54 protein-coding genes and 1 tRNA gene (1 of these 55 running past the window's edge) are annotated in these 54,788 nt (G+C 67.6%); 23 read left to right on the plus strand and 32 right to left on the minus strand.

Annotated features, from left to right (window positions below):
• The first annotated feature begins 249 nt into the window (after positions 1-249).
• The gene (locus tag C7389_RS05930; RefSeq protein WP_133589795.1) at positions 250-1,422 is read left to right on the plus strand and encodes a UbiH/UbiF family hydroxylase; all 1,173 of its coding nucleotides are present in this window, start codon (positions 250-252) and stop codon (positions 1,420-1,422) included.
• A gap of 53 nt (positions 1,423-1,475) precedes the next feature.
• Positions 1,476-2,165: a DsbC family protein gene (locus tag C7389_RS05935; protein ID WP_246034669.1), complete on the plus strand. Its 690-nt coding sequence runs from the start codon at positions 1,476-1,478 to the stop codon at positions 2,163-2,165.
• Between the two features lie 24 nt (positions 2,166-2,189).
• On the opposite strand, the gene mltA is transcribed toward C7389_RS05935, so the two are convergent.
• Positions 2,190-3,212: a murein transglycosylase A gene (gene mltA / locus C7389_RS05940; protein WP_133589353.1), complete on the minus strand. Its 1,023-nt coding sequence runs from the start codon at positions 3,210-3,212 to the stop codon at positions 2,190-2,192.
• Positions 3,213-3,736: 524 nt separating this feature from the next.
• Here mltA and C7389_RS05945 point away from each other — a divergent pair.
• Entirely contained in the window at positions 3,737-4,750 is a 1,014-nt protein-coding gene (locus C7389_RS05945; protein ID WP_133589355.1) for a Nudix family hydrolase, read from the plus strand.
• Here C7389_RS05945 and C7389_RS05950 read toward each other — a convergent pair.
• From C7389_RS05950 to C7389_RS06000, 11 genes are all read right to left on the minus strand, one after another.
• Positions 4,696-4,887 carry a DNA gyrase inhibitor YacG gene (locus C7389_RS05950; protein ID WP_133589357.1) on the minus strand — a complete coding sequence of 64 codons (192 nt, stop codon included), beginning with the start codon at positions 4,885-4,887 and terminating at the stop codon, positions 4,696-4,698. The genes C7389_RS05945 and C7389_RS05950 overlap by 55 nt on opposite strands.
• On the minus strand, positions 4,888-5,643 hold the full coding sequence (zapD, locus tag C7389_RS05955; RefSeq protein WP_133589359.1) for a cell division protein ZapD: 756 nt from the start codon (positions 5,641-5,643) through the stop codon (positions 4,888-4,890).
• 106 nt (positions 5,644-5,749) lie between these two features.
• On the minus strand, positions 5,750-6,364 hold the full coding sequence (gene coaE / locus C7389_RS05960) for a dephospho-CoA kinase (protein WP_133589361.1): 615 nt from the start codon (positions 6,362-6,364) through the stop codon (positions 5,750-5,752).
• Positions 6,352-7,065, minus strand: a complete 714-nt coding sequence (locus C7389_RS05965; RefSeq protein ID WP_133589363.1) for an SPOR domain-containing protein — start codon at positions 7,063-7,065, stop codon at positions 6,352-6,354. Before C7389_RS05965 ends, coaE begins: the two co-directional genes overlap by 13 nt.
• 58 nt (positions 7,066-7,123) lie before the next feature.
• Positions 7,124-7,891: a type III pantothenate kinase gene (locus C7389_RS05970; RefSeq protein ID WP_133589365.1), complete on the minus strand. Its 768-nt coding sequence runs from the start codon at positions 7,889-7,891 to the stop codon at positions 7,124-7,126.
• Positions 7,888-8,682: a biotin--[acetyl-CoA-carboxylase] ligase gene (locus C7389_RS05975; RefSeq protein WP_425455559.1), complete on the minus strand. Its 795-nt coding sequence runs from the start codon at positions 8,680-8,682 to the stop codon at positions 7,888-7,890. Before C7389_RS05975 ends, C7389_RS05970 begins: the two co-directional genes overlap by 4 nt.
• A gap of 82 nt (positions 8,683-8,764) precedes the next feature.
• Positions 8,765-10,198, minus strand: coding sequence for a nitrogen regulation protein NR(I) (ntrC, locus tag C7389_RS05980; RefSeq protein WP_133589369.1), 1,434 nt, complete (start codon positions 10,196-10,198; stop codon positions 8,765-8,767).
• A 38-nt stretch (positions 10,199-10,236) separates the two neighbouring features.
• On the minus strand, positions 10,237-11,301 hold the full coding sequence (gene glnL / locus C7389_RS05985) for a nitrogen regulation protein NR(II) (protein ID WP_133589371.1): 1,065 nt from the start codon (positions 11,299-11,301) through the stop codon (positions 10,237-10,239).
• A gap of 55 nt (positions 11,302-11,356) precedes the next feature.
• The gene (locus tag C7389_RS05990; protein WP_133589373.1) at positions 11,357-11,836 is read right to left on the minus strand and encodes a DUF4124 domain-containing protein; all 480 of its coding nucleotides are present in this window, start codon (positions 11,834-11,836) and stop codon (positions 11,357-11,359) included.
• A gap of 135 nt (positions 11,837-11,971) precedes the next feature.
• A complete protein-coding gene (gene glnA / locus C7389_RS05995; RefSeq protein ID WP_133589375.1) occupies positions 11,972-13,381 on the minus strand; it encodes a type I glutamate--ammonia ligase in 1,410 nt (469 codons plus the stop codon).
• Between the two features lie 184 nt (positions 13,382-13,565).
• The gene (locus C7389_RS06000) at positions 13,566-14,738 is read right to left on the minus strand and encodes a cation diffusion facilitator family transporter (protein WP_133589377.1); all 1,173 of its coding nucleotides are present in this window, start codon (positions 14,736-14,738) and stop codon (positions 13,566-13,568) included.
• 73 nt (positions 14,739-14,811) lie between these two features.
• On the opposite strand from C7389_RS06000, the gene C7389_RS06005 reads away from it, so the two are divergent.
• Both C7389_RS06005 and nadA read left to right on the plus strand, forming a co-directional pair.
• Complete coding sequence (locus C7389_RS06005; RefSeq protein ID WP_133589379.1) at positions 14,812-15,264, plus strand: rhodanese-like domain-containing protein; 453 nt, start codon at positions 14,812-14,814, stop codon at positions 15,262-15,264.
• A 66-nt stretch (positions 15,265-15,330) separates the two neighbouring features.
• Complete coding sequence (nadA, locus tag C7389_RS06010) at positions 15,331-16,431, plus strand: quinolinate synthase NadA (RefSeq protein ID WP_133589381.1); 1,101 nt, start codon at positions 15,331-15,333, stop codon at positions 16,429-16,431.
• A 65-nt stretch (positions 16,432-16,496) separates the two neighbouring features.
• On the opposite strand, the gene C7389_RS06015 is transcribed toward nadA, so the two are convergent.
• The 3 genes from C7389_RS06015 to C7389_RS06025 form a co-directional block, all read right to left on the minus strand.
• Positions 16,497-17,963, minus strand: a complete 1,467-nt coding sequence (locus C7389_RS06015; protein ID WP_133589383.1) for a class I SAM-dependent methyltransferase — start codon at positions 17,961-17,963, stop codon at positions 16,497-16,499.
• Positions 17,960-18,940 (minus strand): alpha/beta hydrolase, encoded by a 981-nt coding sequence (locus C7389_RS06020; protein ID WP_133589385.1) that lies wholly within the window; start codon positions 18,938-18,940, stop codon positions 17,960-17,962. Before C7389_RS06020 ends, C7389_RS06015 begins: the two co-directional genes overlap by 4 nt.
• 76 nt (positions 18,941-19,016) lie before the next feature.
• Positions 19,017-21,254 (minus strand): FepA family TonB-dependent siderophore receptor, encoded by a 2,238-nt coding sequence (locus tag C7389_RS06025; protein WP_246034652.1) that lies wholly within the window; start codon positions 21,252-21,254, stop codon positions 19,017-19,019.
• 13 nt (positions 21,255-21,267) lie between these two features.
• On the opposite strand from C7389_RS06025, the gene C7389_RS24825 reads away from it, so the two are divergent.
• From C7389_RS24825 to clsB, 5 genes are all read left to right on the plus strand, one after another.
• Positions 21,268-21,414, plus strand: a complete 147-nt coding sequence (locus tag C7389_RS24825) for a hypothetical protein (RefSeq protein WP_162851683.1) — start codon at positions 21,268-21,270, stop codon at positions 21,412-21,414.
• Positions 21,411-22,145 (plus strand): response regulator, encoded by a 735-nt coding sequence (locus C7389_RS06030; protein ID WP_133589387.1) that lies wholly within the window; start codon positions 21,411-21,413, stop codon positions 22,143-22,145. Before C7389_RS24825 ends, C7389_RS06030 begins: the two co-directional genes overlap by 4 nt.
• Positions 22,142-23,500, plus strand: coding sequence for an ATP-binding protein (locus C7389_RS06035; protein ID WP_211168191.1), 1,359 nt, complete (start codon positions 22,142-22,144; stop codon positions 23,498-23,500). Before C7389_RS06030 ends, C7389_RS06035 begins: the two co-directional genes overlap by 4 nt.
• 77 nt (positions 23,501-23,577) lie before the next feature.
• Positions 23,578-24,363 carry an endonuclease/exonuclease/phosphatase family protein gene (locus tag C7389_RS06040; protein WP_133589389.1) on the plus strand — a complete coding sequence of 262 codons (786 nt, stop codon included), beginning with the start codon at positions 23,578-23,580 and terminating at the stop codon, positions 24,361-24,363.
• Positions 24,360-25,517, plus strand: a complete 1,158-nt coding sequence (gene clsB, locus C7389_RS06045; protein ID WP_133589391.1) for a cardiolipin synthase ClsB — start codon at positions 24,360-24,362, stop codon at positions 25,515-25,517. The genes C7389_RS06040 and clsB overlap by 4 nt, the downstream gene beginning before the upstream one ends.
• A 30-nt stretch (positions 25,518-25,547) precedes the next feature.
• Here clsB and C7389_RS06050 read toward each other — a convergent pair whose 3' ends face one another.
• Positions 25,548-26,024, minus strand: coding sequence for a CoA-binding protein (locus C7389_RS06050; protein ID WP_211168190.1), 477 nt, complete (start codon positions 26,022-26,024; stop codon positions 25,548-25,550).
• A gap of 16 nt (positions 26,025-26,040) precedes the next feature.
• Positions 26,041-26,949, minus strand: a complete 909-nt coding sequence (gene gluQRS / locus C7389_RS06055; RefSeq protein WP_133589393.1) for a tRNA glutamyl-Q(34) synthetase GluQRS — start codon at positions 26,947-26,949, stop codon at positions 26,041-26,043.
• Between the two features lie 118 nt (positions 26,950-27,067).
• On the opposite strand from gluQRS, the gene C7389_RS06060 reads away from it, so the two are divergent.
• The 3 genes from C7389_RS06060 to C7389_RS06070 are packed head-to-tail and all read left to right on the plus strand — an operon-like array spanning position 27,068 to position 30,578.
• Positions 27,068-28,696, plus strand: a complete 1,629-nt coding sequence (locus C7389_RS06060) for an ArnT family glycosyltransferase (RefSeq protein WP_133589395.1) — start codon at positions 27,068-27,070, stop codon at positions 28,694-28,696.
• On the plus strand, positions 28,693-29,979 hold the full coding sequence (locus C7389_RS06065) for a sialidase family protein (RefSeq protein ID WP_133589397.1): 1,287 nt from the start codon (positions 28,693-28,695) through the stop codon (positions 29,977-29,979). Before C7389_RS06060 ends, C7389_RS06065 begins: the two co-directional genes overlap by 4 nt.
• Positions 29,976-30,578, plus strand: a complete 603-nt coding sequence (locus C7389_RS06070) for a hypothetical protein (protein ID WP_133589399.1) — start codon at positions 29,976-29,978, stop codon at positions 30,576-30,578. The genes C7389_RS06065 and C7389_RS06070 overlap by 4 nt, the downstream gene beginning before the upstream one ends.
• 184 nt (positions 30,579-30,762) lie before the next feature.
• Here C7389_RS06070 and C7389_RS06075 read toward each other — a convergent pair whose 3' ends face one another.
• A complete protein-coding gene (locus tag C7389_RS06075) occupies positions 30,763-31,641 on the minus strand; it encodes a ChbG/HpnK family deacetylase (RefSeq protein WP_133589401.1) in 879 nt (292 codons plus the stop codon).
• Between the two features lie 99 nt (positions 31,642-31,740).
• On the opposite strand from C7389_RS06075, the gene C7389_RS06080 reads away from it, so the two are divergent.
• Genes C7389_RS06080 through C7389_RS06090 form a run of 3 tightly spaced genes read left to right on the plus strand, consistent with a single transcriptional unit; the run spans position 31,741 to position 34,806 of the window.
• On the plus strand, positions 31,741-32,745 hold the full coding sequence (locus C7389_RS06080; RefSeq protein WP_246034653.1) for a glycosyltransferase family 2 protein: 1,005 nt from the start codon (positions 31,741-31,743) through the stop codon (positions 32,743-32,745).
• Positions 32,742-34,391, plus strand: a complete 1,650-nt coding sequence (locus C7389_RS06085; RefSeq protein WP_425455560.1) for a glycosyltransferase family 39 protein — start codon at positions 32,742-32,744, stop codon at positions 34,389-34,391. The genes C7389_RS06080 and C7389_RS06085 overlap by 4 nt, the downstream gene beginning before the upstream one ends.
• On the plus strand, positions 34,369-34,806 hold the full coding sequence (locus C7389_RS06090) for a GtrA family protein (protein WP_246034654.1): 438 nt from the start codon (positions 34,369-34,371) through the stop codon (positions 34,804-34,806). Before C7389_RS06085 ends, C7389_RS06090 begins: the two co-directional genes overlap by 23 nt.
• Positions 34,807-34,816: 10 nt before the next feature.
• On the opposite strand, the gene C7389_RS06095 is transcribed toward C7389_RS06090, so the two are convergent.
• On the minus strand, positions 34,817-36,709 hold the full coding sequence (locus C7389_RS06095) for a hybrid sensor histidine kinase/response regulator (protein WP_162851684.1): 1,893 nt from the start codon (positions 36,707-36,709) through the stop codon (positions 34,817-34,819).
• Between the two features lie 180 nt (positions 36,710-36,889).
• Between C7389_RS06095 and C7389_RS06100 the strand changes: the two genes are divergently transcribed.
• A complete protein-coding gene (locus C7389_RS06100; RefSeq protein WP_246034655.1) occupies positions 36,890-37,447 on the plus strand; it encodes a 3'-5' exonuclease in 558 nt (185 codons plus the stop codon).
• A 179-nt stretch (positions 37,448-37,626) separates the two neighbouring features.
• Here C7389_RS06100 and ychF read toward each other — a convergent pair whose 3' ends face one another.
• From ychF to C7389_RS06140, 8 genes are all read right to left on the minus strand, one after another.
• Positions 37,627-38,718: a redox-regulated ATPase YchF gene (gene ychF / locus C7389_RS06105; RefSeq protein WP_133589405.1), complete on the minus strand. Its 1,092-nt coding sequence runs from the start codon at positions 38,716-38,718 to the stop codon at positions 37,627-37,629.
• Complete coding sequence (pth, locus tag C7389_RS06110; RefSeq protein ID WP_133589407.1) at positions 38,715-39,377, minus strand: aminoacyl-tRNA hydrolase; 663 nt, start codon at positions 39,375-39,377, stop codon at positions 38,715-38,717. Before pth ends, ychF begins: the two co-directional genes overlap by 4 nt.
• 41 nt (positions 39,378-39,418) lie before the next feature.
• Positions 39,419-40,018: a 50S ribosomal protein L25/general stress protein Ctc gene (locus tag C7389_RS06115; RefSeq protein ID WP_133589409.1), complete on the minus strand. Its 600-nt coding sequence runs from the start codon at positions 40,016-40,018 to the stop codon at positions 39,419-39,421.
• Positions 40,019-40,096: 78 nt separating this feature from the next.
• Positions 40,097-41,047 (minus strand): ribose-phosphate pyrophosphokinase, encoded by a 951-nt coding sequence (locus C7389_RS06120; protein WP_133589411.1) that lies wholly within the window; start codon positions 41,045-41,047, stop codon positions 40,097-40,099.
• A gap of 76 nt (positions 41,048-41,123) precedes the next feature.
• Positions 41,124-41,200, minus strand: a tRNA-Gln gene (locus C7389_RS06125).
• Positions 41,201-41,234: 34 nt separating this feature from the next.
• Positions 41,235-42,107: a 4-(cytidine 5'-diphospho)-2-C-methyl-D-erythritol kinase gene (ispE, locus tag C7389_RS06130; RefSeq protein ID WP_133589413.1), complete on the minus strand. Its 873-nt coding sequence runs from the start codon at positions 42,105-42,107 to the stop codon at positions 41,235-41,237.
• Entirely contained in the window at positions 42,089-42,676 is a 588-nt protein-coding gene (gene lolB / locus C7389_RS06135; RefSeq protein WP_133589415.1) for a lipoprotein insertase outer membrane protein LolB, read from the minus strand. The genes ispE and lolB overlap by 19 nt, the downstream gene beginning before the upstream one ends.
• On the minus strand, positions 42,673-44,397 hold the full coding sequence (locus tag C7389_RS06140; RefSeq protein ID WP_133589417.1) for a tetratricopeptide repeat protein: 1,725 nt from the start codon (positions 44,395-44,397) through the stop codon (positions 42,673-42,675). The genes lolB and C7389_RS06140 overlap by 4 nt, the downstream gene beginning before the upstream one ends.
• A 211-nt stretch (positions 44,398-44,608) precedes the next feature.
• Here C7389_RS06140 and mutM point away from each other — a divergent pair, with 211 nt between their 5' ends.
• Together mutM and C7389_RS06150 are read left to right on the plus strand one after the other, a co-directional pair.
• Positions 44,609-45,424 carry a bifunctional DNA-formamidopyrimidine glycosylase/DNA-(apurinic or apyrimidinic site) lyase gene (mutM, locus tag C7389_RS06145; RefSeq protein WP_133589419.1) on the plus strand — a complete coding sequence of 272 codons (816 nt, stop codon included), beginning with the start codon at positions 44,609-44,611 and terminating at the stop codon, positions 45,422-45,424.
• A gap of 112 nt (positions 45,425-45,536) precedes the next feature.
• Positions 45,537-47,525, plus strand: coding sequence for a dynamin family protein (locus tag C7389_RS06150; protein WP_133589421.1), 1,989 nt, complete (start codon positions 45,537-45,539; stop codon positions 47,523-47,525).
• Between the two features lie 78 nt (positions 47,526-47,603).
• Here the strand turns inward: C7389_RS06150 and C7389_RS06155 are convergent, their stop codons facing one another.
• From C7389_RS06155 to C7389_RS06175, 5 genes are read right to left on the minus strand one after another with little or no spacing between them, the layout of a single operon-like run.
• Positions 47,604-47,858: a YfhL family 4Fe-4S dicluster ferredoxin gene (locus C7389_RS06155; RefSeq protein WP_133589423.1), complete on the minus strand. Its 255-nt coding sequence runs from the start codon at positions 47,856-47,858 to the stop codon at positions 47,604-47,606.
• Positions 47,859-47,874: 16 nt separating this feature from the next.
• On the minus strand, positions 47,875-48,366 hold the full coding sequence (coaD, locus tag C7389_RS06160; protein WP_133589425.1) for a pantetheine-phosphate adenylyltransferase: 492 nt from the start codon (positions 48,364-48,366) through the stop codon (positions 47,875-47,877).
• Positions 48,363-48,902: a 16S rRNA (guanine(966)-N(2))-methyltransferase RsmD gene (gene rsmD, locus C7389_RS06165; RefSeq protein ID WP_133589427.1), complete on the minus strand. Its 540-nt coding sequence runs from the start codon at positions 48,900-48,902 to the stop codon at positions 48,363-48,365. Before rsmD ends, coaD begins: the two co-directional genes overlap by 4 nt.
• Entirely contained in the window at positions 48,899-50,299 is a 1,401-nt protein-coding gene (locus tag C7389_RS06170) for a M16 family metallopeptidase (RefSeq protein ID WP_133589429.1), read from the minus strand. The genes rsmD and C7389_RS06170 overlap by 4 nt, the downstream gene beginning before the upstream one ends.
• Before the next feature lies 1 nt (position 50,300).
• The gene (locus C7389_RS06175; RefSeq protein ID WP_133589431.1) at positions 50,301-51,677 is read right to left on the minus strand and encodes a M16 family metallopeptidase; all 1,377 of its coding nucleotides are present in this window, start codon (positions 51,675-51,677) and stop codon (positions 50,301-50,303) included.
• Positions 51,678-51,841: 164 nt separating this feature from the next.
• Here C7389_RS06175 and ftsY point away from each other — a divergent pair, with 164 nt between their 5' ends.
• The 4 genes from ftsY to ahpC form a co-directional block, all read left to right on the plus strand.
• The gene (ftsY, locus tag C7389_RS06180; protein ID WP_133589433.1) at positions 51,842-52,945 is read left to right on the plus strand and encodes a signal recognition particle-docking protein FtsY; all 1,104 of its coding nucleotides are present in this window, start codon (positions 51,842-51,844) and stop codon (positions 52,943-52,945) included.
• A complete protein-coding gene (locus tag C7389_RS06185; protein ID WP_133589435.1) occupies positions 52,942-53,601 on the plus strand; it encodes a cell division ATP-binding protein FtsE in 660 nt (219 codons plus the stop codon). Before ftsY ends, C7389_RS06185 begins: the two co-directional genes overlap by 4 nt.
• A 58-nt stretch (positions 53,602-53,659) precedes the next feature.
• Positions 53,660-54,556, plus strand: coding sequence for a permease-like cell division protein FtsX (gene ftsX / locus C7389_RS06190; RefSeq protein WP_133589437.1), 897 nt, complete (start codon positions 53,660-53,662; stop codon positions 54,554-54,556).
• A 192-nt stretch (positions 54,557-54,748) separates the two neighbouring features.
• Positions 54,749-54,788, plus strand: the start of a protein-coding gene (gene ahpC, locus C7389_RS06195) for an alkyl hydroperoxide reductase subunit C (RefSeq protein ID WP_133589439.1). Its footprint extends 524 nt past the window's final position; only the first 40 of its 564 coding nucleotides appear in the window; its start codon is at positions 54,749-54,751; its stop codon lies off the right edge, out of view.

The following is a 54,788-nucleotide window of genomic DNA, read 5'->3' on the forward strand; positions in this document are numbered from 1 at the left end:
CCGTGAAACAAGACCGCGCCGATGATAGTGAGATGCGCTCTCGTGAAAGTAGGTCATCGTCAGACTAACTATTTGAAAAGCCCCTGCACATTAAAGTGCAGGGGCTTTTTGCGTTTGCGGATCGAAATGCCAACGCGGAGCGGTTGAATCTAAATCGAAATCTACCCCCAAGTTGTCCAGATGGAACTCAAGTGACGAGTGTTCATTCGCTAAGGCAAAATGTCCTCGTACCTATTCCGGCACATCAATATGAAATTTGATTTGATAATCGTTGGTGGGGGCCTCGCAGGGCTTGCTGCAGCAGTGGCACTTAGAAAATCGCGTTTGTCCATTGCGATAGTCGAGCCTCACTTGGCTGCGAAGCAGCCTTATTCGGAATGGGACGCACGGATCTATGCATACAGCCCTGCTAGTGCGAAGTTCTTGCAGGAGTTGGGAGTGTGGCAGCATCTGGATAGGGAAAGGCTTTGTGCTGTTGCCGAGATGAAAGTCTATGGCGATGAACAAGGCGCTTTACGGTTCTCCGCCTATGAGAGCGGTTTGCAAGAACTGGCCTGGATCGGGGAGTCTCGCCTGGTTCATGATGAACTCCGGGAGAGTGTGAAACGCCAACATAACGTGACCTTGTTTTGCCCGAGGATCCCCGTTTCTGCAAGGTTTGAGGACGCGTCCATATGCCTTGAGCTTGATGGGGGTGACATCTTAACGGGGCGTCTGCTAGTTGGGGCCGATGGCCGGGACTCCTGGGTTCGTGACCAAAGCGGGCTGGCAACACGTAGTGTTCCCTATGGCGAGATGGGTGTGGTTGCCAATTTCGAATGCGAGGGAGATCACCGCGGTATTGCCTACCAATGGTTCCGCGGCGACGGTGTCCTTGCCTGGTTGCCTTTGCCTGGACGTATGATGTCCATGGTCTGGTCGGTCAAGGATGACTTTGCCCAATCCCTGCTGCAAATGAATGAGCAGGAACTCTGCTCCCGGGTGGAGAGGGCAGGTGGCCGTCTATTGGGCAAGCTAAGTCTTAGGGGGAGGCCAGCGGCGTTTCCACTGCGGTTGATGAGGGTAGAAAGTGTTGTCAGGCAGCGGGTGGCGCTGATCGGGGACGCAGCGCATGCAATACACCCTCTCTCCGGGCATGGCATTAATTTGGGCTTTCAAGACGCAAAGGCGCTGGCAGAGTTGTTGGAGGCCGCGCCTGAGTGGCGGGACATCGGAGACTACTCGTTTCTCCGGCGATATGCGCGAAAGCGGGCGGAGGAGCCATTCATGCTCCAGTACGCCACGCATGGTTTGAATCGGCTGTTTGCCGCGCGTAATCCTGCTGCCGCTTTTTTCCGCAATGCGGGGCTGAACCTCACCGGAAGGCTGCCTGTCCTAACGAACTCGCTGGTGCGCTACGCGGTTAGCGGTAAGTTCTCATAACTCTGGAGAAGTGGATGTTTTCTTTCTGCAAGCGCCTTGGCCTCAAGGCGGCGATGCTTTCTTGTGCCCTTCTGATGGCCGGATTTGCCCACGCAAATGAAGATGCGGTGCGGAAGGCTGTAGAAACTTTCGTCGGAGCTCCCGCCGTCGAATCTGTAGCCCGTACACCTTATGGCGGTCTTTACGAGGTAGTGCTGAAGAGCGGGGAACTGGTTTATACCGATGAGAAGGCGGGTTTCATTATCGACGGCCGCTTGATCGACACCCAGACGAGGAAGGATGTGACGCAGACGCGTCTGAACCAGCTGTCTGCCATCGATTTCTCCAGCCTGCCTCTGAATCAGGCGATCAAGCAGGTGAAGGGTAACGGCAAGCGGGTGATTGCAACCTTCGAGGATCCGAACTGCGGTTACTGCAAGCGTCTGGCGAAAGAGCTGGCGCAGATGAATGATGTAACCCTGTACGTCTTCCTGTACCCCATCCTCAGCCCGGATTCCACCACCAAGTCCCAGAACATCTGGTGCGCCAAGGACAGGTCCAAAGCCTGGAATGACTGGATGAATGACGGCAAGGCTCCCGCCAGCAAGGAGTGCGATACCAGCGTGATCGACCGGAACCTGGCGCTCGGCCAGAAGCTGAAGATCCACGGTACGCCCACGCTCTTCCTTGCAGACGGCACGCGCATTGGCGGTTATGCGCCGATGGCCGAGATCGAGAAGGCGCTGGCGGCGGTCAGCAAGTGAGCTTTTCTTGTGGGCGGTGAGTGTTCAGCGCTCGCCAGCCTGCATCCCGTTCGGGAGTAGAGCCCACATCTTCCCTTGCTGACGCATCCGGCCAGCTTGCGCCCCGGCCTCCGGGCCAAAGCCCCAAAAGAAGTCAGCCCTGACGACACCCCTTATTGCGCCGCCGGTATCTTGGGCGACCATCAGGCGTTGCAACGGTTTTTCGCTCAGGGGATAGGTTGTCGCCAGGAAGACCGGGGCACCCAGTGGGACGTATCTTGGATCGACTGCGAGACTGCGGCCAGCGGTAATCGGGGTGCCTTGGGCGCCTATGGGGCCGCCTTCACGTTGAGGGAGCTCGCGGAAGAATACATAGCTCGGATTGGCATTGAGCAATTCTGCTAGACGGGTGGGATGCGTTGCGGCCCAGCGTTTGATGCCATCCATGGATGCCTTCTCCAAGGGCAGTTCTCCCTGGTCCACCAGCCAGCGGCCAATCGACTGATAAGGGTGCCCGTTCTGATCGGCGTAGCCTATCCTGGCGTAGCTTCCATCCGGCAACTGGATCCGGCCTGATCCCTGGACTTGCAGGAAGAAAAGGTCGATCGGATCCGCGGCCCAGAACAAGGTCTTAGCCTGAGGTTTCCGGCCGTTTTCCTCAAGTTCCCCCCGTGTCCAGTAAGGCACGACCTTGTTGCCGACCAGACGCCCTCGCAGGCGCATGTTCTTCAGTTCAGGGTAGACGTCTCCCAGCTCGATAGTGAGCATGTCGGATGGCACGCCATACACCGGCCATGAATATTGGGCTGAGCGTGTCCGGCTACCTTTGATCAGCGGCTCGTAATAGCCGGTGATCAAGCCCTCGGCGCTATGATCCGGGTTGGTCAGCTGCCACGGCGTGAAGTTGGTTTCGAAGAACTGGCGGATGGCGGATACTCCGGGGCGCTCCCCGAGAATGCGGGCTATCTCACAGACATAGCTCCACCCTTCCTGTTTCCCCAAGACGCTGCAGGACTCGCGCAGGGCTGGCCATGCGGCGGCCAGGTCGTCTTCGCGCCATCCAGGCATGGCGCTCCAGGATGAGGTCTGCAGTGGCGCAGCCGGGGCCGCTGGGGCGGGTGTCGTCACTGATGGAGGACAGCTTGGACAGACGGGGCAGGGTTGAGGCGCAGGACAGGCCTTGGCCTCATGGCCCGAGGACCTGATCTGCTGGGGAGGCGTTGCGGTGGTGCTGCAGCCGGCGAGCAAGGCAAAGGCGGCGGAAATACTTAGCAGGCGGAATTGCGCCGGAGCCAGGAACATGAGTACAGAGGATTTGAGCCAGAAAGGGGGGCAGTATACCGGTCGAGGCTCAAATTTCCCGGGAGGCAAGTGTGTGGGTGATCTTTCTGGAGGCCGGGCTGGCTTTGATGCTGCTGCTCGTCATCGTCTGGGCGACCTGGCCCAGGCAAGAGAAGGCGCGAGAGGATGAGGACGAGTGAGGCAGGAGCTCTCCACGGCGTTGTGGCTGGTTGCTTTCTGAGTAGTGAAGATGGGGCACGACGAGCGCCTTTTTTGCGCAGGGTCGTGGCAGTGAGGGAGTGTAGAGTGCAATGACGCCAGATAGGCGGGCTAAGGTGGTTGAGGTGGCGGCCGGCGTTATCACCCGGCAGGATGGTACATTCCTGCTGGGGCGCCGCGCGGGGAATGTGCCTTACGCCGGCTACTGGGAGTTTCCCGGTGGCAAGGTCGAACCGGGTGAGAGCGCGGCCCAGGCGTTGAGGCGCGAACTCGAGGAGGAGCTGGGAATTCGAGTGCGCCACCTCCGGCCGTGGCTTTGCAGAGAGCACGATTACGAGCACGCCTACGTCCGGCTGCGTTTCTTCGAGGTGACTGCCTGGGAAGGCGAGCCCTTTGGACAAGTGCACGATCGCCTGGCATGGATTACGCCGGGCGGCGAGATGCCGCTTCCGATGTTGCCTGCCAATGGGCCGGTGCTGAAAGCGTTGAGCTTGCCCAGGTGCATGGGAATTACCCAGGCCGGCAAGGTCGGTGTGATGCAGCAATTGAATGCGCTGGAGGTGTCGCTCTCCGCTGGATTACGCTTCGTGCAGGTGAGGGAGCCGGGGCTGGACGCTGTCGCCTATCGCGACTTTGCCCGGGAGGCCTTGCGCCTGGCGGCGCAGGCGGGAGCGGTCGCCGTTCTCAATACGGAACCGGAGTTTGCGCAAGCGTTGGGTGCCCCGGGCTTGCATCTCCCCGCCCGGCGGCTGCAGGCTTTGGGCGAGCGACCGCCATTTCGTTGGGTTGGGGCCTCCTGCCATACCCGGGCAGAGCTGGAAAAGGCCGCCGGGCTGGGGCTGGACTATGCCTTGCTGGGGGCAGTGATGGCGACTCCCACGCATCCCGGTGAGGTGTCCTTGGGGTGGGAGGCATTCGCCAGATTGAGCGCGGACTTGCCGCTACCAGTCCTAGCGCTGGGGGGACTGCGATTCTCGGACATGGAAACCGCCCGGAACGCGGGAGCGCACGGTGTCGCCGCCATCCGGGGGGCCTGGGAGTTCAGGCAGGATCAGGCGTTTTCACCGCCCTCGCTTGCGTCCGGCGGAGCAGCGGGAACGCGGTAATCCTCGGAAGCCCAGGCGCCGAGATCAATCTTCTTGCAACGCTCGGAGCAAAAGGGGCGATAGCGGTTTTCCGGAAGCCACTCCACCGGTTTGCCGCAGGTAGGGCACTTGACGACCCTAGGGGCTTGCTCGGCCATTTAAAGACTGCAGAAGGTAAGTTCGAATTGCACATCGCGTTCCGCCACCCGCGGGCGGGCGATGGTTTCCGGCAGCATGAAACGGATGTTCAGCGCGTACTTATTGGCGCTGATTTCGGGAACCACGGCTTCGCTGTGGGGAACGCTTACCCGGACCATCTGGGCGGCACGGCCTGCCATCGTCAGCTGGTAGGTGCCGCAGCGGGCGCGCTGGCCTTCCGGGCGGCCGCTGCCGCGGAGAAGGCGAAGCACGATTTCCAGCCCGTCGCGTATCGGCGTCATCGGGCGGACCCAGCCTTCCAGGTCCCGCCGGCGGGCATCCGCATCGCGATTAAGCCAGAAGTGATAGGAGGGGAGGTCGAACTGACAGGCTCCGCCCGGGATGGCAGCACGGCTCCGGATGCTCATCAGCCACTCGTTCTCGCGCAGGTACTGGCCGATCTTTCCCGCCATTGCCAGCAGGCCGGTGGAGGCCTGCTCGATCTCGTAGAGGGCGCCCGCCAAGGCCTCTTCGGAGATTGCCGGGTTGTTGCGATAGGACATCAGGGTCTGGCGCTGGCGCTCGAGCTCCTGTACCAGATCCACCTTGAGATCCGCTCTGCTGGCGACTTCCAGGATTTCGAACAGGGTGAGGAGCGAGACGTGGTGATCCTGAGGCGCTTCACTGCGGTTGAAATGACCCACCTTGCGGAACAGGTCTTCCAGGCGCAGGAGGGTGCGGATACGCTCGTTGAGGGGATATTCGTAGCTGATCACCGCGTAATGTCCGCCAGCGTCTCGGGTCTCAGGATATCGATCGATAATAGCACAGCGATGAGCGTGCGGCCCGCGCCATTGCTCGGTTTCTGCGCCGCCGCCGCTGCTATCGGGCTGCGGCTGCGAGGTATTGGAGGTGAAGACGCTGGACCTGGGGGGCGAGTTCCGCCAATGGGCCGCTGTTGTCGATCACATCGTCCGCGGCGGCGAGCCGCTGCGCCCGCGTGGCCTGGCTGGCCATGATCGCGCGGATCTGACTTTCGTCCAGTCCGCTGCGGCTGCGGACACGCTTGATTTGCAATGCTTCCGGGCAGTCGACCACGCATATCCGGCTGCAGCGGGAGCGGTAGCTGCCGGACTCGATCAACAGCGGCACGGCGAGTATCACGTAAGGGCCGGGCGCCGCCAGGCAAGCGCGGTCGCTGCTGGCGCGGATCAGGGGGTGGAGGATGGCCTCCAGTTCGCGTCTGGCTTCGGGGCGCTCGAAGACCAGCGCCCGCATCGCCGTCCTGTCCATGCTGCCATCGGCTGCGATCATGCCTGCGCCAAAGATGGAGCGGATGGCCGGGATGGCGGAGCCGCCGGGAGCGGTCAGCGCATGGGCGATGCGGTCGGTGTCTACCAGGCTGGCGCCCAGCGCGACGAAATGGTCGGCTGCCGCGCTCTTGCCGCTGCCGATGCCGCCGGTAAGCCCGACGACGTAGGGTTTCACGGCTTGCATTCGCCCTGATGTGCGGGATCTAGGCCGTCGTACGCAGTGAGTGCGCCCGCCGGTGCGCTCACCTCCACTCGATGATGTAGACCATTGCGAGTGGTGATGCCGGCAGAGCGGACGCCCCGGCTGCGCAACTGCGCCAGCTGCTGGTTGGCGGCGTTTTCCGTCTTGAACAGCCCCAGGGAAACGGCGTATTGGGTGGGGCCTGCATCCTGCACGATGAAGTAGTCGCTGACACCAAGCGCTTTCAACTCGCGCACCTTGCGTTCGGCGGCTTCCCGGCTGCCCTGCGGTGGTATGCGGACCCACCAGGCGGTGACGCTCTCGTAGCTGCTCTGACGTGGCTGCAGCCCGGCCGCTCGCAGTTTCTCGGCGAGCTGGCCTGCGTCCTCCGTGTTGAGGCCGGTCCAGGCCCGGCACTGCAAGGTCTCCGCCGTGGCGGGAAGCGGGACGGGCGTCTCCTGCGCTTGGGGTGTGCCGACGGGTTGCTGGGGGGCCAGTGGGGCCGGATCCGCCTGGGCGGGCTGAGAGGCGGCTGGCTCCTTGCCGTCCTTGCGGATGAACTGGATGCGCTCGGGAGCGAGCTGATTGTTCAGGCGCTCCGGTTCGCCGGTGGGAGCGTTGCCACCCAGCCAGCCCTTCAGGGTGGCGAAGGCGAGGACGTTGAGGAGCAGCAGCAGGATGAACAGGAAGCGCAGCGTAGACATGAGCTTGAGCTTAACCGATCCGCAGGCGCGGGATAAGCCGCAGGGGCGAGGGCGCCGTTCAGCTGCTGCGGCCGGAGTGGGGATTGGAGTGGGGGCCGGAGTGGGCGATTAGGCCAAGGCCATCCAGCACCAGGTTTTCGGCACGGCGCAGGGGTATCTGCAGCAGGCTGGAAAAGGCGTCCGCCGCACCGCCGCCGAGCAGACAGAGTGCGGCGGGCTGGTCGGCGATCTGGCGGAACATGCGTTCCACCGCTCCGGCTTGTGCATGCAGGATGCCGCTGTGTATCGCGTCCGCAGTGTTTCTCGGTGTCTCGCTGTAGCTGCCGTCCGCGAGGGGCAGCTGCGCGGTGTTGCCGGCCAGGGCCTGGCGCATGAGTTCGACTCCGGGGAGGATGGCGCCGCCGCGGAAGTTGCCGTCGCCATCCAGCAAGTCCAGGGTGGTCGCAGTGCCGGCGGTGACTACCAGGGCCGGGCCGGTATGCCGGGCGCGAGCGCCTATCAGCGCGGCCCAGCGGTCCGCTCCAAGCGTCTCCGGGCGGAGGTAGTGATTGCGGACGCCGCACTGGGCTGCGGACGGGCGCAGCCACTCGGCGGTGATCCGCTGCGCGCCCGCGAGCCGGGCGATTTCCGCCCCGACGGCCGGGCCGGCGACGTTGCTGCCGATTAGGCGCTGTATCTCGGGATGCGCTGCCAGCAGCTCGGTGAGTCGGCCCAGCTCGCCATGGCCCAGGTTACCTTCCTGAAAGGTGGTGCCACCGATCCCGGGTGCTTCCGCCTGCAGGCGCCATTTGAGGCGGGTGTTGCCGACGTCCAGCAGCAGGATCATGGCGCGGCCCGCAGCGACACTTCGCCGGAGAGGATGCGCCGCACGCCGTCTTCGCCCCGCAACAGCAGCGCGCCATCCTCCGCCACGCCGATACAGGTGCCCTGCAGGGCTTCCGCTTCGCCCAGAATGCTTACCGGCAGCCCGGCGAAGGCATTGCGCTGCTCCCAGGCCGCACGCAGTGCGGGAAAGCCGGCGGCGGCGTAGGTTGTCAGCAGGCCATGCAGTTCGCGCAGCAGGGCGGCGAGCAGGGTGTCGCGGTCGACATCGCGGCCGAGTTCGCGCTGGAGATCGGTCACCGCCTTCTGTCCTTCTATCGTGGCCGTTGGAGGGAGGCTGAGATTGACGCCGATGCCAATGATGGCGGCCGGGGTGCGGCCGCGGCCCGGGAGCAGCTCGACCAGGATGCCGGCCAGCTTGGCTCCGTGGATCAGCACATCGTTCGGCCATTTCAGTTGCACGCCGGCGACGCCCAGCTGTTCCAGGGTGCGGGCCAGTGCCAGGCCGGCGACCAGCGAGAGTCCGGCGGGTACCGGGGCGCCGGCGTCGAAGCGCCACAACGCGGAGAAGGTAAGGCTGCCGCCTTGCCAGGATTGCCATTGCCGACCGCGGCGGCCGCGGCCGGCGGTCTGGCGGTCGGTCAGCACGACATGTACGCGGCCGTCATCCGCGGGCGGCGCGTCCATCAGCACGCTGTTGGTGGACTCGCAGGCGGGAAGGTGGCGCACAGAGAACTGGGCGTCGAGATCGCCGAGGCCGGGGAGGGGATAGTCGGGTGCAGCAGGGGCGGACAAGTGCGGCTCGCGTAATACGGAAAGCGGCATTATCCGCCAACTCGACCGCCATGCACGGCCCTGGTGCATGGCGGCGGTACGGTCAGTCCTCGCTGTCGGCGTTGTGATCGACCGCGTGGTTACGGTCTTCGTCCATGCCGAGTTCCTGGATCTTGCGGGTGATGGTGTTACGGCCTATGCCGAGCAGCTGGGCCGCTTCGATGCGGCGGCCGCCAGTGGCGGTGAGCGCGCGCCGGATCAGGGTGCGTTCGAACTCGCGCGTGAGGCGGTCGAAGACTTCGCCCGGGGTGGCGGCGATCAGGCGGTCGGTCTCCAGGCCCAGTCCATCCACCCAGTTGACCGGGGTTTCGCGGGTCGGCTGGTCGCGCATCTCCGGTGGCAGGTCGGCGACTTCCACGATCTGGCCGGGGGCCATCACGGTGAGCCAATGGCACAGGTTTTCCAGCTGGCGGACGTTGCCGGGGAAGGGCAGGGCCTGCAGGTACTTGATTGCCCCTTCCGATACCCGCTTGCTCTCCACGCCCAGCTCCTGGGCACTGCGCTGCAGGAAGTGGCGGACCAGGATGGGCACGTCCTCCCGGCGCTCGCGCAACGGCGGCAGGCGCAGGCGGATGACATTGAGGCGGTGGAAGAGATCCTCGCGGAACAGGCCCAGTCGCACCCGTTCTTCGAGATCCTGGTGGGTGGCGGCGATGACGCGCACGTTGGCCTTGATCGGCTGATGGCCGCCGACGCGATAGAAGTTGCCGTCGGACAGCACCCGCAGCAGGCGGGTTTGCAGCTCGGACGGCATGTCGCCGATCTCGTCCAGGAACAGGGTGCCGTTCTCGGCCTGCTCGAAGCGGCCGCGGCGCTGGGCGGCGGCCCCGGTGAAGGCGCCGCGCTCATGGCCGAAGAGTTCCGATTCCAGCAGGTCGCGGGGGATCGCCGCGGTGTTGATAGCGATAAAGGGCGCGTCGCGGCGCGGGCTGTGGCGGTGCAGCGCACGGGCCACCAGCTCCTTGCCGGTGCCGGACTCGCCATTGATCAGCACGGTGGCGTGGGACTGGGAAAGCCGGCCGATGGCGCGGAAGACTTCCTGCATCGAGGGCGCCTGGCCGAGGATCTCCGGCGCCAGCGAGGTGTCTTCGCTTGCACCTTCCTGGTGCGTGCTCTGATCGATTGCGCGGCGAACCAGTGCAACCGCCTGGTCGACGTCGAAAGGCTTGGGCAGGTATTCGAAAGCGCCGCCCTGGAAGGCGGAAACCGCACTCTCCAGGTCGGAATAGGCGGTCATGATGATCACCGGCAACTGCGGGTGCATGGCCTTGACCCGCTGCAGCAGAGTCAGCCCGGTTTCGCCCGGCATGCGGATGTCCGACAGCAGCACCTTGGGCGGGTGGCTGGTGTTCTCCAGTTCCTGCAGCGCCTCATTGGCCGAGGTGAAGCTGCGGTGTGAAATCTCTTCGCGCCCCAGGGCTTTTTCCAGCACCCAGCGGATGGAGCGGTCGTCATCTACGATCCAGACGGTATTCATTATTGTGTATGCACTATTATGGTGCGTCCCGTACGTGCTTACGTCCGGTCCGTGATCGGCAGCAGAATCATGAAGCAGGTCCGGCCAGGGCGGCTTTCGACGTCGATCATGCCCTGGTGCTGCTCCACGAAGCTCTGGGCGAGAGACAGGCCCAGTCCGCTACCACCGTCCCGCCCCGAGACCAAGGGGTAGAAGATCTTGTCGCGGATCTCCTCCGGTATGCCGGGGCCGTTGTCGATTACTTGCAATTCCAATGCCAGTTTGAAACGGCGCTTGGCCAGCGTGACTTGGCGCGCGACCCGGGTGCGCAGCCGGATCTCGCCGCGGCCTTCAAGTGCCTGGGCTGCATTGCGGGTGATGTTGAGTATGGCCTGGATGAGTTGCTCGCGGTCGGCGGTGAGCTCGGGCAGGCTGGTGTCATAGTCGCGGCGGATCACCAGGTCGGGAAACTCGGCCAGGATGAGGCGCCGTACGCGCTCGAGCACGTCATGGATGTTGAGCTGGGCCGGCCGCATCATGCTGTGCGAGGTCAGCAGCCGGTTCATCAGGTCCTGCAGGCGATCCGCCTCGGCGATGATGACCTCGGTGTATTCGCGCAGCTGCGGATCGGCCAGTTCCCGCTCCAGCAGCTGGGCAGAGCCACGGATGCCGCCCAGCGGGTTCTTGATCTCGTGAGCAAGATTGCGGATCAGCTCGCGATTGGCCTGCTGCTGCTGCAGGAGCTGCTCCTCGCGGGCGACACGCAACTGGGCATCTATCGGCCGGAATTCCAGTAGCAGCCGCACGCCGTTGGCCTCCACCGGGCTGACGGTGCAGTCGAGGTTGATCGGCTCGGCGTTGTTACGCGGGATCTTCAGATCCTGCCCGGTGTAGCTCCAGTTGGTGCGCAGCGCATTCTCGAGCGCCGCACCCAGGCCGGGCGGCTCACCCAGCAGGCGGGACAGCTGGGTGCCGACCAGCTTGCGCTGGCTGATGGCGAAGAGGTTTTCGGCACCGGGATTGATGTAGCGGATGGTCAGGTGCTCGTCGACCAGCACCACGGCGGAGGAGAGCAGTTCAAGGCCGGCGAAGGGGCCGGAGGCGGGCGGGTGCGGATGGGTCATGGCGCGTTCTTGGAGTTTTGCGAGGCGGACGATGCAAAAAACGCGCCATGGAGGTTCAGCGCAGGTTGGCGATCTCCCGCCGCAGGGCTTCGATGTTGCGCTGGTGCAGGTCCACTCTGTCCTGGTAGGGCTTCAGGCGATCCAGGACTTTCTGGTAGTTGCGCTCATCCCCGGTGCGTATCGCCTCCTGTTCGCTCAACGCCTGGCGTGCCGCAGCGAGGGACTTCTCTTCGGCGGCGAGTTCGCCTTCGAGAACCTCGCGCCGGCTGTTGTCGCGGGCGCGCTGGGTATCGGCGCTTACGCGGGGGAAGCTGGAAGGCGAGGTGCTTTGCGCCGGCGCGGTCTGGCGTGGGGGCGGTGGGGGGACGGAGGAGACTGCCTGGCCCTGCTCCAGCAGTTTGCAGTTGCGTGCCAGGTTGCGGTCGTTGGTGTAGGTGGTGCGGCCTTCTGCATCTACACACTTATAGACGTCGGCGTGGGCAAACAGGGGGGCCAGGAGGGCGAGAGAAAGCGCCAGAGGGCGCAGCTGTCTCATGGGCGGTTCCGAAGGCGGCGATGGACTGAGGCAGGAAGGCCGGGCTGCGCCGGCCGCGCGGATGCGGGGGATTAGACCATAAAAAAAGGGGACGGGCATTGCCCGTCCCCCTCGCTGCGAGTAATCCCGTTGGGATTACAGGCTGTAGTACATGTCGAACTCGACCGGGTGGGTCGTCATGCGGAAGCGAGTGACTTCTTCCATCTTCAGTTCGATGTAGGCGTCGATGAAGTCATTGCTGAACACACCGCCGCGGGTCAGGAACTCGCGGTCCTTGTCCAGGTACTCCAGGGCCTGATCGAGGCTGGTGCAGACGGTCGGGATCTTCGCGTCTTCTTCCGGCGGCAGGTCGTACAGGTTCTTGTCGGCAGCGTCGCCCGGGTGGATCTTGTTCTGCACGCCGTCCAGGCCGGCCATCATCAGCGCGGAGAAGGCCAGGTACGGGTTCGCCAGAGGGTCCGGGAAGCGCGCTTCGATGCGGCGGCCCTTCGGGTTGGCGACGTACGGAATGCGGATGGAAGCCGAGCGGTTGCGGGCGGAGTAAGCCAGCTTGGTCGGGGCTTCGAAGTGCGGCACCAGACGCTTGTAGGAGTTGGTGCCCGGGTTGGTGATGGCGTTCAGCGCGCGGGCGTGCTTGATGATGCCGCCGATGTAGTACAGCGCGAACTCGGACAGGCCGGCGTAGCCGTTGCCGGCGAACAGGTTCTGGCCGTCCTTCCAGATGGACTGGTGCACGTGCATGCCGGAACCGTTGTCGCCAACGATGGGCTTGGGCATGAAGGTGGCGGTCTTGCCGTACTGGTGAGCGACGTTCTGCACCACGTACTTCAGAGCCTGGGTCCAGTCGGCGCGCTTGGTCAGGGTGTTGAACTTGGTGCCGATTTCGCACTGGCCGGCGGTGGCGACTTCGTGGTGATGCACTTCGACCGGGATGCCGATGCCTTCCAGCGCCAGGCACATGGCGGCGCGGATGTCATTCAGGCTGTCGACCGGGGGGACCGGGAAGTAGCCGCCCTTGACCTTGGGACGGTGGCCGGTGTTGCCGCCTTCGAACTTCTCGGCGGAGGACCACGCAGCTTCTTCGGAAGAGATCTTCACGAAGCAGCCGGACATGTCGGCAGCCCATTCGATGGAGTCGAAGATGAAGAATTCGGGTTCCGGGCCGAAGTAGGCGGTGTCGCCCAGGCCGGTGGACTTCAGATAGGCTTCGGCGCGCTTGGCGATGGAGCGCGGGTCGCGGTCGTAGCCCTTGCCATCGGAGGGCTCGATGACGTCACACGTCAGAACCAGGGTGGTTTCGTCGAAGAAGGGATCGATATAGGCGGAGCTGGCTTCCGGCATCAGGATCATGTCCGAAGCCTGGATGCCCTTCCAGCCGGAGATGGAGGAACCATCGAACGGGTGGCCGTGTTCAAAATGCTCTTCCTCGAACGCGGAGACCGGCAGCCCGACGTGCTGCTCCTTGCCCCGTGTATCGGTAAAGCGCAGGTCCACGAAGCGGACTTCGTTTTCCTGGATCAACTTCATGACTTCTTGAGCGTTCATATTCACTCCTGGTGAGCTGAGGCGTATTTCTTCGGGTAACGGTCATGCTTCCGTCGCGGCGGACATAAGCAGCATCTGTGCCATAGCGTTTGCGGCCGTCGGCGCATTGTGCCACAAGGGCATTTTTTCCGAGGGGCGGGGCTGGATGCACTTTTATGGTGCATTTGATTGGGTGGTCGCCCTTTTATGGGGCTATTCGTTGGAAGTAGGACACCTTGCGGATGGCGGGCTGGCGAGTCGTCCATGCTTCGGTGCGCTGTTTGAGTGCATGACCTTCCGCGCACGCCCCGCCCGGGGGCAGCAGGATTTCCACTTCCGCGCTGTCTCCGAGGTAATGGATCTGGACGCGCTCGGGTGGCGCATCGACTGTGCCGAGAAGAGCATGCACTTGAGCCAGGATTTCTGCCCTTTCGGGTAAGGCGGGGTGCGGGCGGTCGCGTTGGTCGTCCAGTTCGGCATCGATGTGCACCAGGGCGTCCTGGATCTCAGGGTGGGCGGCGCGGAGGCGGAAGTAGACCCTGTCCGAGATCCGGTGGCCTTCGGAGACGGTGAGGCGCGGATCGACCTGGACATGGGCGTCGCACAGGATGCGGTCGGCCATGCGCCGGGTGCGCAGCTCGTGCAGGCCGACCACGCCCGGTGTTTCCTGGATGGTGCGACGCAGGCGGGCCACTTCCTCTTCAGGCAGGCCGGTATCCACCAGTTCCCGCATGGCCTTCCATGCCAGGCGCAGCCCCATGCTGAGGATGAGGAAGCCGACCACTGCCGCGCCCAGCGGTTCGAGGAAGGGATAGCCCGCGAGGCTGCCGCCGATGCCGGCGGCCACGACCAGCGAAGAGGCTGCATCCGACCGTGCATGCCAGGCATTCGCCTCCAGCAGCGGCGCCTTGAGGCGGCGGCTGGCGGCCAAGGTGTAGCGGAACAGCGCTTCCTTGGCGAGCAGCGTCAGCAGCGCCATCGCCAGCGCGACGGGGTGAAGGTCGGGCTGGTCGTCCATGTGCTGCAGGCGCAGGCCGGAACTGAGGAGGAAGCCGATGCCCACGCCGGCGAGGGCGACGCCGAGCACCAGTGAGGTTGCGGTTTCGATGCGGCCGTGGCCATAGGGATGGTTCTTGTCCGCCGGGTCGGCGCCGCGCTTGCCGGCGACCAGCACCAGCAGGTCCGTCACCAGGTCGGAGAAGGTGTGGGCGGCGTCGGCAACCAGGCTGAAGGCATTGGCGAGAAGGCCGATGGCTACTTGGGCGACCGCCAGGAAGGCATTGGTGGCGACTGCGATGAGAGTGGTGCGGCGTATTCCACGGCTGCGCGCGTCGGCGGAATCGGGAATGGCGCCGGGGCTGCTCGGGGAAACGGGCATGGCGGGAGGGGCGCAGTGGGGGAGATGAGCGGATATACTTCGAGATTCACGTCATTCTAGCCGGATGCCGAACATGGGAACCCTTTCCGAACTGCTCGCGCTTGCCCGCCAGCGGGCCAGCGATCTGAACCTGCCCTACGAAGGCGCGCTGACGCCGGCCGAGGCCTACCAGGTCTGGCAGCTGGCGCCGGGTGCCAAGCTGGTGGATGTACGTACCCGGGCGGAGTGGGACTGGGTCGGACGCGTGCCCGGCGCGGTGGAAATCGAATGGCTGACCTGGCCGGGCAGCCAGCCGAATCCGGCTTTCCTCAACCAGTTGCGCCAGGCGGTGGATCCGGAGGCGCTGGTGATGTTCCTGTGCCGCTCCGGTGGCCGTTCGGATGCGGCCTCGAAGGCGGCGGTCGGCGCTGGTTACAGCAACTGCTACAACATCCTCGAAGGCTTCGAAGGCGACAAGGACGCCAAGGGCCAGCGCAACCACATCGGCGGCTGGCGCCATGCCGGCCTGCCCTGGCAGCAGGGCTGAGCGCGGCGCCGGGAACCCCCAGCCGTAGCAGCAGCCTGAATCACTCCTCTTCAGCGAGTCAGCATCATGCAAGTGGCCCCCATCAGTTTCGATCGATTCAACGTGCTTCAGGATCAGGAGGCGCAGGAGCGCATCCGCGCCGCCCGTGCCCGGCTGGGCGAGCGCGCGGTGCTGCTGTGCCACCACTACCAGCGCGCGGACGTTTATCAGCACGCCGACCTGACCGGTGACTCGCTCAAGCTGTCGCGACTGGCCTCGCAGACCGACGCCGAGTTCATCGTCTTCTGCGGCGTGCATTTCATGGCCGAGGTGGCGGACATCATGTCGCGGCCGACGCAGAAGGCCATCCTGCCCGATCTCGCCGCCGGCTGTTCGATGGCCGACATGGCTAACCTCGCCAAGGTGGAGCGCTGCTGGCGCGAGCTGGCGGAAGTGCTGGACACGCCTGACGCGCTGATCACGCCGGTGACCTACATCAACTCCGCCGCCGACCTGAAGGCCTTCTGTGGCGAGCACGGCGGCATCGTGTGCACTTCCACCAACGCTCCCACCATCCTCGACTGGGCCTTCGCCCAGCGCGAGAAGGTGCTGTTCTTCCCCGACCAGCACCTGGGCCGCTGGACGGGCTTCAAGAAGGGCATCCCGCTGGAGCAGATGGTGGTGTGGGACCCGGACCAGGAGTACGGCGGCCTGACGCCGGAGCAGATCCGCAATGCCAGGATCCTGCTGTGGAAGGGCCACTGCTCGGTGCACCAGATGTTCCAGGAGAGCCACATCCGCCGCTGGCGCATGCAATATCCGGACGGCATGGTGATCTCCCACCCGGAGAGCAGCCTGGACGTCTGCCGCAATTCGGACTTCGTCGGCTCCACCGAGTACATCATCCGGGTCATCTCCGATGCGCCGGCCAACACCCGCTGGCTGGTCGGCACCGAGCTGAACCTGGTGAACCGCCTGGCGGAGGAGATGAAGCCGCAGGGCAAGATCGTGCAGTTCATGGCGCCCACCGTCTGCATGTGTTCCACCATGCAGCGCATCGACCCGCAGCACCTGGCGTGGACGCTGGAAAATCTGGCCGACGGCAACGTGGTGAATCACATCGTGGTGCCGGAGCACGAGGCCGCGCTGGCCAAGATCGCGCTGGAGCGGATGCTGGCGGTGTCCTGAGTTTTTCCTGCACGCGGCGAAGTTCATGAAGAGCCCGGCAAATGCCGGGCTCTTTGCTTTTGGCTTCAGTTCGAGGGGGAGGCTGGCAGCGCGCCCAGGCGCTGCCAGGCCGGCAGGGTTTCGTGCCGGAAATGTGTGCGGACTGCTGCAGGGACTGCTGCCGCGGCGGGTAAGTCCGGCTTCAGCCAAGCCAGGGCGGCGAGCAGGGAGTCGCGCGGGGCGGGGATGCCGGCGCCGATGGCCGGGGCCGCCAGGCCAGGGTAGTCGCCGCCTGCGGCCACCGCACGCAGGATGGCGCGATTCAGCGCTTGGGCGGGCGCGGGATCGGGCGCCGTCGCCGGGCAGGGGTGCAGATGCCCCGCCCAGTACAGCATCTGGCTGGCTTGGTTGAGCAGGCCGCCGCGGCTGCCGGCATAAGCGGGCAGGCGCAGCAACTCGCCGAAGCGCTGCGCTTCGCCGTCGGCCAGGGCTTCCAGCAGCGGCGAGAACATCGCCGCCGGGCCGTTCACCGGGCCTATCCGGGTGTCGAAGCGTAGCGCGCCCTGGCGTGGGGCGCCGGGCAGGGCCCGCAGGCGCTGGGCCTCGAGGGCGGCGCGGTGTTCGGCCACGGTCAAGGGCTGCGGACCGCGCTGATAGAGGTCGCGGCGCAGGGTCTGGTTGCGGGCGATGTCCTTCGCTGTTTCGCGCAGCGCGGTATCGGCGATGGCGCCGATGGTGGCCTGGGTGCCGCCGGGCAGGGAAACCGCGTCGATGTTTTCCAGCGGCGTGGCGCTGCCGAGGAAGCCGCAGCCGGCGCTCTCCGCCGCCGCCATGACGTCGGCCACATGCAGCGGCTCCCAGTGCGCGCCGAGGAATTCATGCGCCAGATAGCCCTGCGGATGACGCATGACCTCGTCCAGCTGCCGGCTCAGCTCCGGCACCACCGCGAACTGGCCGGCGCCGCCGTCGCGCAGCCCGCGCAGCAGCGCCAGGCCCGACTCCAGGCCGGGCGCTGCACCGGCTAGCCGGGCACTGCGCTGCAGAACGCGCTGCATCGCCATCATCGGCGCGCTGCCCGGCTGGCTCATGTAGGCGAGGCAGGCGATGCCGCCGGGCTTGAGCCGGTTTTCGATGATGCGCATCACTGCCTGCCGGTTGGCGGGCGAGATCCAGGACAGCACCCCGTGCAGCACGACGAAGTCCAGCGGCGGCAGCGGGCTGCAGCCTGCGTCTACCAGTTCTGCGAAGCTCAGTTGCAGGAAGTGCGCATTGTCCAGGCCACTCTCGGCCGCCAGTGCGCGGGCGTGGGCGATGGCGGCGGCGTCGAAATCCACTCCGTAGAACGTGCCTGCCGGATTGCTGGCGGCGGCGATCAGCGTCGTCAGCCCGGGGCCGCAGCCCAGCTCGCACCAGGTGTAGGGGCCGGAGAGCGGAGGCGCGCGGTGGCCGAGGGCGGTAACGGTGGTTGCCAGCCAGCCGGGCGTCAGCTCGCGGTGGAAGTAGGCCGGGTAGGGCAGGCCGGTTTGGTAGCCGTCGCTGTGGGGGGTGTTCATGGGCGGGCCGGCATGCTCATCCAGCGCAGGCTGGGGCCGATGGAGGCGGGGAACATGGGGCCGTGGTCCAGGCCGGGGACTTCCTGGAAGGCCGTCTCAACGCCCGGCAGTTCGCCGAGGCGGGCGGTGAGGGCGGGCAGGGCATCCGGCGACAGTGCCCGGGTGGCACGGCTGCGTTGTGCGATGCGCTCGGGTGTCGCTCCCGGCGGGGCGTCCGGGCGAGCGCCCCGGCCTTCGTTGCCGCCGCGCATCACCAGCAGGCGGGCGTGCCGGCCGGCGAGGCTGCGGGCGTAATCCTGCCCGCGGTCGAGGATCAGATTGCCGTCGCGCCACCACAGCGCCGGGCTGGCGGCGGCGTAGGCGGTGAAGGCCTGCGGCCGCGTCAGCAAGGTGTAGAACACGAACAGGCCGCCGTAGGAGTGACCCCACAGCCCTTGGCGGGCGGCGTCCACCGGTACGCGCGCGGCGACTTCCGGTTTGATCCGTTGTTCGATGAAGTCGAGGAAATCGGCGGCGCCACCGTTCTTGCGTTTCGGGTCCAGCGGATCGGTCTGCGCCGTCTCGCCCGCCAGCGGTGGGGTGTAGTCGTAGGCGCGGGCGACGACGTCGAAGCGCTGCGGCGTGTCGTAGCCGATGGCGACGAGCACCGGCGGAGCAGCGGCGGCAAGCTCGCCGAGCAGGGCTTCGTTCAGCGCCTCGATGGCGGCGTTGCCGTCCAGCAGATAGACCACCGGGTAGCCCTGCGCCGGCGCTGCTGCGCGCGGGCGGGCGATCAACACCCGGTAGCGGCGCTCGCCGTCGGTGGAGCTCAGGTTCAGGGTGTCGAACAGGTAGTGCGCCGAGCCGGTGGCAACGATGCCGGGTTCGGCGGAGGCTTCGAGCCGCGGCTGGGCATGGGCGTTGCCGGGCGCCAGGCTGGCGAGGGCAAGTGCGGCCAGGGCGGCGAGGGGGCTCAGGGCGGAGAGTGTGCGTGGCATGGTCGGGGCAGGAAACGGAAAACCGTCCGGAGCGGACGGTTCGGGCGGCAGCCGGAGTGGATGCGCGGGGCGGTAATCAGAACGAGGCGGTCAGCGTCGCGTAGTAGGCGCGGCCCGGTTCATTGTAGGTGTTGGCGCCGGCGGAGCTGCCGTTGCCTTCACGATACAGGCGCTTGTCGAACAGATTGCTGACGCCGACGCGGCCCTTCCACATCTTGCTGAAGGTGTAGCCGGCGCTGACGCCCCACAGGTTGTAGGCCTCGCGGGTTTCCAGCGCTTCGGGGTCGGTGACCGCCGCGCCGGTGCTGGCTGCGCGGGTGCGTGGTTTCTGCTCGCCGTAGAAGGTGCCGGTAACGACGAAGGACAGCGCGTCGGTGGGCTGCCAGTCCAGCGTGGTGTTCACCGTGTACTTCGGGATGATGGACAGCGGCTGGCCGTCCTGATCCTTGTTGCGCTGCATGTAGGTGAAGTTGGTGCTCCAGTTGAGGGTGGGCGACAGCGGCACCAGCAGGTTGCCTTCGTAGCCGGCGATCACCGCGTTGGTGGCGTTCTCCCACTGCAGCACGCTGCCGGTGAGTGCGCCGGAGGTGTTCAGGTTGGTCATGCCGGAGGTGATCTTGTTGTCGTACTTGTTGTGGAAATAGGTCAGGCCCACGTTCCAGCCATTGTGGGTGTAGTTGATGCCGATTTCCTTGTTGACGCTGATTTCCGGATCCAGGTCCTCGTTGCCGAGCACGTAGCAGGGGTTGCTGAAGCCCACCGGGCAGCCGTTGCCCATGGTGCTGTACAGATAGTTGGGGTTCATCTGGTACAGGTTGGGCGCCTTGAAGGCGCGGGCGATGCCGCCCTTCAGGGTGACTTCCGGCGTGATCATGTAGGAGGCGTTCAGCGCCGGGCTCCAGTTGTTGCCGAACTCGCTGTGGTGGTCCAGGCGCACACCCGGCGTGATGATCAGGTCGGAGGTCAGCTCGATGTTGTCCTCGACGAAGAAGGAGGTGATGGTGGCGTCGATGTCGGTGGTGCGCTGGGCGGCGGGAACCACGCCCGGCCAGGTGATGCCGCCGGCAACGCCGTTCTGCACCGAGCGCGGATCGTCCAGCTCCTGGCGGTTCCATTCCACGCCGGCGGTCAGCACCTGATTCACGCCGAGCTTGAAGGGGATGTCCACCTGGCCGTTGAGGGTGTAGCCGTCCAGTTCGCTGGTGAACTGTTCGGCACTGTTGATGTTGCCTTCGCCACCACCGGCAGCGCCTTCGCCCAGGCGGCGGTTCTTGGTGTTCTCGTACTGGAAGTAGGCGCTGGACTTGCCGAAGGACCAATCCCCCTTGTGCGACACCGAGTAGGTGCGGCGGGTCATGGTGTTGGTCTCCTTGCCGAGGAAGGAGGCAGGGTTGGTGCCGGTGGCGGTGCCCTCGTCGGTGGCGCTGGAGCCGAGATTGGTGTCGCCGGCGTAGATGTTGCCCTGGCGGGAGTAGCCGTACTCGAAGTCCAGCGTCTGGCTCTCCACCGGCTTCCACCGCAGCATGGCCTTGATGTCCTTGTTGATCACGCCCTCGCGGCCGGCTGCGGTGCTGGCGCCGGCGGCGGTGTCGGCGACGTTGATGTCCGGCTCGTCGCTGTCGGTCTTGTTGTAGTTGCCATAGACGCGGAAGCCGAACTGCTCGTTGATGGGGCCGCTGGCGCTGAAGTTCACCCGCCTGGTGTCGCCCTCGTCCGAGTCTTCCGGCTGATTGGTGTACAGCGTCACCGAGCCGCGCAGTTCTTCCGGAATGCCTTTGGTGATGATGTTCACCACGCCGCCGGCGGCGCCGGAGCCGTAGCGCGCCGCCGCCGGGCCGCGGATGACCTCGATGCTGGCCACTTCTTCCGCCGGCACCCAGTTGGAGTCGCCGCGGGTGTCGCGCTCGCCGTTGCGGCTGTAGCGCACCGAGTTGCGCGAGGTCACGGGCTTGCCGTCAATCAGGATCAGCGTGTTCTCCGGTCCCATGCCGCGCAGGTCGATCTGGCGGTTGTTGCCGCGGGCACCGGTGGAGCTGTTGCCAGTGAGATTCACGCCCGGCATGCGGCGGATGATGTCGGAAAGGTCGTTGGCTGGCGGCCGCTTCTCGATGTCTTCGGCGGTGATGACGGAAACGCCGGGTGCCTGCTTCAGCGTTTCTTCCGCGGTGCCCAGCACCTGGACTTCGGCAAGCGTGGTGTCAGCGCCTTGCGCGGCGTCGCTCCCCTGCTGGGCGCGGGCGGGGGAGAGCGAGACAAAGGCGAGGCTGAGGGCGAGGGCGACCGGCGTCAGCCGGAACGGGGAGGCTACCGACATTGCAAACTTCTCCATGAGCATCGTGTTTGTGGCGGCGCCCGGGCATGAGCCCCCGGGCGGCGACTGGGATCCGCTTTCAATTGATAACAATACTCATTTAATATTGAGAAAATTTGCCGAGATGTGGCGCTTTGTGGCGCCGGTGCGAGGACTTCGATGAGTGATTCGGTACGCATCCTGGTGGTGGACGACCATGAGGACATCCGCGAGCCGCTGGCTTCCTACCTGGGCCGCTACAACCTGGATGTGACGGTTGCCGCCGATGGCATCGGCATGCGCAACGCGCTGGAGCGCAGCCGCTTCGATCTGATCGTGCTCGACGTGATGCTGCCGGGGGAGGACGGCCTGTCCCTGTGCCGCTGGGTGCATGAGCATCTGCGTACCCCGGTCATCTTGTTGACGGCGATGGCCGATACCGCCGACCGGGTGGCCGGCCTGGAAATGGGCGCCGACGACTACATGGTCAAGCCCTTCGAGCCGCGCGAGCTGGTGGCCCGCATCCGCGGTGTGCTGCGCCGCCTGCGCATGACTCAGCCGGAACCGGTGGCGCCGCCGCAGGATGGCGTGCGCCGCTATGGCTTCGGCCGCTGGGTGCTGGATGTGGGGCGGCGCGAGCTGTATGGCGAAGGCGGCCGCGCGGTGCAACTGGGCGCCGCCGAGTTCCGCCTGCTGCAGGCGCTGGTGGAGCACCCGAACATGGTGCTCAGCCGCGAGCGCCTGCTGGACCTCATCCGCGGCAGCGACGCGCCGGTGTTCGACCGCAGCATAGACAGCCAGGTGAGCCGCCTGCGCAAGAAACTGGAGGACGATTCCCGCCATCCGCAGCTGCTGCGCACCGCCTGGGGCGACGGCTACCTGCTGTCGGCCGACGTCAGGCTGCTGCAGGCATGAGGCTGCTGCCGCGGACGCTGGCGGGGCAGCTCATCGGCGTGCTGCTCACCGGCATCATCGCCGCCCACCTCATCGCGCTACCCTTCAGCGGCCTTGGCAGCGGGGTGGTGCATCCGCTCGCCCTGCGGCAGATCCTGGAGCGCTACGCCGCCGCCTACCGGGCGGTGCAATCCTGTAGCGGCTGTGACCAGGAAGCGCTGCTGGCCGCGCTGGGGGCCCACGATATCCACTTCCGCCTGGCTACCGTACCCACCCTGGCGGTGCCGGAGATGGACGAGGACGAGGCGGAGCTGGCGGACTCGCTGGCCCGCCTGCTCCGCGCTGGCGATGGGGTTCCGGTCGCGGTGCACATGCAGGAAGAATCGCCCGAGGATTCGCCGCTGACTCGCCGCACCGGCGCGGTGGCGCGCGCCACCAGCCTCACCGTCGAGGCGCCGCTGGCCGATGGCCGGGTGCTGGCGGCCAAGCTGTGGCCGGTGGTGCGCACCACCTGGTGGCGGCCGCTGCTGTTCTCGGTGCCGGTCAGCATCCTGCCGGTGCTGCTGGTGGTCTTCCTGTTCGCCCGCCGCATCCTGCGGCCGGTGCGGGCGCTGGAGCAGGCGGCGGAGCACATCAGCCGCGGCGAGCAGGTCGAGGCGCTGCCGGTGCGCGGCCCCAAGGAGCTGCGCGAAGTGACCTCCGCCTTCAACACCATGCAGGAGCGTTTGAGCCGCTTCGTCGCCGACCGCACCCGCATGATCGCCGCCATCAGCCACGATTTCCGCACTCCCATCACCTCGCTGCGCCTGCGCGTCGAGATGGTGGACGACCCCGGTCTGCGCGGGGCGATGACGCGCACCCTGGACGAGATGCGCGCCATGGTGGAGGAGACCCTGCACTTCGCCCGCGACGACAGCGTGCGCGAAACCACCGTCGAGGTGGACCTGTCCGAACTGGTGGCCCGCGCCGGCAGCGAGCGCGCGGCGTTGGGGCATGACGTTTGCTGGGAGGTTCCCGCCTCGCTGCCCTACCGCTGCAGGGCGGTGGCGCTGGCGCGGGCGGTGGGCAACCTGGCGGACAACGCGGTGCGCTACGGCAAGCGTGCCCGCCTGCGACTGGAGCCGCCGGCGTCGGGCGCGCTGCGCATCCTGGTGGACGACGACGGGCCCGGCATTCCGGACGAATGGCTGGACAAGGCGTTCGAGCCCTTCGCCCGGCCGGACCGCGGGCGCAACCGCGAAGCCGGCGGTGTCGGCCTTGGCCTGGCCATCGCCCGCTCCTGCATCGAGGCGCACGGCGGCAGGGTGTGGCTGGAGAACCGGCCGGAAGGCGGCGCGAGGGCGATCATCTTATTGCCCGCCTCCGCTGCCACCTGAGTTGCCCCGCTGGCGCCGGCCCGGACAAAATAGGCGTCAGGCACACGCTTGGGAGCAACGATGCAAGGGAGATGGTCATGAGCGCGACCGCCGCGGAGAAGAGCGCGGACAGGGATCCGGTACTTCGCATCTGCACCTACAACATCCACAAGGGGTTTTCCCAGTTCAACCGCCGCATGGTGGTGCACGACCTGCGCGAGCGCTTGCGCACGCTGGACGTGGATCTCGTCTTCCTGCAGGAAGTGCAGGGCCTGAACCTGCGGCACTCCCGCCGCCATGCCGACTGGCCTTCCGATCCGCAGCACGAGTTCCTCGCCGCCGACGTATGGACGCAGACCGCCTACGGCGGCAACGCGGTGTATGACCACGGCCACCACGGCAACGCCATCCTCAGCCGCCACCAGATCCTGTCCTCCGACAACCAGGACGTTTCCGATCACCGCTTCGAGCGCCGCGGCCTGCTGCACTGCGAGGTGAAGCTGCCGGGCATGGCGCAGACGCTGCACTGCGTCTGTGTGCACCTCGGGCTGATGGCCGGCAGCCGGCGGCGGCAGATGGAGGCGCTGGCGCTGCGCATGGAGCGGCTGGCGGCCGATGGCGCGCCGATGATCATCGCCGGCGACTTCAACGACTGGCGCAACCATGCGGACGATCTGCTGTGCCGCCGCCTCGGCGTGGTCGAAGCCTTCAGCGCCACCGGCGTGCCGGCGCGCAGCTTCCCCAGCGCGCTGCCGTTGTTCCGGCTGGACCGCATCTATGTGCGCGGCTTCGATGTGAAGCAGGCGAAGGTCCATTTCGGCCAGCCCTGGTCGCGCATCTCCGACCACGCGGCGCTGACGGCGGATCTGGAGCCGAGGTCTTGACCGGTTTCGTCGCGGGCAACGCCATCGCGCTGCTGGAGACCGGCCAGGCCTATTTCCCCGAACTGGAAGCCGCGCTGGATGCGGCGCAAACCGAGGTCTTCCTCGAAAGCTACATCTTCTGCCCGGATCTCACCGGCCGCCGCATCGCTGCCGCGTTGTCGCGGGCGGCCCGGCGTGGCGTGGCGGTGCACGTGGTGGTGGATGGCTTCGGCGGGCGGGACTTTGTCCGCGACCTGATGCCCGGGTTGGTGGCCGATGGCGTCAAGGTGCTGGTGTTCCGCCGCGAACTCAAGCTGCTCTCCCTCCGCCGCCACCGCCTGCGGCGCATGCACCGCAAGCTGGTGGTGGTGGATGGCCGGCTTGCCTTCGTCGGCGGCATCAACGTCATCGAGGATTTCGAGGTCGGCGGGCCGCCGCATCCGCGCTACGACTACACGGTGAAGGTGGAAGGGCCGCTGCTGGTGCCCATCTGCCAGGCGGCGCACGACCTGTGGCGGCTGGTGTCCTGGGCCAACTTCCGTCGCCGGCTGCTGGCACCGATGCGCGCGCTGCCGGACGGGCGGGCGGCCGGCGAACTGCGCGCGGCCTTCCTGATCCGGGACAACCTGCGCCACCGGCACGACATCGAGGAAGCCTATCTCTCCGCCATCGCGCTGGCCGGCGAGGAGGTCGTCATCGCCTGCGCCTACTTCCTGCCGGGCCGCCGCTTCCGCCAGGCGCTGGTGGAGGCCGCCGCCCGCGGCGTGCGCGTCACCCTGCTGCTGCAGGGGCTGTCGGACCACCCCTTCCAGGCTCACGCCACCCGGGCGCTGTACCCCTTCTTCCTGGATCGCGGCATCCGCCTGTTCGAGTATCACCGCAGCTACCTGCACGCCAAGGTGGCAGTGGTGGACGGCTACTGGGCGACGGTGGGTTCCAGCAATATCGACCCCTTCAGCCTGCTGCTGGCGCGCGAGGCCAACGTCGTCGTCGAGGATGGCGCGTTTTCCCGCCGGCTGCGCGACAGCATCTTCCGCGCGATCGACGAGGGCGCCCAGGAGCTGCGCACGGAAGACTGGCGCAAGCTGCCGCTGCTGCGGCGCATCGCCTGCTGGCTGGCCTACCAGGGGGCGCGGCTGGCGATAGGCGTGGCTGGATACGGGCGGCGCGGCTGAGGGGCCGGCGCTGCGCCCGCCGGAACGGGGTCAGCGCGCGGCGGGCGGTGCCGGGCGGCGGGCGGAGATCACGCCGGTATTCACGCCCACGAGGTTGAGGCCGCCGAACAGGCGGGCGTATTCGATCTTCACGCAGCGGTCCATGACCACCTCCAGGCCGGCGGCCTCCGCCCTGGCCGCCGCCTCGGGCGCGATCACGCCCAGCTGCAGCCACAGCGTGCGGGCGCCGATGGCGATGGCGTCGTCGGCGATGGCCGGAACCTCTTCCGGCTTGCGGAACACATCCACCATGTCCACCTTCATCGGCAGTTCGCGCAGGCTGGGGTAGCACTTCTGCCCCAGCACTTCGGTGTAGGCCGGATTCACCGGGATGATGGTGTAGCCGCGGTCCTGCATGTACTTGGCGGCGAAGAAGCTGGGACGGTGCCAGTTGGCGGACAGCCCGACCACCGCGATGCTGCGGGTCTGCTGCAGTACCCGGCGCAGGCCGGCGATGTCGTCGATCATGGGGAGGTGGTCCTTGTCAGGGTTGCGGCGCGGGGGCGTGCCGCGAGCGGGGTACGGCGGCCAGCCGCCAATTGGGCAGGGCCCATTGCCAGATTTCCCGCGTCGGCGCGCCGGCCAGCGCAGGGGGAGGATTCTGGCCGAGAAAGCGCAGGGCGGCCAGCAGCGCGGCGGCCGGCGGTTGTTCCGCCACCGCGCTGGCCAGGGTCTGCTTGGACAGTTTCTCGCCGGCGGCGTTGGTCGCCACCGGCAGGTGGGCGTAGGTCGGGGTGGGCATGCCCAAGGCCTGCTGCAGGTGGATCTGGCGGCCGGTGGAGTCCAGCAGGTCGGCGCCTCGCACCACGTCGGTGACGCCGGCCTCGGCGTCGTCCACCACCACCGCGAGCTGGTAGGCATGCAGCCCATCGGCGCGCAGCACCACGAAGTCGCCCACGTCCCGCGCCAGGTCTTCCCGCTGCGGGCCCTGGATGCGGTCGTCGAAGCTCACCACGCCTTCGGCGCGTACCCGCCAGGCCCGCGCTTGCCGCCCCGGCGGCAGGCCGTGGCGGCAAGTGCCGGGGTAGCGGTGGGAGCCGTCGCGGGCGATGGCGGAGTCCGCCAGTTCGCGGCGGGTGCAGGCGCAGGGGAAGGCGAGGCCGTCGGCCTGCAAGCGGGCGAGGGCGGCGGCGTAGGCGTCGCGGCGCTGGTCCTGGTGGACGATGCCGCCATCCCATTCAAAGCCGAAGCGTTCCAGCGTGGCGAGGATGCCGGCGGCGGCGCCGGGGATGATGCGCGGCGTGTCCAGGTCTTCCATCCGCAGCAGCCAGCGGCCGCCTCGGCTGCGCGCCTCCAGGTAGCTGCCCACCGCGGCGATCAGCGAACCGATGTGCAGCGGGCCGGTGGGCGAGGGGGCGAAGCGGCCGATGTAGGGCGGAGGCGCGGTGGTCATGGGGAGCAGGGCGGCGGCCCGCCGGGGCTAGAACGGCGCGGCGGCCGGCCATGATAGCATTCGCCGCTCACCCCGCCGGCCAGCGCCGGCGCCCGTCCTATCCAGCCCCCTCCCTGCCGTGCGGATCGACTCCCGGACCACCCTCGCCTGCTACCTGCTGCTTGCGCTCGCCTATGCCGGCGGCCTCGCGGTTCCATTGATGAACAACGACTCCGGCCATCACGCCGGCATCGCGCTGAACATCTACCTCAGCGGCGACTGGCTGAGCCTGGTGACCCAGGGGCGCGACTACCTGGACAAGCCGCATCTGCTGTTCTGGCTGGCGGCGCTGTCGTTCAAGCTGTTCGGCGTCACCACCTTCGCCTATAAGCTGCCCTCGCTGCTGTTCTCGCTGCTGGCCCTCCATTCCACCGTGCGCCTGGGGCGGCTGCTGTACTCGGCGGAGGCCGGGCGGCTGGCCGGGCTGGTGCTGGCGAGCGCGCTGGCCTTCATCCTCGCCAATAACGATGTGCGCATGGACGCCATCCTTACCGGCGCCATCATCTTCTCCATCTGGCAGCTGGCCGAATTCGCCGCCGCCGGGCGCTGGCGCAACCTGCTGCTGGGCGGCCTGGGGCTGGCGCTGGGCTTCTCCACCAAGGGCATGATAGGCGTGGCCATGCCCTGCATCGCGGTGTTCCTGCACCTCGTCTGGCGGCACGACTGGGCGCGCCTGTTCGACTGGCGCTGGCTGGCGCTGCTGCCTTGCTTCCTGTTGTTCGCCGCGCCGGTGCTGTACGCCTACTACCACCAGTTCGGCACCGGCGGGGTGAAGTTCATCCTGTGGTCGCAGAACTTCGAGCGCCTGGCCGGCGAGCGCTTCGGCAATGCCGGCGCGGACGACAAGCTGTTCTTCGTCCACACCTTCCTGTGGGCCTTCCTGCCGTGGTCGCTGCTGGCGCTGGCGGCGGTGTGGACCCACCTGCGCGCGGCTGCTGGCGCGCTGCGCCAGCCCAGGCCCGGCGTGGAGATGCTGACGCTGGGCACGCTGCTGGTGATCTTCACCATCATCTCCCTGTCGCGCTTCAAGCTGCCGCACTACCTCAACATCCTGCTGCCGCTGTTCTCGGTGATGCTGGGCGCCTGGCTGGCTGCGCGGCCGGCGGAGCGCGCCGGGCGGGCGGCCTGGGCGGCGCAGCTGGTGGTGGTGGTGGTGCTGGCGGTGCTGGCGTTGGCGCTGAACGGCTGGGCCTTCCCGGTGAGCGGGATGCTGGCGCCGGCGCTGGCGGCCTTCGCCGTGCTTGTCGGCGCGGTGCTGGTATTCCGCAGCCGGGGCTCGGTGCGGCTGCTGCTGTGCTCGCTGACCGCGGCGGTGGCCTTCAATGTGCTGCTCAACTTCAATTTCTATCCGCAGCTGCTGCGCTACCAGGCCGGCAACATGCTGGCGGCGCAGCTGGAGCGGCTGGGCGTGGCGGCGGACGAGGTGTTCTACCTGGAAGGCGAAGCCCGCGCCAACAGCTTCGATTTCTATACCGCCCGGCTGACGCCGGCACTGTCGGTGGATGAAGTGGCCGCCCGCCCCGGCGCCACCATCATCTATACCGGCGAGTCCGGCCTGGACGCGCTGGAGGCCGCCGGGTTGAAGACCGAGGCGCTGGCGGTGACCCCGGATTTCCGGGTGACGCGATTGAATTCCCGTTTCCTCAGCCCGCTGACGCGTGAGCAGGGGCTGCAATTCCATTACCTGCTTCGTGTGGAGGCCAGATGAGTCTTGCCCTGCGTGCCGGCGCCTGCGCGCTGATCGTCGGTGTTTCGCTGTGGACCGCCTGGCCCGGCCTGCATGCACCGGCGCCCGCCGGCCTGGTACCGCCGGGCAAGGCCGCTGCCGCCGATGGCGCGGGCGCGGCACAGCCGCTGTTCGCCAGCGCCATCGCCAGCGCGGTGTCACCGCCGCGGGTGCATGCCGCCTCGGTGACGGAACTTGCCGATGGCCGGCTCTACGCCACCTGGTTCGGCGGCGAGCGCGAAGGCGGCGAGGAGGTGAAGATCTACGGTGCCCACTTTGACCCCGCCACTGGCGCCTGGGGTGAGCAGCACATCGTCGCCTCGCCGGAGAGCACCGCGGCGGACCTCGGCTACTTCGTGCGCAAGGTCGGCAATCCGGTGACCTTCACCACGCCGGCTGGCGAGCTGTGGCTGGTGTACGTCAGCGTCAGCATGGGCGGCTGGGCCACCAGCCACCTCAACCTGATGCGCTCCACCGACAAGGGCGCCAACTGGCAGCCGGCGCAACGGCTGGTGACCTCGCCCTTCTTCAACCTCAGCACGCTGGTGAAGGCCTACCCGGTGTTCTACGCCAACGGCGACATCGGCCTGCCGGTCTATCACGAGATGGGCGGCAAGTTCGCCGAGTTGCTGCTGCTGTCGCCCACCGGCGAGGTGAAGCAGAAGGTGCGCATGGACCACGGCCGCCGCTCGCTGCAGCCGGTGATGCTGGTGCAGGACGAACAGCGCGCGGTGGCGCTGCTGCGCTACGGCGCCGAGGAGTCGCTGTACCGCGCCTGGCGCATCGAGACCAAGGACGCGGGCCGCAGCTGGTCCGGCGTGGAGGCGACCGACCTGCCCAACCCCAACTCGGCCCTGGCCGCGCTGCGGATGGAGGATGGCCGCATGCTGGCGGTGGCCAATGACACTGAGGATGAGCGCCTGCGCCTGTCCTTGCTCGTCAGCGAGGACGAGGGCCGCCACTGGCGCGCCATCCACCGCTTCGAAGACCGCAGCGACAGCGCAGGCAAGCCGCTGGACCTTGTTGCCTTCCGCAGCCGGCTGGCGGGCGACCTGCCGGCGCTGGGCCCCGGCCCCGCCGCGGAGGCGGTGGCCGAGGTCGCCGAGCGCAACCTCTGCCGCGACGGCGGCAACTGCAGTTGGCAGTACGACTACCCCTACCTGATCCAGGCCCGCAACGGCGACTACCACCTCGTCTACACCTGGAACCGCAGTTTCGTGCGCCATATCCGCTTCAACCGGGCCTGGCTGGAGGAAAGGCTGTGACCGCTATCCATGATGTGCTGGCCTGGGCGCTGGCCCTTTCCCTGTGCGTGCCCGGCCTGCGCGGCCGGCCGCTGCTGGCGCTGATCGCGCTGGCCGTGTGGGCGGCGCTGCTGAACGTGCCGCTGGTCGGGATCTCGCCGATCGCAGTGCTGCGCGGCCTGTTCGCCGAGCCGGCCCCGACCACCACGCTGGTGCTGGCCGGCCTGCTGCTGGCGCGCACCGGCTGCAGCTGCGTGTTCCGCGCCGGCGAGGCACGGGCCATTGCCGTGCTGGCGGCGGTCACCGGCCTGCTGTTCTACCCGCCGGCGCTGGGTGTGGGCGCGACCGACCCCTACGCCTGGGGCTACGGCGGCGCGGTGCTGCCGCTGGCCGCCGGCGGGCTGGCGCTGGTGGCGGCCTTGCTGGGCGCCCGTCTGCTGCCGCTGGCGCTGGGGGTGGCGCTGGTGAGCTGGCGCCTGGGCGTATTCGATTCGCCCAACCTGTGGGATTACCTGATCGACCCGCTGTTTTCCATCGGCTGCCTGATCGCGCTGGTGGTCGGGGTGTTCCGCCCGCGGCGGGCGCGGCGCGACCAGTCGGATCTGCGCTACGCGGCTTGAACAGGGGCGGTGGTATCGCCGGCCGGTGGCCGGGCAAGCGAGGCCACCGCTATCGCAAGGCGGCAATCGCATGGCTCGCCGTGGGTTCCACGGCTTGCCGCAACAGGTTTCGCGCAAGTCCCTTTACTCAGGGTGAAGGGCTTCCTCCGCTGGAGCGCCGCGCCAGCTCCGGCCCTGGGCAGCCTCAGGCCTCGCGGCCAAACGCGCTGAAACGCGCCGGATACAGGCCGGCCGCGGCCAGATCGGCGACGAATTCCCCGCTCGCCAGATAGGCCAGCTCCGCCTCCCGCGGCGTGGTCAGCGGATCGCAGGCAATCAGCGCCGCATCCACCCGGCCGGGGTGCACATGCACCAGCGGCCGCGGGCCGGTGTCGGCGAGGAAGCGGCGCATGCGCTCGCCGAAGGGCGGCGCGGCGCTGAAGTCGTGTAGGCCGGAGAAGCCCTCGTTCATCGGCAGGCCGGCAGTGCGCGCCTGCTGGCGCAGGCCGCGTCCCAGGGCGGAAATGAACAGCGCCTTGCCGGTGGCGATGCCGCGCCTCAGGCTGCGGTCCGGCGCCTCCACGCAGTTGCGCACCCACACCCGGCCGGCGGGGTAGCGCCGCCGCAGCTCCGCCACCACCGCGTCGCGCACGCCCGGCAGCAGGTGGACGTGCTGATGGCCGTCCACATAATCCGGCGGCGCGCCCCAGGCATCTTCGAAGGCGTCCAGCTGGGCGCGCACTTCCTCCGCCACCGCCGCGGCCGGCAGATGGCGGGCGAGGGTGCGGGCGAGCAGGCGCTTCAGCGGCGGCAGGCGGCCGCCCGCCGCCAGCCCATGCAGGTCGCCCGCGAGCGGGGCGTGATCGGTCAGGGTGAGGTGCAGGCCGACGTCGGCCGGGGTGGCCGCCACCACCGCGCGCAACTCGCCTGCGGCGCGTCGCCAGTCGGGCAGGCCGCTCATGCAGCTGGTGGCGGAAAGCCGCCCGGCGGCGATCAGTTCGGCGATGGCGGCGCTGACGCCGGGAGCGAGGCCGTAGTCGTCGGCGCAGACGATGATGGGGCGGGCAGGAAGTAATTCACGCATGGCAATAACTGGAAACTGGTCGGCAGTCAACGCGCCGCCAGTGTGCCTCGTTTACGCCTGCATGCCTCCCTCGTGGAGGAGTTTCGTGAGACCGCCACCGTGTCCCGTCCCGATCTCCATCAAACCCTGGCCGCAGCCGCCACACCCACCCAGCCCGCCGTGCCGGCGATGTCCGTGGTGGTGCCGCTTTACAACGAAAGCGGCTCGCTGAACCTGCTGCACGAGCGCCTGTGCGGGGTACTGGATGCGCTGCCGCTGGCGCGCCGGGAGATCGTGTTCGTGGACGACGGCAGCCGCGACACCACCTTTGCCGAGGTTGCCGCGCTGTGCCTGCGCGATCCGACCATCAAGGCCATCCGCTTCGCCCGCAACTTCGGCAAGGAGGCGGCCATGGCCGCCGGCCTGCGCGCGGCCACTGGCGACGTGATCGTGCTGATGGACGGCGACCTGCAGCATCCGCCGGAGCTGATCCCGGAGATGCTGGAGCGCTGGCACAAGGGCGCGCGCATGGTGACTGCGGTGCGGCGCTCGCGGGATACCGACCCCTGGCTGCGACGCAAGCTGTCGCAGGCCTTCTACGGCCTGTTCCGCCGCGTGTCCGAAGTGGCGCTGACCGAGGGCGGCGGCGACTACCGCCTGTTCGACCGGACGGTGGTGGACGCCATCAACAGCCTGCCGGAGCGCACCCGCTTCATGAAGGGCATCACCAGCTGGGTGGGCTTCCGCCACGAGCAGGTGGATTTCGAGCCGGCCGAGCGCGCCGCCGGCGCCTCGGCCTGGTCCATGTGGCGGCTGGGCCGCTACGCGCTCGACGGTCTTTCCGCCTTCAGCACGCTGCCGCTGCGGGTGTGGTCGCTGATCGGCCTGGGCATGGCGGCGCTGTCCGGCGCCTACGGCGGTTGGCTGGTGCTGCGCACGATGATCTGGGGCGTGGATGTGCCCGGCTACGCCTCCATCATGGTGGCGGTGCTGTTCATGTCCGGCATCCAGCTCATCAGCCTCGGGGTGCTGGGTGAGTACGTTGGCCGCATCTTCACCGAGGTGAAGGCGCGCCCGCTCTATCTGGTGGCCGAGCGCCTGGGCTTCGAGGAGCCGCGCCGGTGAGCCGCAGCGGGGAAGCGACCGCCGGCACGCTGGCGCCGGCGGCGCGCGCATTCGCGCTGTCGCCCGCCTGGGCATTGCGGCTGGCGATGGGCCTGCTGGCCGCCGCCGGCCTGTTCGCGCTGCTGGCCTTCCGCCACTACGGCATCAGCAACGATGAGGAGGTGCAGCATGTGTATGGCCGCCTGCTGCTGGATTTCTACACCTCCGGCTTCGCAGACCACAGCGCCTTCGCCTACAAGAACCTCTACCTCTACGGCGGCCTGTTCGACCTGATCGCCGCCGGCCTGGAACGCTTGTTCCCGGCGATGAACGTGTGGGATCTGCGCCACCTGCTGTCGGCCGGCTTCGGCCTCGGCGGTGCGCTGGGCACCTGGCTGCTGGCGCGGCGGCTGGCGGGCGAATGGGCCGGGCTGGGCGCGCTGGTGCTGCTGTTGGCCACTGGCGCCTGGACCGGCGCGATGTTCACCCATACCAAGGATGTGCCCTTCGCCGCCACCATGGTGTGGTCACTGTACTTCACGGTGCGGGTGCTGGAGAGCCTGCCGCGGCCGGCGCTGCGCGACGTGCTGGGCCTGGGTTTCGCCCTGGGCTGCGCCTTCGGCCTGCGGGTGGGCGCGGTGTTCGCGGTGTTCTACCTCGGCGTCGGCCTGATGGCCTGGGCCTGGATGGGCGCGGCCGACCTGCGCAGCCGCGGCGGCCTGCTGCTGCGCGCGGCGCAGGGGCTGTGGCCGGCGGTGCTGCTGGCCTTTGCGCTGATGGCGCTGTGCTGGCCGTGGTCGGTGATGGCGCCGGAGAACCTCTACACCGCGATGACCACTTTCTCCCACTTCTCCTTCCAGCTCACCACCATCCTGGACGGCGAGGTGATGAAGAACGGCGACGTGCCCGGCACTTATCTCGCCCACTACCTGCTGGTGCGCCTGCCGGAGCTGTTCCTGATCGGCATTTCCCTGGCGGCGCTGGCCGGCGTGCGCGCGTTGCCCGGCCTGCTGGTCTCCGCCCAGGCCCGCGGTGAGGCGCTGCGCTGGCTGCCGGTGGTGCTGGCCGCCGGCTTCCCGCTGGCCTACACCCTGCTGGCGGCGCCGCCGCTGTACAACGGCATCCGCCACTTCACCTTCCTGTTGCCGCCGCTGGCAGTGCTGGGTGGCGCCGGCCTGGCGGCCGCCTGGCGCTGGGCGCAGCCCTGGCCGCGCGGCCGGCTGCTGGCCCTGGGCGCCTGTGCGGTGCTGGCGCTGGGGCACGCCATCAACCTCGCCCGGCTGCATCCATACGAGTACGTGGCGTACAACAGCATCGCTGGTGGCCTGCATGGCACCCAGGACCGCTGGGAGCAGGATTACTGGGCGGCGACGGTGAAGGAACTGGTGGCCGATCTGCGCACCCGGGTGAGCCGCGAGGGCGGCCAGACCCGGCCCTACCTGGTGGCGGTCTGCGCCGAGCCGCTGCAGGCGGCGGCCTGGCTGGACGCGCGCTTCCAGGTGACCACCGACTGGCGCGCGGCGGACTTCTTCATCTCGCCCACCCACATGGATTGCCACACCGCGATGCAGGGCCGCATCGTCGGTGAAGTGGTGCGCGAGGGCGTGGAGCTGGGCGTGCTGCGCGACCGCCGCGGCCTGGCGGATGACGAGCGCATTCCGCGATGAGGCCGATGCCGGCATGACGGGCTCGCCGCTGCTGGGCCGGCTGATCCGCTTCGCCGCGGTGGGGGCGGTGGGCACCGCCGGACACTACCTGACGCTGATCGCCGTGGTGGAAGGCCTGGGCGGCGATCCGGTGGCGGGCTCGGTGGCCGGCTTCCTGGTTGGCGCCCTGATCAATTACAGCCTGAACCGCGCCATCGTATTCCGCTCTGGCCGTGCCCATCGCGAGGCGCTGCCGCGCTTCCTGGCGGTCGCCGGGCTGGGGCTGGTGTGGAACGGACTGCTGATGAGCCTGCTCACCCATGCGCTTGGCGTGCATTACCTGCTGGCACAGATCCTGGTGACGGCGCTGCTTCTGTTCTGGCACTACGCCGGCAATGCCTTGTGGACCTTCGCCGAGCGCCCCTCCGGGCGCTGAGCGCGGCAGCTTACGCCGCATCGGCCGGCGGCATCTCGGCGATGATCTTCTCCAGGTCGCTCATCGCCACCGGCTTCACCAAGTGGTGGTCGAAGCCGGCGGTGCGCGAGGCCAGCCTGTCCTGCTCCTGGCCCCAGCCGGTGGTGGCGATCAGTACCGCCGTCATCGCCCACGGGAACTCGCGGATGCGGCGGGCGGCCCCCAGGCCGTCCAGCCGCGGCATGCCCAGGTCCAGCAGCAGGACTTCCGGCTGCAGGCGTTCCGCCTCGGCTACCGCCTGTTCGCCGTCGTAGGCGATCGCCACCTGGTGGCCCAGCAGCTCGAACATGGTCGCCAGGCTCTCGGCGGCGTCGCGGTTGTCGTCCGCCACCAGCACCCGGCGGTGCCCGCGGGCACGGGGGGCCTGGTCCATCGTTCCTTCGCCCGGGGCGCGGCGCTCGGGTGACAGCGGCAGCGTGACGGTGAAGCGGCTGCCCTTGCCGACACCTTCGCTATGGGCTTGCACCGTGCCGCCGTGCATCTCCACCAGCTGCTTGACGATGGTGAGGCCGATGCCCAGGCCGCGCGAAGGCTGGTGGGGCGCCACTTCCACCTGGGCGAAAAGGTCGAAGATGCGGTTCAGCATGTGCGGCGGAATGCCGGCGCCGTTGTCGGTGATGGCGATGCTCACCGTGGCGTCGTCCCGCTTCACCGCCAGGGCGATGCGACCGCCCGGCTCGGTGTACTTGGCGGCGTTCACCAGCAGGTTGGTGAGGGCCTGGGTCAGGCGCACCGCGTCAGCGTCTACGTACACCTCGCGCGAGGGCAGCTGCACCGTCAACTCGTGTTCTTGCTGGCGGATGGCGTGCTCGGCGGACTCCACCGAGTGACGGACGATGTCCGCCAGATCCACCCGCTTGCGGCTGATGGTGATGAGGCCGCGGCTGATGCGGTTGGCGTCGAGCAGGTCATCCACCAGCGACACCATGTGGCTCACCTGGCGCTCCATCATCGTGCAGGCGCGGTTCAGCAGTTCGCCGTCGCCGGTGCTGCCGGCCAGCTTCAGGATCTCCAGGCCGTTGCGCAACGGTGCCAGCGGGTTGCGCAGCTCGTGCGCGAGGATGGCGAGGAACTCATCCTTGCGCTTGTCGGCCTCCTGGCGCTCCTCTTCCGCCGCCTTGCGCTGGCTGATGTCGTTGAACAGGATGGCGACATGCCTGTCCTCCGGCTTGCCGACGCGGAAGGCGTAGACGTCGTACCAGCGGTTCAGACCCTGGGCACGGTTTTCGAAGCGCGTCGATTCACCCGTGGCGGCGACATGCGCATAGATGGAGAACCAGTGTTCTTCATGGGTCGGCACCATCTCCCGCATGCATTTGCCTACCGCGTCGATCAGCCCGGTCTGGCGCTCGAAGCTGGGATTCACTTCGAGAAAGCGGTAGTCGATGCCCACCCCGTTCTCATCCACCAGCACTTCGATCACGCAGAAGCCTTCGTCGATGGCGTTGAAGAGGTCGCGGTACTTCTCTTCCGAGCGACTGAGCGCGTCCGCCATTCCCCGCGGCTCGGTGACGTCGCGGAACAACATCACCAGCCCGCCGTCCGAAGTGGGGTGCAGGCTGTGATGGAAGCTGCGGCCGCTGACGGCATCTTGTTGCTCCAGTTCCAGGGCCTGATCTCCCGGCTGCATGCCGGGCAGTGAGGCCAGGTGGGATTTGAGGCCGGGAAAGATCTCCAGCAGGGGCCGGTTCAGCAGCGCCTCGCGCGGACGCCCCAGCGCCCGTTCGGCGACCGGGTTGAGGTAGTGCACTCGCTGCGCCTTGTCGCATGCGATGACACCTTCACTACCATGGGCGAGGATCTCTGCCGCCTCGAAGGCGGCAAGGGCGGGCGCTGGATTCAAGGTCGTCGTCAGCCTATCCATAGGTGCGTCTGGAACATGGGGGTCGCTGCGTCTGTGCAATCCTCGTGCCTGGGAAACCGCGGCTCCCGGGGGCGAAATCCAGGTAAATCGTTCCGCCGGAGGCGGAGCGTGCATGCCGCAATTACAGGAGCGCAGGGGCGGCGGGCGTGGAGGTGGAAGTCCGTCGGAGCCCCCCTTTGCATGACGGAGAGCGTGATGATCCTGGTGATCGACCTTGAGGCCACCTGTGACGAAGGCGAGGCCATGCCGCCTGGCGACATGGAAATCATCGAGATCGGCGCGGTGTGGGCTTCACCCAATGGCAGCGTGCACGAGTGCTTCCAGACCTTTATGCAGCCGGTGCTGAACCCGCGGCTCACCGCCTTCTGCACCGGCCTCACCGGCATCCGCCAGGAGGATGTCGCTACCGCGCTCCGTTTCCCGGAAGCGGCGGCGGCCCTGGCGGAGTTCGCCGGCCTGCATCCCGGCGGCCAGCGCTGGTGGGGTAGTTGGGGGCGCTATGACTTCACCCAGTTCGGCCGGGACTGCGCGCGCCACGGTGTGGACGATCCCTTGGCCGGCCTCGAACACATCAACCTCAAGCGCAGTTTCGCCAATGCCCGCGGCATCAAGGAAGTGGGCCTGGCAAAGGCGTTGCAATTGGTGGACCTGGCGTTGGAAGGCCGGCATCACCGTGGGCTGGACGATGCCCGCAATATCGCCCGCCTGCTGCCCTGGTGCCTGCCGGCGGCGATCTAGGCAGGCCGCATTCGCTGGAAAGGCGGCCATGCCCGGGCCAGGGTCTGCCGGCCGGGGGCGGGAGCCCGGTTCTTCGGCATGGCTGCGCCGTAAACGAAGAAACCGCGCGCAGGCGCGGTTTCTTCGGATTCGCGAGGCTCCCCCGGCGCAGGTCGACGCGCGCGGGGGGCCTTGGGGGCTCAGACGTTGAACAGGAAGTTGAGGACGTCGCCGTCCTTCACCACGTATTCCTTGCCTTCCGCCCGCATCTTGCCTGCTTCCTTGGCGCCGGCCTCGCCCTTGTGGGCGATGAAGTCTTCGAAGGCGATGGTCTGGGCGCGGATGAAGCCGCGCTCGAAATCGGTGTGGATGACGCCGGCCGCCTGCGGCGCGGTGTCGCCGATGTGGATGGTCCAGGCGCGGACTTCCTTCACCCCGGCGGTGAAGTAGGTCTGCAGGCCAAGCAGCTTGTAGCCGGCGCGGATCAGGCGGTCCAGGCCAGGCTCTTCCAGACCCATAGACTCCAGGAAATCCTTCTTGTCCGCGTCGTCCAGGTCGGCGATCTCGGCCTCGATGGCGGCGCACAGCGCCACCACCTCGGCGCCCTCCTGGGCGGCGTGGGCGCGCACTGCGTCCAGGTGAGGGTTGTTGTCGAAACCGTCTTCGGCGACGTTGGCGGCGTACAGCACCGGTTTCTGGGTGATCAGGCAGAACTGCTTCAGCAGCGCGGTCTCTTCCTTCGCCAGGTCGAGGGCGCGCACCGGCTTGGCTTCGTTCAGCTGGGCGAGGCACTTCTCCAGCACCGCGACCATGGCCTTGGCTTCCTTGTCACCGGCGGCGGCGGGGCGCTTGTAACGGTTGAGGGCCTTGTCCACCGTGGCGAGGTCGGCCAGCGCGAGTTCGGTGTCAATGACTTCGATGTCGCGGAGGGGATCGACGCTGCCGGAAACGTGCACCACGTTGTCGTCGGCGAAGCAGCGCACGACGTGGACGATGGCATCGGTCTCGCGGATGTTGGCGAGGAACTGGTTGCCCAGGCCTTCGCCCTTGGAGGCGCCGGCGACCAGGCCGGCGATGTCCACGAACTCGACGATGGCCGGCTGGATCTTCTGCGGCTTGACGATCTCGGACAGCTGGGCGAGGCGCGCATCCGGCACCTCGACGATGCCAACGTTGGGCTCGATGGTGCAGAAGGGATAGTTGGCCGCTTCAATGCCCGCCTTGGTCAGCGCATTGAACAGGGTGGACTTGCCGACGTTGGGCAGGCCGACGATGCCGCATTTCAGACTCATGGCGTGGATTCGTCCTTGGTTTGGGTCGCGCCTTGCGGCGGCTCCTTCGGAGGTTTCGGAGCTTTGGGCGGCGCGGGCCGGGTGTTGAGACGGGTGGTGGCTGCGTTCCATTCGCCGCGGGCGATCTGCGCCCAGCCGAGCAGGGCGCGGTCTATCGCGCTGTCGATCTCGGCGCGCTCTTCGCGGCGCGGCGGCTTGAGCACGAAGTTCACCACTTCGTTGCGGTCGCCTGGGTGGCCGATGCCGATGCGCAGCCGCCAGTAGTCCGGCGTCGCGCAGTGGGCGGTGATGTCCTTGAGGCCGTTGTGGCCGCCGGCGCCGCCGCCGAACTTGAGGCGCAGCTGGCCGGGCGGGATGTCCAGCTCGTCATGCACGACGAGGATCTCCGCCGGCTCGATGCGGTAGAAGCGCGCCAGCGCGCCCACCGCCTGGCCCGAGCGGTTCATGTAGGTCTGCGGCATCAGCAGCCAGACGCCGGCGTCGCGGGCGTTGGCCACCAGGCCGTGGAAACGGGACTCGTGGCTGAAGCGCACGCCGAGCTCGTCGGCCAGGCGCTCACAAAGCCAAAACCCGGCGTTGTGCCGGGTTTCGGAATATTCGGCGCCCGGATTGCCGAGGCCGACCACGAGACGCGGGGGGCGCGCAGGCGCTGCGGTCATCGGATGTCGGCCTCCAGCATGGGTCCGGGCAGGCGGGGGCCTTAGGCCGCTTCGCCTTCTTCAGCCGCGGCAGCACCCTTGGCCTGCTGGGCGCTGGCCACCACCGGGTCGCCTTCGCCGTGGTGGGCGACTTCGACGCCGGCCGGCAGCTTCAACTGGGAAACGTGCACAGACTGGCCGACTTCCAGCGCAGCCAGGTCCACTTCGATGAATTCCGGCAGCTCGGACGGCAGGCACTTCACGTCCAGTTCGGTGATGACGTGGGCGATGATGGCGCTGCCCAGCTTTACGGCGGGGCTGACTTCGGCGTTCACGAAGTGCAGCGGCACCTTCAGGTGCAGCTTCTGGGAGGCGTCCACACGTTGGAAGTCCAGGTGCATGACTTGCTGCTTGTAGGCGTGCCACTGGGTGTCGCGCAGCACGACGGTTTCCTTGGCGCCTTCGACGTCCACGGTGAGGATGGAAGCGTGGAAGGCTTCCTTCTTCAGCAGGTGGTACAGGTCGTTGTGGTCGAGGTTGATCGCCAGGGCGTCCTTGCCGCCGCCGTAAATGATGCCCGGCAGCTGGCCGGCGCGACGCAGGCGGCGGCTCGCACTCGATCCCTGCGCTTCACGCTTGGTGGCCTTGAATTCGATAGTCATTTGAAACTCCTGGGTTGAAGATTCCCCGCCCGCGACCAGGCGGAGATGGAAAAACCGCGGCCAGGCCGCGGTTGGAACTTATTCGCTGAACAGCGAGGAAACCGATTCCTCGTTGCTGATCCGCAGCATGGTGTCGGCCAGCAGCGAGGCCACCGAAACCTGGCGGATGCGCGGCGAGGCCTTGGCGTCGTCGCGCAGCGGGATGGTGTCGGTCACCACCAGCTCGTCCAGCTCGGATTCGTTGATGCGGGCCACCGCGGCGCCGGACAGCACCGCGTGGGTGCAGTAGGACAGCACACGCTTGGCGCCATTGGCCTTCAGCGCGCTGGCGGCCTTGCACAGCGTGCCGGCGGTATCGACGATGTCGTCCATGATCACGCAGGTGCGGCCTTCGACCTCACCGATGATGTTCATGACTTCGGACACGTTGGCCTTGGGGCGGCGCTTGTCGATGATGGCGAGGTCGCATTCCAGGCGCTTGGCGAAGGCACGGGCACGCACCACGCCGCCGACGTCGGGCGAAACCACCATCAGGCCGTCGTACTTCTGCTTGTCCAGGTCGGCCAGCAGCACCGGGGCGGCATAGACGTTGTCGACCGGGATGTCGAAGAAGCCCTGGATCTGGTCGGCATGCAGGTCCATCGTCAGTACCCGCTGCACGCCCACGGCCTGCAGCATGTTGGCGACGACCTTGGCGGTGATGGGCACGCGGGCCGAACGCGGCCGGCGGTCCTGGCGGGCATAGCCGAAGTAGGGGATGGCGGCAGTAATGCGGCCGGCGGAAGCGCGCTTTAGCGCATCGACCAGAACCAGCAGTTCGACCAGGTTCTCGTTGGTCGGGGCGCAGGTGGGCTGCAGGATGAAGACGTCCTTGCCGCGGACGTTTTCCAGTAGTTCGATATTGACTTCGCCGTCGGAGAAACGGCCCACCGTAGCCGATCCGAGGGAAATGCCCAGTCTCCGCACAACATCCGCCGCAAGCTTGGGGTTGGCGTTGCCGGTGAAGACCATCAGGCTGCCGTAGGGCATGACCGAATCTCCGATGCCGATAGAATGAAACCGTCAAAAACGACTCGGGCAGGCTCGTGGCCTGCCCGTCGTATATTGGCTGGGGAGGAAGGATTCGAACCCTCGAATGCCGGAATCAAAATCCGGTGCCTTAACCGACTTGGCGACTCCCCAAGAAACTTTTTCGCTCGATCGACACGTTCGCGTTCTATGTCGCGCTTTCGTAGAGCGGATGCCTTTCCAGGCTGAGGGCCTGCCATGCCTTCCATGAAGCGGGGCACTCGGCGACGATCCGTCTTGCTTCGTCTTCCGAGGCCACTTCGGCAAAAACACAAGCGCCTGAGCCTGTCATCCGGGCCGGAGCAAATTGCGCCAGCCATTCGATCGCTCGCGCTACTTCCGGGTAACGATTGCAGGCCACTGGCTGCAAGTCATTTCGGGTAGAGCTCGCTGCGAAGTCCGCTATTTTGATGGGGTCGGTATTCCGTGTCAACTCTTTCGACGAGAAAATCTCTACGGTCGAAATATGTACTCCGGGGAGGATGACAACGTAGCGAGCCGGCGCCAGCTGGAGGGGTTGGAAATGTTCGCCTACACCTTCGGCAAAGGCGTCGCGACCATAGATGAAGAAGGGTACGTCCGCCCCCAGCGCGAGGCCGAGATCCTGCAGTGCCTGCCGGCTGAGCTTGGTGTTCCATAGCCGGTTGAGGGCGAGCAGGGTGGTGGCCGCGTCGGAACTGCCGCCGCCGAGGCCGCCGCCCATGGGCAGTACCTTGTGCACGGCAATGTCCGCGCCCAGCTTGCAGCCGGTGACGCCCTGCAGCAGGCGGGCGGCGCGGACCACCAGGTCCTGCTCCGGCGGTACGCCGTCCAGGTCGGTGCGGCGGCGGATGAGGCCGTCGGTCCGCAGTTCGAAGTCCAGTGTGTCGCCCCAGTCCAGCATGCGGAAGGCGGTCTGCAGCAGGTGGTAGCCATCGGCGCGGCGGCCGACGACGTGCAGGAAGAGGTTGAGCTTGGCGGGGGCGAGGCAGCCGGTGAGGCGCAGTGGGGGGCTGGCGGCGTTCAGGGCGTGGGCGTCCATCGGTCGATGAAGAGCCGCAGGCGGGTGTCGCCGCGGCTGATGTCCATGAGGCGGGGGGCAGCGTTGATACCGTTGTCGGCGTATTCGAGGTAGGCGATGCGCCAGCCGGCGTCGATGAGCAGGGTAGGGCGGCCGCTGCCGTCGGTTTCGCGGATCTCGGCTTCGCGCCGCGGCGCAGCTTGCACCCACTGGGCCAGGCGGGCTACCGGAACTTCCACGCCCAGCAGTTGCGGCAGCAGGCTGTCGGCGCTGCCCGCGCGGTAGCGGCGGCCGTCGGCGGTCACCAGTTCGGCTCCGCTGGCGTCCTGCTCCAGTTGCGCGGCGATCTGGCCCAGCGGGTTCAGCAGCGTCCAGCTGTCCCGCGTGGGGGAGTGCAGCCACTCCATGCGCCCGCTGGCGGCACGCTCGCCGTCGCTGGCGGACAGCCGTCCTTCCAGTTCGAAGGCCGCCGCCTGCTGGCGTTGCTGTGCTGCGCCGCTATGACGGATCTGGGGCGACAGCGGAGCGCAGGCGCCGAGCAGCAAGCTCGCCGCGGTGGCGGCGAGCAGGAGGCGATGCGGACGCCTCATGGCTTGCGCAGACGCTGTACGGTTTCGCGCAGCACGGTGTTGTCCGGGTGCGCGGCCAGGGCTTCGTCGAACACCCGGTTGGCATCGGCCTGGCGGTTCAGCGACCACAGCACTTCGCCGAGGTGGGCGGCGATCTCAGGGTCGGAGCGCAGGCCGTAGGCCTGTTCCAGCACGGCGATGGCGCCGCTGTTGTCGCCGCGGCGGAAGCGCACCCAGCCCAGGCTGTCGAGGATGAAGGGGTCTTGCGGCGCGAGCTCCACTGCGCGGGCGATCAGCTGTTCAGCCTCTTCCAGTCGCAGGCCGCGGTCGGCCAGCGAGTAGCCCAGCGCGTTGTAGGCGTGGGCGTGCTCCGGCTCCAGCGCGATCAGCTTGCGCAGGCGGGTCTCCATCGCGTCCACCCGGTCCAGGCGCTCGGCCAGCATGGCGGATTCATAGAGCAGGTCGGTGTCGTCCGGGGCCTTGAGCAGGGCGGCCTCCAGCAGGTCGAAAGCCTGCTGGGGTTGTCCGGCGTCACGCAGCAGCTGGGCCTCGGCCAACAGGTAGCGGCGCTTGACGTCGGCATCGCCCGGCTGGTTCTGCAGGTGGGCGCGGGCTTCGGCCAGCCGGCCGCCATTGGCGAGGGCGATGGCGATGCGGATCTGGGCGTCGCCGTATTGCCGGCTGGGTTCGGGGATGGCGCGGTACCACTTCAGCGCGCCCTCGGTGTCCTTGCGGCGCTCGGCGATCTGGCCGAGGTGCAGGCGGATGGCGTCCGGGTCCGGATGGTTAGCGGCCAGGGCGCGCTCGAACAGGGCGGCGGCGTTGTCGTTGTCTTCCAGCTGGAAGGACAGCAGGCCGACGGCGAACAGCAGTTCCGGGTCGTTCGGAGCGGCTTCCAGCAGCTTGTTGAATTCGGCGCGGGCGTTCTCGAAATCGCGCAGGGAGACCAGCAGGCGGGCGTGGGCCAGGCGCAGGTTGTTGCTTTCCGGGTGGCGGGCCAGCTGGCTGGCCAGCAGGGCGGAGGCGTCGCGCTCGGCGCCGGCCTGCTGCATCAGCTGGGCCTTGAAGATCACAGCCGGCTCCCAGTCGGGCCGCAGCTGCAGGGCGGTCTCGATGGCGCCCAGGGCGCTCATCGGGTCTTCGGCGACGATGTTGGCCTGGGCGCGGGCGAAATGGGCTTCCGGATGGTCGAGGTAGGGGGCGGTGAGGCGCAGGACCATGCTGCGCACGGTCTCCTTGTTCTCGATACGGGACAGCGCGCGGTTGAGGCCCATCAGATTCTGCGGCAGTGCGTCCGGCGACTGGGCGAGCACGCGGGCGAGCTGGATCTGGATATCCTCGACACGGCCTTCACTGCTGGACACGACGCCGGCGAGCACCCGGCGGGCTTCTTCGGAGCCGGGATCGGACTCCGCCCACAGCTTGGCGGCGCGGGAGGCGGCGGCGAGGTTGCGCGAGAACAATGCAATCTCGGTGGCGCGGCGGGCGATGCGGGGGTCGTGGGTATGCTGGGCGAGTTCGAGGTAGAGCTGGGTGGACAGGCCGACCTGCCCGCGAGCGCCGGCGATTTCCGCCAGCAGGAAGTTGTACAGCACGCCGGCGGTGAGCTCTTGCGTGGGCAGCGCGCTGGCGGGAGGGGCGGCTTCATCGGCGGCGGCAAGCGCGCCCAGTGGCAGGCTGAGGGCGATGGCGGCGCCCAGGCGGCGCAGACGGCGGGTAAGCGGGAAGGTCTTGGAGGTCATGTAGGCGGTCCGGCGGACTCCGGTGGCGGGGGCAGTGCGGCGAAAGAGTCCGGGAAGGCCCGGAAGGAAGCGCGCCGGCGCTGTGGTCGATTTGAGGGCTGTTCTAAAATTCGGTTCGCCTCATGTTAGGCACTTTGGCCGTGCGCCGGCAAGCGACGGGTTCCCCGCATCGCGCCCGGCCGCGCCGTCCCCTGGAGAGAGCGTTTCCGCCATGCCCGAATTGCCCGAAGTCGAAACCACCCGCCGCGGCGTGGAGCCCCATGTGGAAGGCCAGTTGTTGACCGCGGTACTGGTGCGCAACCCGCGCCTGCGCCAGCCGGTGCCGGCAGACCTCGCGGCGCTGCTCGCGGGCCGCCGCCTGCTGTCGGTGTCGCGGCGGGCGAAGTACCTGCTGTTCGGTTTCGGCCATGGTTCGCTGATCTTGCATCTGGGGATGTCGGGCAGCCTGCGGGTGGTGCAGGCGGAGGAGCCGGCGGGCGTGCATGACCATGTGGATCTGGTGTTCGGCGAGCGCGCGCTGCGGCTGCGCGACCCCCGCCGTTTCGGCATGGTGGTGTGGCAGCCGGGCGAGGCGGCGGGCCATCCGCGGCTGGCGCGGCTGGGGCCGGAGCCGCTGGACGAGGCCTTCAACGGCGCCTGGCTGTACCAGGTGAGCCGCGGCCTTCGGGCGCCGATCAAGCATGTGTTGATGGATGGGCACAAGGTAGTCGGCGTGGGCAACATCTACGCATCGGAGAGTCTCTTCCGCGCCCGCATCCACCCGCTGGAGCAAGCTGGCCGTATCGGCCTGCAGCGCTGCGAGCGGCTGGCGGAGGCGGTGAAGGAGACGCTGCACGCGGCCATCGCCGCCGGCGGCAGCACCCTGCGTGACTTCGTCGGCGGTGACGGCCAGCCGGGTTACTTCCAGCAGCAGTACTTCGCCTATGGCCGGGATGGGCAGGCGTGCCGGGTCTGTGGCGGCGAGATCAGCCGGGTGGTGAGCGGACAGCGCGCCACCTACTTCTGCCCTGCCTGCCAGCGGCGCTGATCCCGGCGCGGGCGCTGGCTTCGCGCCGGATGCGCTTCCGTTCCACGGGCATGGCTGGCGGAGGCGAAGGGCGCTATGCTGTCGGTGTTTTTCCTGCGCGGGCGTAAGTCACATGGTCGAGCAAAACGGCAAGCTGATCGAAGAGTTCTCCGCCTATGGGCGGTGGCGCGGGGCGGTGGCGGACGAAGTCGGCAGGCTGCGCGCCTGGCTGACGCGCAACGAGGTTGGCGACGCTCAGGCCGACCTGCGCCTGCAGTACGTGCTGGAGCGCCTGCGCGACGACAAGCTGTCGGTCGCCTTCATCGCCGAGTTCTCCCGCGGCAAGTCGGAGCTGATCAATGCCATCTTCTTCTCCGACTATGGCGATCGCATCCTGCCTTCCAGCGCCGGCCGCACCACGATGTGCCCCACCGAATTGCAGTGGTCCGCGGGCGCCACGCCGGAGCTGCGGCTGCTGCCCATCGCCAGCCGGGCGCTGCAGGCACCGGTCAGCGAACTGAAGCGCTTCCCGGATGAGTGGGTGGTGACGCCGCTGAAGGCCGACTCCGCCGCTGAGTTGCAGGTGGCATTGGCCCGTGTCGGCGAGACGCTGCGGGTGCCGGCGGAGGAGGCGCGCCGCTTCGGCTTCGACATCGACCCCGCCGGCGAGCAGGGGCTGGCGCCGGAGGCGGACGGCCTGGTGGAGATTCCCAGCTGGCGCCATGCGGTGATCCAGTTCCCGCACCCGCTGCTGGAGCAGGGGCTGGTGGTGCTGGACACGCCGGGTCTGAATGCCATCGGCGCCGAGCCGGAACTGACCCTGTCCATGCTGCCGAATGCGCATGCGGTGCTGTTCATCCTGGCGGCGGACACCGGCGTTACCCAGAGCGATCTGGCGGTGTGGCGGGAGTATGTGCAGGGCGGGCAGGAGCGGAAGAAGGGCCGCCTCGTCGTGCTCAACAAGATCGATGGCCTGTGGGACGGGCTGCGGGAAGAGGCGCAGATCGAGGCGGAGATCTCCCGCCAGGTGGAGAGCGTGGCCTCGACGCTGGGCGTGGGCGAAGACCGGGTGTTCCCGGTGTCCGCGCAGAAAGGTCTGGTGGCGCGGGTAAATGGCGACGCCGAACTGCTGGCCCGCAGCCGCCTGCCGGCGCTGGAGCGGGCGCTGGCGGATGATCTGCTGCCGACGCGGCAGGAGATCGTCGGCGAAAGCACATTGAGCGAGACCGACGAACTGGTGCGCCAGACCCGTGGCCTGCTGGAAGCGCGCCTGGCCGGGCTGCGCGAGCAGTTGCAAGAGCTGACCGACCTGCGCGGCAAGAACCAGAGCGTCATCGAGTACATGATGCGCAAGATCCGCGCGGAGAAGGATGAGTTCGAGCAGGGGCTGCAGAAGTACTACGCGGTGCGTTCGGTGTTCTCCAACCTCACCAACAACCTGCTGGCCAACCTCGGCATGGACGCCTTGCGCGATGAGACCCGCCGTACCCGGGAAGCGATGCTGGAGGCAAGTTTCACCCGCGGGCTCAAGGAGGCGATGGAGGGCTTCTTCAGCCACCTGAGGGGAAACCTGCGCCGCTCCACCACCGAGATCGCCGAGATCACCAGCATGCTGGATGCGATGTACAAGCGCTTCAGCGTGGAGCACGGGCTGACGCTGAATCCGCCGGAGCCTTTCTCCACCCTGCGCTACGAGCGCGAACTGGACCGGCTGGAGAAGGCCTTCAATCGGCAGATCAACACGGCGCTCATTCTTGTCACCACCGAGAAGCACACGCTGACGCAGAAGTTCTTCGAGACGGTGGCGCTGCAGGCGCGCCGGACCTTCGAGGTTGCCAACCGCGACGTGGAGCAATGGTTGCGGGCGGTGATGTCGCCGCTGGAAACCCAGGTGCGGGAGTACCAGATCCAGCTCAAGCGCCGGCTGGAAAGCGTGAAGCGCATCCACCAGGCTACCGATACGCTGGAAGAGCGGGTGGAGGAGTTGCAGCAGCAGGAACTGGCGCTACTCGGACTGGTGAGCGAGCTGTCCGGCCTGGACGAGGCCATACACCGGGCTCTCGGGCTGACTCACGCCGCGGCGGGGGCGGCAGCGGGGGGCGGGATCATACAGGCTGCCTGACGCCAGGAGCCGGGCAAAGGAAACGGGGCGCGCCATTGGCTCGCCCCGTTGTCTTTCTGGCGATGCGGTGGTCTGGATTCAGGCCTGAACGCCGGTCAGCTTGATGTACTTCTCCATCAGCTGTTCCTTGGACTCGACGTGGTCCGGGTTCAGGGGAATACAGTCGACCGGGCACACCTGTTGGCACTGCGGCTCATCGAAGTGGCCTACGCATTCGGTGCACTTGTTGGCATCGATCTGGTAGATCTCGTCGCCCTGGGAAATGGCGCCATTGGGGCATTCCGGCTCGCAGACGTCGCAGTTGATGCACTCGTCGGTAATCATCAGAGACATGTTTGTCGCTTCCTTCCTATCGCTTAGAACTCACTTTCTGTTGCAGCCGGGCCAGCACGGCTGGCTGCACGAACTTGCTGACGTCGCCGCCTAGGCGGGCAATTTCCCGCACCATGGTCGCCGAGATGAACATGTGCTCCTCCGACGGCGTGAGGAATACGGTTTCGACGTCCGGAAACAGCTTGCGGTTCATTCCCGCCATCTGGAACTCGTACTCGAAATCGGACACCGCGCGCAGGCCACGCAGTATCAGGCGCGCATTCTGGGACCGGAGGAAGTCCATCAGCAAGCTATTGAAGCCGAGCACCTGCACATTCGGGAAGGGCGTCAGCACTTCCCTGGCGATCTCCACCCGCTCGGCAAGCGTGAAGATCGGATTCTTTCCGGCACTCTCGGCAACCGCCACGATGACCCGGTCAAAGAGCAGTGCCGATCGCCGCACAAGGTCTTCGTGGCCGCGCGTGAACGGGTCAAACGTACCGGGATAGACCGCCACCCCTTCCTTCATTCCTGGTTCCCCTGCAAGAGATGGAAGTGAACCTGTCCGGCGTGGCCCTGCCTGATCGTTTGCCACCCTGCCAGGCGAGTCACCGGGGCTTCCGCCTCTGCGTAGAGCCAGCCGTCCGGTTGCAGAACCCGCTCCAGCAGCGGCTCCACGCGCTCGAGCCAGCCCTGCTTGTAGGGGGGGTCGAGGAACACCACATCGAATTTTCGTGAGGTGGACTGGAGGAATCTTACCGCATCGCCGCGAACGATCTCCACCCGTTCGGCGTGCAGCGTCTTGGCGTTGGCCGTCAGCGCCGCGTAGGCCTTGGGATCGCGCTCCACCATGACGACACTTGCTGCGCCGCGGGAGGCGGATTCGAAACCGAGGATGCCGCTGCCGGCGAAGAGGTCCAGGCAGTGCAGGCCGTCCAGCTCCTGGCCCAGCCAGTTGAACAGAGTCTCGCGCACCCGGTCGGGGGTGGGCCGCAGGCCGGTGACGGGGGCGACGTCGATCAGGCGTGATCGCCAGGCGCCGCCGACAATGCGGACGCGGCTCACCGCGGGCCGCCGGCGTCGGCGGGGGAAGGCGCCGCTTCGGCCGCCGCAGGCTCGGCCTTGCGATCGCCGTCGCCGCCGACGATGACCGCCACCCGGTGCGCCGGCTCCAGGCGGCGGCGATAGGCGTCGCGGATCTGTTCGGCGCTGACTTCGGCCACCTTGCGTGGATAACTGTCCAGCCAGTCCAGCGGCAGGCGGTAGAAACCGATCACCGCCACATAGCCGAGGATCTTGCGGTTGGAGTCCAGCCGCAGGCCGAAGCCGTTGATGATGTTGTCCTTGGCGGCGCGCAGCTCGGCGGCGGTGGGGCCGTCGGCGATGAAATCGGCCAGGGTCCGGTCGACCACCTGCAGGGCGTCATCCACCTGGCTGCCGCGGGTCTGCAGAGCGATCTGGAAGGGGCCGGCGACCTGCTGCGGCATGAAGTGGCTGGAGACGCTGTAGGCGTAGCCGCGCTTCTCGCGCACTTCCTTGGTCAGGCGGGAGACGAAGCCACCGCCGCCGAGCACGTAGTTGCCGACCAGCAGCGGGTAGTAATCCGGGTCTTCCCGCGACAGCACCGGCTGGCCAATCAGTACATGGGCCTGGGCGGACGGGTTGGGGATGCGCAGCACGGCGGCCTCCGGCTGGTGTGGCTGGGCCATTGGCGGTGCCGGTTCGCCGGCAGGCAGCGCTGCGGTGAGGTCGACGGCGATGCGCTCGGCGGTCTGACGGTCCACATCGCCGACGATGGCGATGGAGGCGTTGCGGGCGACGTAGTGGCGGCCGTGGTAGGCGACCAGATCCTCGCGGCCGATGGCGGCCAGCGACTCCAGGCTGGTGCTGAGGCCGTATGGATGACTGCCGTAGATGGACTGGGCGAACTGCTTGGCGGCGATGGGGCCGGGCCGCGTCAGCGCTTCCTTCAGGCCAGCGATGCCGCGGGCGCGTTCGCGTTCCAGCACGTCGGCCGGGAAGCGCGGGTGGGCGAGCAACTCGGCTGCGAGGGCGACGCCGGCGTCGCGCTCCCGTGCGGAGGAAAGGGTGCGCAGGCTGAGGCTGCTGCGGTCGGCTTCCACGCCGCCACCGATAGCGATGCCGAGATCGGCGCTGCGGTCCGAGATGGCCTGTTCGTCCAGTTCGCCGGCGCCGGCATCCAGCAGGCCGCGGGTCAGCGAGGCGGTGCCGGCCTTGCCGGCAGGATCGGCGGCGCTGCCACCGGCGAAGTCGATCTGGATGTCGACCAGCGGCAGCGCGTGGCTCTCGACGAAATAGACGCGGGCGCCGGTCGGCGCCGTCCAGTGCTGGATGGTGGGCGACGCCGTGGCCGGCAGCGAAGCGGCCAGTGTGGCGATGGCGAACAACGCACCAGCCAGCGCCCGGCCGGCATGGAGGCGAGAAACGAGGGTTTTCTTCATGTCAGTGCCGGGGCGTGAAGGGAGAGCGGGTGCGGGGGGCGCCCGCCGGCTGGGGTTCCAGCCGGGCAACGGTGAGGCTGGCGTCGTCGAAGTAGCGGCGTGCGACCTCGCGCACTTCGTCGGCAGTGACGCGGCGCAGGCCGTCCAGCAGGGTTTGCTCGTCGCGCCAGGACAGGCCGGAGGATTCCAGGTAGCCGATCTCCATCGCCTGGCCCATCAGCGAGTCGCGCTTGTAAACCTGGGCGGCAATGGCTTGGGTCTTGACCCGTGCCAACTCTGCCTCGCTGACGCCTTCGTCGCGTATGCGCTGCAGCTCTGCCCGCAGAGCGGCTTCCAGTTCGGCTTCGGTCCTGCCCGGGGCGGGGGTGCCGTCCAGCCGGAACAGCGAGGGGCCACGGCCGCCGCCGTCGTAGCTGGCGCCGGCGGAGACGGCGACACGCTGGTCGCGCACCAGGCGGCGGTTGAGGCGGGCGCCATCGTAGCCGTCGAGGATGGCGGCGAGCACTTCCAGCGCGTAGGGCTCGCGATCCTTCACCGGGTCCTGCAGCGAGGGCACATGCCAGGCGAGGCTGAAGTAGGGCAGTTCAGCCGGCGCCTTGACTGTGGTGGCGCGGGGGCCGCGCTGCTCCGGCTCGCTGGAGATGCGGCGCTCCGGCAGGGGCCGGGCGGGAATGGCGCCGTAATGCTTGCGTGCGTCGCGGAACACCGCCTCGTGATCCACGTCGCCGACCACGACCAGGTAGGCGTTGTTGGGCGCGTACCAACGTTGGTACCAGCTGCGGGCGTCGGCCACGGTCATGCTCTGCAGGTCGGTCATCCAGCCGATCACCGGGCGGCGGTAGGGATGGGCCTGGAAGGCGGTGGCCATCAGCTGCTCGTAGACCAGGGCGCGCGGCTGGTCGTCGGTGCGCAGGCGGCGCTCCTCCTTCACCACCTCGATCTCGCGTTTGAACTCGTCTTCGGTCAGCACCAGGTTGCGCATGCGGTCGGCTTCCAGCGCCATCATCGCGCCCAGGTGGGTGGGCGGAATCTGCTGGAAGTAGGCGGTGTAGTCCTTGCCGGTGAAGGCGTTGTCCTGGCCGCCGACGGCGGCGACCCGCTTGTTGAATTCGCCCGGACCGACTTTCCTGGTGCCCTTGAACATCATGTGTTCCAGCACATGGGCGACGCCGGACACGCCGTCCTCCTCGTCCATGGCGCCGCTGCGGTACCACACCATGTGCACTACCGAGGGGGCGCGGCGGTCTTCCTTGACGATCACCTTCATGCCGTTGGGCAACACCGTCTCGAAGGGATTGGCCCGGGCCGGGCTGGCGAGCAGCGCGGCTGCGGCCAGACCTGCGGCGAGCAGGGGGAGGGAGAGTGGGGGGCGAACCATGGGCGTGTCCTGCATCTGGTAGAATTTCCGCCGCTTCGCGCCATGCGGCGTTCAATCCGCCGGCTAGGCGGGGAGCGCATCTTAGCCTTATTTGATCCTGTCGGGCCGGCTGGCGGCCATGCCATCCGGCTTCCGCCGAACGACCCCCTCAGACCCGAGCGCCCATGTTTGGTTTCTTCAAGAAGTCCGGCAAGACGCCGGCTGCGGATGAGCAGCAGGCCGACCAGGCCGAGCGCCCCGCAGATGCCGCCGACACCGGCGCAACGCCGCCGGCGGTCGAGTCGCAGCAGCTCGCGGCGGCAGTGCCGGCGCCCATGCCCGAAACCGCCGCGCGTCCGTCCTGGGGCGATCGCCTCAAGGCCGGCCTGGCCCGCACCCGGCAGCAGCTGGGCGGCGGCCTCGCCAGCCTGTTCGGCCGGCGCAAGATCGACGAAGACCTGCTCGAAGAGCTGGAGAGCACGCTGCTGATGGCCGATTGCGGCGTCGAGGCAACCGGGTTCCTGCTCGGCGAGCTGCGCACCCGCTGGAAGCGCGATCGCCTGGAAACCGCCGACCAGCTGCAGGAAGCGCTGGCCGAAGCGCTGCACGGCATCATCGCGCCGCTGGAGCAGCCGCTGGACGTCAGCCCGCACACGCCCTTCATCATCATGATCGCCGGCGTGAACGGCTCAGGGAAGACCACCTCCATCGGCAAGCTGGCAAAGTATTTCCAGGCCCAGGGCAAGAGCGTGCTGCTGGCCGCCGGCGACACCTTCCGCGCCGCCGCCCGCGAGCAGCTGATGACCTGGGGTGAGCGCAACAACGTCACCGTGGTCGCGCAGGAAAGTGGCGATGCGGCGGCGGTGATCTTCGACGCCATCAATGCCGCCCGCGCCCGCGGCATCGACGTGGTGCTGGCCGATACTGCCGGCCGCCTGCCGACCCAGCTCCACCTGATGGAAGAGATCGCCAAGGTCCGCCGGGTGATCGCCAAGGCGGCGCCGGACGGCCCGCACGAGGTGCTGCTGGTGCTGGATGCCAACATCGGCCAGAACGCGCTGGCGCAGGTGAAGGCCTTCGACGCCGCCATCGGCGTCACCGGCCTGGTGGTGACCAAGCTGGACGGCACCGCCAAGGGCGGGGTGTTGGCCGCCATCGCCCGCCAGTGCCCGAAGCCCTTGCGCTTCATCGGCGTGGGCGAAGGCATAGACGACCTGCAGCCCTTCCATGCGCGCGAGTTCGTAGATGCGCTGTTCGAACCTTTGCCGGGAGCCGGCGGCCGCGCATGATCGTCTTCGATAACGTCGCCAAGCGATACCCCGGCGGTTACACCGCGCTGGCCGGCGTCAGTTTCGAGATCCGCCATGGCGAACTGGTGGTGCTCTCCGGCCACTCCGGCGCCGGCAAGAGCACGCTGCTGAAGCTGATTCCGGCCATCGAGCGGCCCACCGCCGGCACGGTGCTGATCAACGGTCAGGATGTGTCCCGCCTGCCGCGCCGCGCGGTGCCCTACTTGCGCCGCAACCTCGGCCTGATGCTGCAGGAGAGCAAGCTGCTGACCGACCGCAGCGTGTTCGAGAACGTGATGCTGCCGCTGGTGATCACCGGGCACCCGCCGGGTGACGCGGCCAAGCGGGTGGCGGCGGCGTTGGAGCGGGTCGGCCTCGGCGGCCGCGGCCGCGAGATGCCGCTGGGCCTGTCCGGTGGCGAGCAGCAGCGGGTGGCGATCGCCCGCGCCATCGTCAACCGCCCCTCCATATTGATTGCCGACGAGCCGACCGCTCACCTGGACCCGGCCTACGCCGACGAGATCGCCGCCTTGTTCAAGTCCTTCAACAGCGCCGGCGTCACCGTGCTGGTTTCCACCCACGATGCCAATCTGTTCGCTGCCAACAAGCCGCGCCGGCTCGTCCTGGCCAAGGGCCTGCTGACGGAGGGGGCGTGATGGACTTCGTCCTGTTCCCGATTGCCGCCGTGAACACCGGGGTGCGGGAGGTGGCGCCGTGAGCAACTGGCTCTATCTGCACGCCCGCGCCATCGCCGATGCCTTCCGCCGCCTGGCCGGGCAGCCCCTGGGCACCCTGCTGTCGGCGATGGTGGTCGGCATCGCGCTATCGCTGCCGGCGGGTGGCTACCTGCTGCTGGACAATGTGGCGACGCTGGCGCGCGGCGTGTCCGGCACGCCGGAGATCAGCCTCTTCCTCGCCAACGACGCCGGTGCTGCGGACGTGGCGGCGGTCGAGCGCCGCCTCAAGGGCAACCCGGAACTGAGCAGTTTCCGCTTCGTGTCCCGCGACGATGCCCTGCATCAGCTGGAGCGCAGCGGCCTGGGCGATGTGCTCGGCGGCCTCACTGCCAATCCCTTGCCGGACGCCTTCATCGTCGCGCCGCACAGCGAGGATCCGGCGGTGTTCGAGCGGCTGGCCACCGAGATGCGTGGCTGGCCCAAGGTGGCGCATGTGCAGCTGGACTCCGCCTGGGTGAAGCGTCTGCACGCGCTGCTCGGGCTGGGTCGCTCCGCGGTGTTGATGCTGGCCGGGCTGCTGGGCTTCGCGCTGGTCATCGTCACCTTCAACACCATCCGCCTGCAGATCCTGACGCAACGGGCGGAGATCGAGGTGAGCCGCCTGCTGGGCGCCACCGACCCCTTCATCCGCCGCCCCTTCTACTGGTTCGGCATCCTGCAGGGCGCGCTCGGCGGCCTGGTGGCGCTGGGCACGGTGTGGCTGGGCGTGCGGGCGCTGGCGGGGCCGGTGACGGCGCTGGCGGAAACCTACGGCGCGGTGTTCGCGCTAGCCGGCCCGGGGTTGCCGGAAGCGGCGGCCATCCTGGCATTCGCTGCGCTGCTGGGCTGGCTGGGCGCGGCGGTTTCGGTGCGGCGGCATCTGGCGGGCGACTGAGCCGGCCGCATGCTTGCGGCTGAAACGTCTACTACGCTAATAGGTCACACAGCCCGTGCTCGGGGGGTGGCCGATAGCCGAGAACAATCAGGACCATCCTGATAATCAATTAGAGCAATTCGTGGCGCGGGCATAAACTGCATCCCATGAAGTCTGCAACACGTCGTTCCATCAACATAACGGAGATTCGAGATGTCCTTGATCAACACCGAAATCAAGCCTTTCACCGCGA

Origin of the sequence: Azoarcus indigens (assembly GCF_004361735.1) — a bacterium.
GTDB classification, from domain to species: Bacteria; Pseudomonadota; Gammaproteobacteria; order Burkholderiales; family Rhodocyclaceae; genus Azoarcus; species Azoarcus indigens.

Excerpts from the sequence above, each read along its gene's own strand:
- C7389_RS05930 (WP_133589795.1), top strand. The coding sequence starts at position 250 with ATGAAATTTGATTTGATAATCGTTGGTGGGGGCCTCGCAGGGCTTGCT.
- C7389_RS05935 (WP_246034669.1), top strand. The coding sequence starts at position 1,476 with ATGCTTTCTTGTGCCCTTCTGATGGCCGGATTTGCCCACGCAAATGAA.
- mltA (WP_133589353.1), bottom strand. The coding sequence starts at position 3,212 with ATGCCTGGATGGCGCGAAGACGACCTGGCCGCCGCATGGCCAGCCCTG.
- C7389_RS05945 (WP_133589355.1), top strand. The coding sequence starts at position 3,737 with ATGACGCCAGATAGGCGGGCTAAGGTGGTTGAGGTGGCGGCCGGCGTT.
- C7389_RS05950 (WP_133589357.1), bottom strand. The coding sequence starts at position 4,887 with ATGGCCGAGCAAGCCCCTAGGGTCGTCAAGTGCCCTACCTGCGGCAAA.
- coaE (WP_133589361.1), bottom strand. The coding sequence starts at position 6,364 with ATGCAAGCCGTGAAACCCTACGTCGTCGGGCTTACCGGCGGCATCGGC.
- C7389_RS05965 (WP_133589363.1), bottom strand. The coding sequence starts at position 7,065 with ATGTCTACGCTGCGCTTCCTGTTCATCCTGCTGCTGCTCCTCAACGTC.
- C7389_RS05970 (WP_133589365.1), bottom strand. The coding sequence starts at position 7,891 with ATGATCCTGCTGCTGGACGTCGGCAACACCCGCCTCAAATGGCGCCTG.
- ntrC (WP_133589369.1), bottom strand. The coding sequence starts at position 10,198 with ATGAATACCGTCTGGATCGTAGATGACGACCGCTCCATCCGCTGGGTG.
- glnL (WP_133589371.1), bottom strand. The coding sequence starts at position 11,301 with ATGACCCATCCGCACCCGCCCGCCTCCGGCCCCTTCGCCGGCCTTGAA.
- C7389_RS05990 (WP_133589373.1), bottom strand. The coding sequence starts at position 11,836 with ATGAGACAGCTGCGCCCTCTGGCGCTTTCTCTCGCCCTCCTGGCCCCC.
- glnA (WP_133589375.1), bottom strand. The coding sequence starts at position 13,381 with ATGAACGCTCAAGAAGTCATGAAGTTGATCCAGGAAAACGAAGTCCGC.
- C7389_RS06000 (WP_133589377.1), bottom strand. The coding sequence starts at position 14,738 with ATGCCCGTTTCCCCGAGCAGCCCCGGCGCCATTCCCGATTCCGCCGAC.
- C7389_RS06005 (WP_133589379.1), top strand. The coding sequence starts at position 14,812 with ATGGGAACCCTTTCCGAACTGCTCGCGCTTGCCCGCCAGCGGGCCAGC.
- nadA (WP_133589381.1), top strand. The coding sequence starts at position 15,331 with ATGCAAGTGGCCCCCATCAGTTTCGATCGATTCAACGTGCTTCAGGAT.
- C7389_RS06015 (WP_133589383.1), bottom strand. The coding sequence starts at position 17,963 with ATGAACACCCCCCACAGCGACGGCTACCAAACCGGCCTGCCCTACCCG.
- C7389_RS06020 (WP_133589385.1), bottom strand. The coding sequence starts at position 18,940 with ATGCCACGCACACTCTCCGCCCTGAGCCCCCTCGCCGCCCTGGCCGCA.
- C7389_RS06025 (WP_246034652.1), bottom strand. The coding sequence starts at position 21,254 with ATGTCGGTAGCCTCCCCGTTCCGGCTGACGCCGGTCGCCCTCGCCCTC.
- C7389_RS24825 (WP_162851683.1), top strand. The coding sequence starts at position 21,268 with ATGAGCATCGTGTTTGTGGCGGCGCCCGGGCATGAGCCCCCGGGCGGC.
- C7389_RS06030 (WP_133589387.1), top strand. The coding sequence starts at position 21,411 with ATGAGTGATTCGGTACGCATCCTGGTGGTGGACGACCATGAGGACATC.
- C7389_RS06035 (WP_211168191.1), top strand. The coding sequence starts at position 22,142 with ATGAGGCTGCTGCCGCGGACGCTGGCGGGGCAGCTCATCGGCGTGCTG.
- C7389_RS06040 (WP_133589389.1), top strand. The coding sequence starts at position 23,578 with ATGAGCGCGACCGCCGCGGAGAAGAGCGCGGACAGGGATCCGGTACTT.
- C7389_RS06050 (WP_211168190.1), bottom strand. The coding sequence starts at position 26,024 with ATGATCGACGACATCGCCGGCCTGCGCCGGGTACTGCAGCAGACCCGC.
- gluQRS (WP_133589393.1), bottom strand. The coding sequence starts at position 26,949 with ATGACCACCGCGCCTCCGCCCTACATCGGCCGCTTCGCCCCCTCGCCC.
- C7389_RS06065 (WP_133589397.1), top strand. The coding sequence starts at position 28,693 with ATGAGTCTTGCCCTGCGTGCCGGCGCCTGCGCGCTGATCGTCGGTGTT.
- C7389_RS06075 (WP_133589401.1), bottom strand. The coding sequence starts at position 31,641 with ATGCGTGAATTACTTCCTGCCCGCCCCATCATCGTCTGCGCCGACGAC.
- C7389_RS06090 (WP_246034654.1), top strand. The coding sequence starts at position 34,369 with ATGACGAGCGCATTCCGCGATGAGGCCGATGCCGGCATGACGGGCTCG.
- C7389_RS06095 (WP_162851684.1), bottom strand. The coding sequence starts at position 36,709 with ATGGATAGGCTGACGACGACCTTGAATCCAGCGCCCGCCCTTGCCGCC.
- C7389_RS06100 (WP_246034655.1), top strand. The coding sequence starts at position 36,890 with ATGACGGAGAGCGTGATGATCCTGGTGATCGACCTTGAGGCCACCTGT.
- ychF (WP_133589405.1), bottom strand. The coding sequence starts at position 38,718 with ATGAGTCTGAAATGCGGCATCGTCGGCCTGCCCAACGTCGGCAAGTCC.
- pth (WP_133589407.1), bottom strand. The coding sequence starts at position 39,377 with ATGACCGCAGCGCCTGCGCGCCCCCCGCGTCTCGTGGTCGGCCTCGGC.
- C7389_RS06115 (WP_133589409.1), bottom strand. The coding sequence starts at position 40,018 with ATGACTATCGAATTCAAGGCCACCAAGCGTGAAGCGCAGGGATCGAGT.
- C7389_RS06120 (WP_133589411.1), bottom strand. The coding sequence starts at position 41,047 with ATGCCCTACGGCAGCCTGATGGTCTTCACCGGCAACGCCAACCCCAAG.
- ispE (WP_133589413.1), bottom strand. The coding sequence starts at position 42,107 with ATGGACGCCCACGCCCTGAACGCCGCCAGCCCCCCACTGCGCCTCACC.
- lolB (WP_133589415.1), bottom strand. The coding sequence starts at position 42,676 with ATGAGGCGTCCGCATCGCCTCCTGCTCGCCGCCACCGCGGCGAGCTTG.
- C7389_RS06140 (WP_133589417.1), bottom strand. The coding sequence starts at position 44,397 with ATGACCTCCAAGACCTTCCCGCTTACCCGCCGTCTGCGCCGCCTGGGC.
- mutM (WP_133589419.1), top strand. The coding sequence starts at position 44,609 with ATGCCCGAATTGCCCGAAGTCGAAACCACCCGCCGCGGCGTGGAGCCC.
- C7389_RS06150 (WP_133589421.1), top strand. The coding sequence starts at position 45,537 with ATGGTCGAGCAAAACGGCAAGCTGATCGAAGAGTTCTCCGCCTATGGG.
- C7389_RS06155 (WP_133589423.1), bottom strand. The coding sequence starts at position 47,858 with ATGTCTCTGATGATTACCGACGAGTGCATCAACTGCGACGTCTGCGAG.
- coaD (WP_133589425.1), bottom strand. The coding sequence starts at position 48,366 with ATGAAGGAAGGGGTGGCGGTCTATCCCGGTACGTTTGACCCGTTCACG.
- C7389_RS06170 (WP_133589429.1), bottom strand. The coding sequence starts at position 50,299 with ATGAAGAAAACCCTCGTTTCTCGCCTCCATGCCGGCCGGGCGCTGGCT.
- C7389_RS06175 (WP_133589431.1), bottom strand. The coding sequence starts at position 51,677 with ATGGTTCGCCCCCCACTCTCCCTCCCCCTGCTCGCCGCAGGTCTGGCC.
- ftsY (WP_133589433.1), top strand. The coding sequence starts at position 51,842 with ATGTTTGGTTTCTTCAAGAAGTCCGGCAAGACGCCGGCTGCGGATGAG.
- C7389_RS06185 (WP_133589435.1), top strand. The coding sequence starts at position 52,942 with ATGATCGTCTTCGATAACGTCGCCAAGCGATACCCCGGCGGTTACACC.